This window comes from Clostridium facile (genome assembly GCF_014297275.1).
GTDB lineage: Bacteria > Bacillota > Clostridia > Oscillospirales > Ruminococcaceae > Massilioclostridium > Massilioclostridium facile.
The window spans coordinates 2595214-2652884 of record NZ_JACOQK010000001.1 but is presented as its reverse complement, the minus strand read 5'-3'; the positions used below and the strand labels follow the sequence as shown (position 1 = coordinate 2652884).

General features: G+C 39.7%; 50 protein-coding genes (1 of these 50 running past the window's edge). 12 read left to right on the top strand and 38 right to left on the bottom strand.

The features are described 5' to 3' along the window. Together H8Z77_RS11070 and H8Z77_RS11065 are read left to right on the top strand one after the other, a co-directional pair. A protein-coding gene (locus H8Z77_RS11070) for a 3-phosphoglycerate dehydrogenase family protein (protein WP_186997037.1) crosses the window boundary here: on the top strand, positions 1 to 787 show its 3' portion. The gene continues 377 nt to the left of window position 1, outside the view; only the last 787 of its 1164 coding nucleotides appear in the window; its start codon lies off the left edge, out of view; the stop codon is at positions 785 to 787. 323 nt (positions 788 to 1110) lie between these two features. Further along, positions 1111 to 1809, top strand: a complete 699-nt coding sequence (locus tag H8Z77_RS11065; protein ID WP_286165592.1) for a YoaK family protein — start codon at positions 1111 to 1113, stop codon at positions 1807 to 1809. Positions 1810 to 2019: 210 nt separating this feature from the next. On the opposite strand, the gene malQ is transcribed toward H8Z77_RS11065, so the two are convergent. The 5 genes from malQ to H8Z77_RS11040 are packed head-to-tail and all read right to left on the bottom strand — an operon-like array spanning position 2020 to position 8722. Next, on the bottom strand, positions 2020 to 3504 hold the full coding sequence (gene malQ / locus H8Z77_RS11060) for a 4-alpha-glucanotransferase (RefSeq protein WP_186997036.1): 1485 nt from the start codon (positions 3502 to 3504) through the stop codon (positions 2020 to 2022). 13 nt (positions 3505 to 3517) lie between these two features. After that, on the bottom strand, positions 3518 to 5875 hold the full coding sequence (locus H8Z77_RS11055) for a homocysteine S-methyltransferase family protein (RefSeq protein ID WP_186997035.1): 2358 nt from the start codon (positions 5873 to 5875) through the stop codon (positions 3518 to 3520). Next, positions 5865 to 6545: a vitamin B12 dependent-methionine synthase activation domain-containing protein gene (locus H8Z77_RS11050; protein ID WP_083256326.1), complete on the bottom strand. Its 681-nt coding sequence runs from the start codon at positions 6543 to 6545 to the stop codon at positions 5865 to 5867. The genes H8Z77_RS11055 and H8Z77_RS11050 overlap by 11 nt, the downstream gene beginning before the upstream one ends. 11 nt (positions 6546 to 6556) lie before the next feature. Beyond that, on the bottom strand, positions 6557 to 7426 hold the full coding sequence (gene metF, locus H8Z77_RS11045; protein ID WP_186997034.1) for a methylenetetrahydrofolate reductase [NAD(P)H]: 870 nt from the start codon (positions 7424 to 7426) through the stop codon (positions 6557 to 6559). Between the two features lie 51 nt (positions 7427 to 7477). Then, complete coding sequence (locus tag H8Z77_RS11040; protein WP_186997033.1) at positions 7478 to 8722, bottom strand: CapA family protein; 1245 nt, start codon at positions 8720 to 8722, stop codon at positions 7478 to 7480. A gap of 382 nt (positions 8723 to 9104) precedes the next feature. Between H8Z77_RS11040 and H8Z77_RS11035 the strand changes: the two genes are divergently transcribed. Together H8Z77_RS11035 and H8Z77_RS11030 are read left to right on the top strand one after the other, a co-directional pair. Then, complete coding sequence (locus tag H8Z77_RS11035) at positions 9105 to 10262, top strand: iron-containing alcohol dehydrogenase (RefSeq protein ID WP_186997032.1); 1158 nt, start codon at positions 9105 to 9107, stop codon at positions 10260 to 10262. Between the two features lie 134 nt (positions 10263 to 10396). After that, complete coding sequence (locus H8Z77_RS11030; protein WP_186997031.1) at positions 10397 to 10594, top strand: nucleic acid-binding protein; 198 nt, start codon at positions 10397 to 10399, stop codon at positions 10592 to 10594. 190 nt (positions 10595 to 10784) lie between these two features. Here the strand turns inward: H8Z77_RS11030 and ruvX are convergent, their stop codons facing one another. From ruvX to H8Z77_RS10965, 13 genes are all read right to left on the bottom strand, one after another. Next, the gene (gene ruvX / locus H8Z77_RS11025) at positions 10785 to 11222 is read right to left on the bottom strand and encodes a Holliday junction resolvase RuvX (RefSeq protein ID WP_186997030.1); all 438 of its coding nucleotides are present in this window, start codon (positions 11220 to 11222) and stop codon (positions 10785 to 10787) included. A gap of 250 nt (positions 11223 to 11472) precedes the next feature. Further along, a complete protein-coding gene (locus tag H8Z77_RS11020) occupies positions 11473 to 12384 on the bottom strand; it encodes a dihydroorotate dehydrogenase (RefSeq protein ID WP_186997029.1) in 912 nt (303 codons plus the stop codon). Beyond that, positions 12384 to 13142, bottom strand: coding sequence for a dihydroorotate dehydrogenase electron transfer subunit (locus tag H8Z77_RS11015; protein WP_186997028.1), 759 nt, complete (start codon positions 13140 to 13142; stop codon positions 12384 to 12386). Before H8Z77_RS11015 ends, H8Z77_RS11020 begins: the two co-directional genes overlap by 1 nt. A gap of 82 nt (positions 13143 to 13224) precedes the next feature. Next, a complete protein-coding gene (carB, locus tag H8Z77_RS11010) occupies positions 13225 to 16428 on the bottom strand; it encodes a carbamoyl-phosphate synthase large subunit (protein ID WP_186997027.1) in 3204 nt (1067 codons plus the stop codon). A gap of 62 nt (positions 16429 to 16490) precedes the next feature. Beyond that, entirely contained in the window at positions 16491 to 17642 is a 1152-nt protein-coding gene (carA, locus tag H8Z77_RS11005; protein ID WP_069987060.1) for a glutamine-hydrolyzing carbamoyl-phosphate synthase small subunit, read from the bottom strand. A 44-nt stretch (positions 17643 to 17686) separates the two neighbouring features. Beyond that, positions 17687 to 18601 (bottom strand): orotidine-5'-phosphate decarboxylase, encoded by a 915-nt coding sequence (gene pyrF / locus H8Z77_RS11000; RefSeq protein WP_069987058.1) that lies wholly within the window; start codon positions 18599 to 18601, stop codon positions 17687 to 17689. Positions 18602 to 18621: 20 nt separating this feature from the next. After that, positions 18622 to 19884, bottom strand: coding sequence for a dihydroorotase (locus H8Z77_RS10995; protein ID WP_186997026.1), 1263 nt, complete (start codon positions 19882 to 19884; stop codon positions 18622 to 18624). A gap of 9 nt (positions 19885 to 19893) precedes the next feature. Continuing rightward, positions 19894 to 20421, bottom strand: a complete 528-nt coding sequence (gene pyrR / locus H8Z77_RS10990) for a bifunctional pyr operon transcriptional regulator/uracil phosphoribosyltransferase PyrR (RefSeq protein WP_069987054.1) — start codon at positions 20419 to 20421, stop codon at positions 19894 to 19896. Positions 20422 to 20737: 316 nt separating this feature from the next. Next, the gene (locus tag H8Z77_RS10985) at positions 20738 to 21361 is read right to left on the bottom strand and encodes an HAD family hydrolase (protein ID WP_186997025.1); all 624 of its coding nucleotides are present in this window, start codon (positions 21359 to 21361) and stop codon (positions 20738 to 20740) included. Between the two features lie 141 nt (positions 21362 to 21502). Next, the gene (locus H8Z77_RS10980; protein ID WP_186997024.1) at positions 21503 to 22150 is read right to left on the bottom strand and encodes a YczE/YyaS/YitT family protein; all 648 of its coding nucleotides are present in this window, start codon (positions 22148 to 22150) and stop codon (positions 21503 to 21505) included. Positions 22151 to 22388: 238 nt separating this feature from the next. Further along, entirely contained in the window at positions 22389 to 23471 is a 1083-nt protein-coding gene (ytvI, locus tag H8Z77_RS10975; protein ID WP_186997023.1) for a sporulation integral membrane protein YtvI, read from the bottom strand. A 205-nt stretch (positions 23472 to 23676) separates the two neighbouring features. Continuing rightward, positions 23677 to 23952, bottom strand: coding sequence for a hypothetical protein (locus tag H8Z77_RS10970; RefSeq protein WP_069987047.1), 276 nt, complete (start codon positions 23950 to 23952; stop codon positions 23677 to 23679). Positions 23953 to 24148: 196 nt separating this feature from the next. Then, positions 24149 to 24394, bottom strand: coding sequence for a hypothetical protein (locus H8Z77_RS10965; protein ID WP_069987045.1), 246 nt, complete (start codon positions 24392 to 24394; stop codon positions 24149 to 24151). A gap of 204 nt (positions 24395 to 24598) precedes the next feature. Here H8Z77_RS10965 and H8Z77_RS10960 point away from each other — a divergent pair, with 204 nt between their 5' ends. Further along, positions 24599 to 25474, top strand: coding sequence for a YitT family protein (locus tag H8Z77_RS10960; RefSeq protein ID WP_186997022.1), 876 nt, complete (start codon positions 24599 to 24601; stop codon positions 25472 to 25474). A 543-nt stretch (positions 25475 to 26017) separates the two neighbouring features. Here H8Z77_RS10960 and nifU read toward each other — a convergent pair. From nifU to hflX, 4 genes are all read right to left on the bottom strand, one after another. Next, positions 26018 to 26449 (bottom strand): Fe-S cluster assembly scaffold protein NifU, encoded by a 432-nt coding sequence (nifU, locus tag H8Z77_RS10955; RefSeq protein WP_069987144.1) that lies wholly within the window; start codon positions 26447 to 26449, stop codon positions 26018 to 26020. 24 nt (positions 26450 to 26473) lie between these two features. Continuing rightward, a complete protein-coding gene (nifS, locus tag H8Z77_RS10950) occupies positions 26474 to 27640 on the bottom strand; it encodes a cysteine desulfurase NifS (protein ID WP_186997021.1) in 1167 nt (388 codons plus the stop codon). A gap of 182 nt (positions 27641 to 27822) precedes the next feature. After that, complete coding sequence (gene rnhA, locus H8Z77_RS10945; protein WP_069987040.1) at positions 27823 to 28263, bottom strand: ribonuclease HI; 441 nt, start codon at positions 28261 to 28263, stop codon at positions 27823 to 27825. Continuing rightward, positions 28260 to 29510, bottom strand: coding sequence for a GTPase HflX (hflX, locus tag H8Z77_RS10940; protein ID WP_186997020.1), 1251 nt, complete (start codon positions 29508 to 29510; stop codon positions 28260 to 28262). Before hflX ends, rnhA begins: the two co-directional genes overlap by 4 nt. Before the next feature lie 225 nt (positions 29511 to 29735). On the opposite strand from hflX, the gene H8Z77_RS10935 reads away from it, so the two are divergent. Together H8Z77_RS10935 and nadC are read left to right on the top strand one after the other, a co-directional pair. Further along, positions 29736 to 31184 carry an L-aspartate oxidase gene (locus tag H8Z77_RS10935; protein WP_366472134.1) on the top strand — a complete coding sequence of 483 codons (1449 nt, stop codon included), beginning with the start codon at positions 29736 to 29738 and terminating at the stop codon, positions 31182 to 31184. Between the two features lie 12 nt (positions 31185 to 31196). Continuing rightward, entirely contained in the window at positions 31197 to 32036 is an 840-nt protein-coding gene (nadC, locus tag H8Z77_RS10930) for a carboxylating nicotinate-nucleotide diphosphorylase (protein WP_186997018.1), read from the top strand. A 541-nt stretch (positions 32037 to 32577) separates the two neighbouring features. Here nadC and H8Z77_RS10925 read toward each other — a convergent pair. The 8 genes from H8Z77_RS10925 to H8Z77_RS10890 form a co-directional block, all read right to left on the bottom strand. After that, the gene (locus H8Z77_RS10925; RefSeq protein ID WP_069987032.1) at positions 32578 to 32973 is read right to left on the bottom strand and encodes a hypothetical protein; all 396 of its coding nucleotides are present in this window, start codon (positions 32971 to 32973) and stop codon (positions 32578 to 32580) included. A gap of 20 nt (positions 32974 to 32993) precedes the next feature. Then, on the bottom strand, positions 32994 to 34646 hold the full coding sequence (locus H8Z77_RS10920) for a VanW family protein (RefSeq protein ID WP_186997017.1): 1653 nt from the start codon (positions 34644 to 34646) through the stop codon (positions 32994 to 32996). Positions 34647 to 35224: 578 nt separating this feature from the next. Then, positions 35225 to 36745 carry a 2,3-bisphosphoglycerate-independent phosphoglycerate mutase gene (gene gpmI / locus H8Z77_RS10915; protein WP_186997016.1) on the bottom strand — a complete coding sequence of 507 codons (1521 nt, stop codon included), beginning with the start codon at positions 36743 to 36745 and terminating at the stop codon, positions 35225 to 35227. A 111-nt stretch (positions 36746 to 36856) separates the two neighbouring features. Next, the gene (gene tpiA, locus H8Z77_RS10910; protein WP_186997015.1) at positions 36857 to 37627 is read right to left on the bottom strand and encodes a triose-phosphate isomerase; all 771 of its coding nucleotides are present in this window, start codon (positions 37625 to 37627) and stop codon (positions 36857 to 36859) included. A 117-nt stretch (positions 37628 to 37744) separates the two neighbouring features. After that, positions 37745 to 38956: a phosphoglycerate kinase gene (locus tag H8Z77_RS10905; RefSeq protein ID WP_069987025.1), complete on the bottom strand. Its 1212-nt coding sequence runs from the start codon at positions 38954 to 38956 to the stop codon at positions 37745 to 37747. Between the two features lie 190 nt (positions 38957 to 39146). Further along, positions 39147 to 40025 (bottom strand): DegV family protein, encoded by an 879-nt coding sequence (locus H8Z77_RS10900; RefSeq protein ID WP_186997014.1) that lies wholly within the window; start codon positions 40023 to 40025, stop codon positions 39147 to 39149. 18 nt (positions 40026 to 40043) lie between these two features. Continuing rightward, entirely contained in the window at positions 40044 to 40544 is a 501-nt protein-coding gene (gene trmL / locus H8Z77_RS10895) for a tRNA (uridine(34)/cytosine(34)/5-carboxymethylaminomethyluridine(34)-2'-O)-methyltransferase TrmL (RefSeq protein WP_069987021.1), read from the bottom strand. 667 nt (positions 40545 to 41211) lie between these two features. After that, positions 41212 to 42486, bottom strand: coding sequence for an adenylosuccinate synthase (locus H8Z77_RS10890; protein WP_186997013.1), 1275 nt, complete (start codon positions 42484 to 42486; stop codon positions 41212 to 41214). A 355-nt stretch (positions 42487 to 42841) separates the two neighbouring features. Between H8Z77_RS10890 and spoVAC the strand changes: the two genes are divergently transcribed. Genes spoVAC through spoVAE form a run of 3 tightly spaced genes read left to right on the top strand, consistent with a single transcriptional unit; the run spans position 42842 to position 44683 of the window. Beyond that, positions 42842 to 43285 (top strand): stage V sporulation protein AC, encoded by a 444-nt coding sequence (gene spoVAC, locus H8Z77_RS10885; RefSeq protein ID WP_186997012.1) that lies wholly within the window; start codon positions 42842 to 42844, stop codon positions 43283 to 43285. A 12-nt stretch (positions 43286 to 43297) separates the two neighbouring features. Further along, positions 43298 to 44320: a stage V sporulation protein AD gene (gene spoVAD / locus H8Z77_RS10880; protein WP_186997011.1), complete on the top strand. Its 1023-nt coding sequence runs from the start codon at positions 43298 to 43300 to the stop codon at positions 44318 to 44320. A 6-nt stretch (positions 44321 to 44326) separates the two neighbouring features. Beyond that, positions 44327 to 44683 carry a stage V sporulation protein AE gene (spoVAE, locus tag H8Z77_RS10875; protein WP_083256335.1) on the top strand — a complete coding sequence of 119 codons (357 nt, stop codon included), beginning with the start codon at positions 44327 to 44329 and terminating at the stop codon, positions 44681 to 44683. A gap of 311 nt (positions 44684 to 44994) precedes the next feature. Here spoVAE and H8Z77_RS10870 read toward each other — a convergent pair whose 3' ends face one another. The 5 genes from H8Z77_RS10870 to murA all read right to left on the bottom strand — a co-directional run bounded on the left by H8Z77_RS10870 (position 44995) and on the right by murA (position 51196). Then, the gene (locus H8Z77_RS10870; protein ID WP_186997010.1) at positions 44995 to 45579 is read right to left on the bottom strand and encodes a sugar O-acetyltransferase; all 585 of its coding nucleotides are present in this window, start codon (positions 45577 to 45579) and stop codon (positions 44995 to 44997) included. A 281-nt stretch (positions 45580 to 45860) separates the two neighbouring features. Then, positions 45861 to 48290, bottom strand: coding sequence for a heavy metal translocating P-type ATPase (locus tag H8Z77_RS10865; protein ID WP_186997009.1), 2430 nt, complete (start codon positions 48288 to 48290; stop codon positions 45861 to 45863). Positions 48291 to 48559: 269 nt separating this feature from the next. Continuing rightward, positions 48560 to 49042, bottom strand: coding sequence for a 23S rRNA (pseudouridine(1915)-N(3))-methyltransferase RlmH (rlmH, locus tag H8Z77_RS10860; RefSeq protein ID WP_186997008.1), 483 nt, complete (start codon positions 49040 to 49042; stop codon positions 48560 to 48562). Further along, positions 49039 to 49824: an MBL fold metallo-hydrolase gene (locus H8Z77_RS10855; protein ID WP_186997007.1), complete on the bottom strand. Its 786-nt coding sequence runs from the start codon at positions 49822 to 49824 to the stop codon at positions 49039 to 49041. Before H8Z77_RS10855 ends, rlmH begins: the two co-directional genes overlap by 4 nt. An 82-nt stretch (positions 49825 to 49906) precedes the next feature. After that, positions 49907 to 51196 carry a UDP-N-acetylglucosamine 1-carboxyvinyltransferase gene (murA, locus tag H8Z77_RS10850; protein WP_186997006.1) on the bottom strand — a complete coding sequence of 430 codons (1290 nt, stop codon included), beginning with the start codon at positions 51194 to 51196 and terminating at the stop codon, positions 49907 to 49909. A gap of 531 nt (positions 51197 to 51727) precedes the next feature. Here murA and H8Z77_RS10845 point away from each other — a divergent pair. Then, on the top strand, positions 51728 to 52402 hold the full coding sequence (locus H8Z77_RS10845; RefSeq protein WP_186997005.1) for an ABC transporter ATP-binding protein: 675 nt from the start codon (positions 51728 to 51730) through the stop codon (positions 52400 to 52402). 118 nt (positions 52403 to 52520) lie between these two features. Beyond that, the gene (locus H8Z77_RS10840) at positions 52521 to 52766 is read left to right on the top strand and encodes an IreB family regulatory phosphoprotein (RefSeq protein ID WP_069987001.1); all 246 of its coding nucleotides are present in this window, start codon (positions 52521 to 52523) and stop codon (positions 52764 to 52766) included. A gap of 78 nt (positions 52767 to 52844) precedes the next feature. Here H8Z77_RS10840 and H8Z77_RS10835 read toward each other — a convergent pair whose 3' ends face one another. The 3 genes from H8Z77_RS10835 to H8Z77_RS10825 are packed head-to-tail and all read right to left on the bottom strand — an operon-like array spanning position 52845 to position 57329. Next, entirely contained in the window at positions 52845 to 55190 is a 2346-nt protein-coding gene (locus H8Z77_RS10835) for a transglutaminase domain-containing protein (RefSeq protein ID WP_186997004.1), read from the bottom strand. After that, positions 55187 to 56389, bottom strand: a complete 1203-nt coding sequence (locus H8Z77_RS10830; RefSeq protein ID WP_186997003.1) for a DUF58 domain-containing protein — start codon at positions 56387 to 56389, stop codon at positions 55187 to 55189. The genes H8Z77_RS10835 and H8Z77_RS10830 overlap by 4 nt, the downstream gene beginning before the upstream one ends. A gap of 1 nt (position 56390) precedes the next feature. Next, positions 56391 to 57329, bottom strand: coding sequence for an AAA family ATPase (locus H8Z77_RS10825; protein ID WP_186997002.1), 939 nt, complete (start codon positions 57327 to 57329; stop codon positions 56391 to 56393). Positions 57330 to 57671: the final 342 nt, after the last annotated feature.

The following is a 57671-nucleotide window of genomic DNA, read 5'->3' as shown; positions in this document are numbered from 1 at the left end:
AAAATCCCAGTTTGCTGGCCCAGAAATCAAAGGCAAAAAATTAGGGGTTATTGGTTTAGGTGCTATCGGTGTTCTGGTGTGCAATGCTGCTGTTGAATTAGGTATGAAAGTATATGGATATGACCCATATGTTTCAGTTGATAACGCCTGGAATTTATCCCAAGCAGTAAACCATTCTAATTCCTTAAAAGAAATCTACGAAAACTGCGATTATATTACTATTCATGTTCCTGCAACACCGGACACAAAAGGGATGATTAACTCCGAAAGCATTGCAATGATGAAAAACGGTGTTCGCATTATCAACCTTGCCCGTGGTGAACTGGTAAATACCGCTGATGTGGCACAAGCTTTGGATGCCAATAAAATTGGCTGCTATGTAGCTGACTTTGCCAATAATGATTTATTAGGAAAAGAAAATGTCATCCTATTACCTCATTTAGGTGCATCTACTCCAGAATCCGAAGATAACTGTGCAAGTATGGCTGCGGAAGAACTGATGGATTTCTTAGAAAACGGAAATATCAAAAATTCTGTTAACATGCCAGCAGCTCATATGGATCGCACAGGTGATACAAGAATCTGTGTCATCCATAAAAATATAAAGAGCATTATCTCCCAGATAACCACTATGGTCTCTGATAATGGTTTAAATATTGAAAATATGGTGAACACTTCCCGTGGGGAATATGCTTATACCATGTTGGACGTTGATGGAAATGGTAATGTAGTAGAACAAAAATTAAACGAAATTGAAGGTGTTATCCGTATCCGTATCATTAAATAAAAAATTATTTTAGCCCATACAGAATTTCTGTATGGGCTTTTTTCATACAAAACACATGTCTAGTGAACCTTTCTGTTAAAATTAATCCTTTGTTCTATAAACGATTAAATTGATAAAGTATCTTTCTTCCTATTTAATGCTTCCTTATAATACGATAGCTTATGCTCTATTACGATAACCACAACTTTAAAATTGCAAGTTTTATAGAGCTTTATTTCATTTTATTCCTTTCTTTCTCCTTATTAATCTGGTATAATAAATAATGAATGACATATTTTATTTTTTATAATTCATATTATACCAAAAGAAAAGAGTGATGCTTCATGCCATTCAAAAAGGATAAGCAGATGTCCGAAACATTTTTGATTGGAGCGTTATTGGCTGTTACAGGCGGTTTTTTAGATGCTTATAGTTATTTATTACGTGGGCACGTGTTTGCCAATGCACAGACAGGAAATATTGTGCTATTGGGAGTTAATTTAGCAGGAGGAAAGTTTACTCAAGTATTGTATTATTTCATCCCTATTGTTGCCTTTGCAGCTGGAATACTGGTATCTGAATTAATCCGAAGAACCTTTCGGGAACATACTAATATCCATTGGAGGCAGATTACTGTTGGTGCAGAATTTATCATATTACTTATAGTTGCTTTTATTCCTAGAGGGACATTCGATGTAATCGCAAATGTGTCAATTTCTTTTATCTGTTCTCTACAAGTACAAAGTTTCCGCAAAGTAAATGGGAACGCATACGCCACTACAATGTGTACCGGGAATTTACGCAGCGCCACTGAAAAACTCTTTCAATATCATATTACAAAAGACAAACAGGAACGGAATAAAAGTCTACAGTATTATGGCATCATCTTATTTTTTATTCTAGGAGCAGGAATAGGGGCTTGGTGTTCCCATTTTTTTGCGGAAAAATCTGTTCTAATCTGTTGTGCCCTTTTGTTGTCTGCTTTTTTGGTGATGTTTATCCAACCCTTATCACCGGAAAACCCAGAAAATTCTTCTATTTAGAGAGGTTACCAATTAACTATCGAAACAACTACTAAGTTACTTGTTTTTTTAAGGGTTTATCACTAATTTATCGTATAACCTTTAACTATAACATATAAAAAATTCTATACATTTATCCTTCTTAAAATGATTTGTATTAACTCCATAAAAAATAGGTAGGCAAAAAAGCCTACCTATTTTTCATTGCTTTATGGAAATCCACTGATGCTATTAATATGCTGCACGTTGATAGATTTCCGTTATTCTTCTCAATCGATGGGCTAATTCTGGTGTGATTGCATGGCGATCCATACGCCATTTCCAGTTCCAGCCTAAGGTAGAAGGGGTATTCATCTTTGCATCGTTATTTAGTTCCAGAATATCCTGCATTGGTGCAATGGCCAACTGAGAGGCTGTTCCCCATGCAGCACGGATAAAAGCCCAAGGCAACTGATCTTTTTGGGTTACATCCAAATAGTCCATGGCATATTCTACTTGATTTTGCGGCATACAATCTGCCCAGCCACGGACAGTATCATTATCATGGGTTCCAGTATAAACAACAGAATCTTTCCCACAGTTATGAGGAAGATACATATTATCTTCCCATGGATTAAACGCAAATTCCAGCACTTTCATCCCTGGGAATCCACATTTCTCCAGCAGCTCAAACACACTTGGCGTCAAAAAGCCCAGGTTTTCCGCTATAATATGCTGTTTTCCCAAAGCTTTTTCTATCTCCTGGAACAGCTCATAGCCCGGTCCCTGTTCCCAATGCCCATTTTCCGCCGTTTTATCCCCGTAAGGGATCGCGTAATATTCATCAAATCCACGGAAATGGTCAATCCGGATGACATCAAATAACTTGCTAGCCATTGCTGTCCGTTGAATCCACCATTGGTATCCATTTTGTTTCATTGCATCCCAATGATACAGAGGATTCCCCCATAGTTGTCCAGTGGGGCTAAATCCATCTGGAGGACATCCCGCTACTTGTATAGGACGTTTTGTTTTCTGGTCCAGTTGGAATAATTCTGGATTTGCCCAAACATCCGAACTATCCAACGCAACATAAATAGGCATATCCCCAATTAGCAAAATTCCTTTTTCATTCGCATATTGTTTCAGCGCTTTCCATTGGCGATAGAAATAAAACTGCATAAACTTCTGAAACCGAATTTGCTTACTACAGACCTGTTGATATATTTTCATTGCCATCGGGAACCTAGTCGCAACCCCTTCATCCCAGGAAAGCCAACATTGGTTTCCAAACCGTTCCTTGATTGCCATATAGCAGGCATAATCATCCAACCAAAATCGGTTTTCCTCTAAAAATTGCTGATACTCCAGGTTCTCTTTTAAATGGGAACGGGAAAATGCCAACTTTAACAAATGGTAACGGGAAGTATACATCTTTTCGTAATCCACATAATGTTCACTTCCACCAAAATCACATTGTTGGATTTCTTCTTCCAACAATAACCCTTCTTGCTGCAAGAGTTCCAAATCAATAAAATAGGGGTTTCCCGCAAAAACAGAAAAACTCTGGTAAGGGGAATCCCCATACCCCGTTGGATTAACCGGAAGCACCTGCCAATATTTTTGCTTTGCTTCCCATAAAAAATCGACAAAATCATAAGCAGCCTTCCCCAAAGTACCAATGCCATATGGGGAAGGTAAACTGCTGATGTGCATTAATACACCGCTGCGCCTCACAGCTGCCCCCTCCTTATTCGTTGAACAGTCTTTGTGCTATCTGAACACCTTCCCGTCCATCTTTTACATAATAGTCTGCGCCCACAAAATCAGCGTACTCCTCATTTAATACTGCGCCGCCTACCATTACCTTGCAGTTTAATCCAGCATCCCGGATAGCGGTAATCGTATCTTTCATATTTTTTACCGTAGTTGTCATCAGTGCACTTAATCCAACTAATTGAATCTTTTGCTCTTTTGCTGTCTGCACTACTTTTTCAATTGGCACGTCCTTGCCCAAGTCAATGACATCATAACCGTAGTTTTCCAACAGCATTTTGGCAATATTCTTGCCAATATCATGGATATCCCCTAACACGGTTGCCACAATAATCTTTCCTTTGGATGCGGTTTTTTCTCCTTCTGAGAAATTTGCTTTTAGCACTTCAAAAGAGGCTTTTACTGCCTCAGCGGATTGCATCAACTGTGGCAAAAAAATCTTGCCTTTTTCATACCGGTCCCCTACAACATCTAGGGCAGGGATAAAATACTGGTCAATTAAATCCAATGGAGGGATGGTTTGCAACATCTCCTGTACTTTTACAGCGGCTTCCTCTTTTCTCCCCTGGATAATCATATCTTTTAAATCCAAATCGCCTACCACAGCAGCTGTTGTCTGGTCCGCATTGGCATATTTTTCAATATAATAGATAGCATCCCTATCTTGACAGTTGATAACGCGGAAGGTATCCACTGCTTTCATCATATCCACACTCATTGGATTTAAAATTGGAGCGTCCAAACCGGCACCAAATGCGGCGGATAAAAAAATGCTGTTTAGCAGTGGGCGGTTTGGCAAGCCAAACGAAACATTGCTCACACCCAGCACGGTTTTCACGCCAAGCCGTTGTTTTACCAGTTGAATCGCATGCAATGTATCCAATACAGCATCCTGCTGGGCAGAGGCTGTTAACGTCAAACAGTCAATCAAAATATCTTCTTTTGGAATCCCATAAGTTGCTGCAGTATCTACAATTTTTTTGGCAATGGCAAAACGGTCCTCCGCATGTTGTGGAATCCCAGATTCATCCAATGTCAATCCCACTACAACCGCACCATATTTTTTTACAATTGGGAATACTTGCGCCATATTTTCCGCCTTGCCGTTGACCGAGTTAATAATCGGGCGACCATTGCAAGCACGCACTCCACTTTCAATTGCCGCAATATCAGAACTGTCTACCTGGATCGGCAGATTGCTGACACTCTGCACTTCCCGGATGACCTCTGCAATCATGGCAGCTTCATCAATCTCTGGAAGCCCCACATTGACATCCAGTACATCAGCCCCGCTTTGTGTCTGGTCAATTGCTTCCCCAATAATATAGTCCATATGATGGGAACGGAGCGCTTCTTTCAGTTTCTTTTTTCCGGTTGGGTTAATTCTTTCCCCAATTACTGTCACACCATCATCCAAAATGACGGTGGTTGTACCAGAAGTAACTGCTGTCACTCTTTTTGGATGATTATGTACTACTGGAAGCTGATCTGCTACCTCCCGAAGTCCCCGGATAAAATCAGGAGTTGTTCCACAACATCCGCCAATAATGCGTACGCCTTGCTCCACCATCGGACGAACATAGCTAACAAATTCCTCTGGTGTAACATCATATACTGTCTGCCCTTCACGGATTTGTGGCAGACCTGCATTTGCCTGTACCATCACTGGAATTGTAGCGTAAGTTAATATCTGTTCTACCACTGGCGTGAGTTCTTTTGGCCCCAGAGAACAGTTTACGCCCAAAGCATCTACCCCTAAACTTTGCAATGTAATAGTACCTGTTACTGGGTCAGCTCCCACAAATGTTCTGCCATCCTCCTGGTAGGTTAAGGTACAAAAAACAGGTAGTTTTGTATGTTCCTTCGCAGCCAGAATTGCGGCTTTTACTTCATACAAATCGGACATGGTTTCCAATAAAATACAGTCTGCTCCAGCCTGTTCCCCTGCTACCATCTGTTCCCGGAAAGCTTCATAAGCTTCCTCAAATTTTAACGTTCCCATTGGCTCCATCAATTGTCCCAAAGGACCAATATCCAACGCCACAAATTTAGAGCCGGATTGTTTTGCCAGTTTAACACCAGCAGTAATAAGCTGTTCCACAGAATATTCGCAGTGCTCCAGTTTAAAACGGTTTGCCTGGAAAGTATTGGTGGTAATAATGTCTGAACCAGCTTGAACATATTCTCGGTGGATTTCAGAAACAATTTCAGGATGGGTGATATTAAAGCATTCTGGTAGGTCCCCTGTTTTCAATCCTTTTTTCTGGAGCATGGTTCCCATTGCTCCATCAAAAACCAAAATGTGTTCAGAAATATATTGTTTAACGTCCACAGGTTCGTCCCTCTTTTCGCAATTTACAAGTTTCACGGAATTGGCAAATATCACATGGTTTTGCTTTTTCCTGCTGCTGCCCCTGAGGTAAAAAGCCAATCAAGGCTGTTACTGATTTTCTGGGCAACATAATCAAGGTTGGTGTACAAGTTAATCCAATTTTTCGGGAAGTATCCAATAAACGGATAATTTCTGGCTGCTGCTCCAATGGTAAATCACCATAGCCAGGGCTAAAACGGAAATTCGTTGTGTATCCTTCCCTCGCGGCAACCTGCTTGATCTCCTCCTCTATGGTATCACAAACTTTCTCTATATATTCTGTCCCGCAGGAATCCAGCACCAAAGCTTTTGTCATAGACATTTTTTCTGCTACTTGGATTTGTTTTTCAAACGCAGCCCCCAAAGTGGCAGCCATTACAGCTACCCGCTTGGCATCTTTTAAATGTTCATAAATAGAATTGCCTTTTAAACGCAAGCTGGTATGGTCTAACACAATGCAGTCGTCTTCCGGATGGCAGTCAAAAATCTGATAGCAATATCTAGGAATTGAAAATACCTGGCATTGCTGAATACAAGAATTAATCATTTCATCTAGTCCGACATCGATTTTCTGCCCTTGATATCCCAGATAACGCAGCACTTCCTGTTTATCAATTGGTAAAAACTCCAATGTATTCTCTCCTATTTGGTCAATTGGTCAAATTTTGTTTTCGCGGCTTGCGCGATATGTGGTTTATTCATGGAATACACATGGATTTGATGGATTCCATGACGGTATAGATCCTCAATCTGCTCACAGGCATATTCGATTCCCGCTTGCCTTAGACTCTCAGGGTCATTTTCATATTGATGTAAAATGCGGATGATACGAGAAGGCAAACTTACTCCACAGGTGAAAATCATCCTCTGAACCTGGGATTTCCCTAAAATCGGCATAATCCCCGCAATCAACGGTGCTGTAACGCCATATTTTCTAGCTTCCTCATAGAAACGGTAGAACTGCTGGTTGTCAAAAAACAGCTGGGATACAAAAAAATCCGCACCAGCCTGCTGTTTTTGCAACAGATGGTCATAATTAGCCTGTAAATCAGCACAGTCAATATGACCTTCTGGATAACAGGCAGCCCCAACACAAAAGTCCCCTTGCTCTTTAATATAGGCAATCAGATCTTTCGCATACAAAAAATCTCCATTAGGATCTCCTGTAAAATCAACTGGGATATCCCCACGCAATGCCATAATATTATCAATCTGGTGTGCTTTTAGGTCCTGTAATGTCGCAGCAATAGTTTCTTTTTTCGCTGTGATTGCGGTTAAATGGGCTAATGATTCCACGCCAAATTTATTTTTAATAGCAGAAGCAATTTCAGTTGTCTTACCACTGTTTCCACTTCCTCCTGCCCCATAGGTAACGCTGATAAAAGCTGGTTTTAATGCTGTCATCTGATCCAATGACGCCATAATGGTTTCCGCGTCACTCTCTTTTTTAGGTGGAAATACCTCAAAAGAAATTTGAGGCTGGTTTTCCTGATATAACTCTTTTATTTTCATGCTATTCCAATCCTTTCTATCGAAAAAGGCCCTTTTTCTAATTCATCATTATCAATTTAATGTTGGATACTGAATAAAGTCACCTAATACTTGTTGTGCTAACGAATTTAATTCTTCTAAGGAAAAGCTGCTGTCATGCCGACGCATTCCATGTCTGGAAGCCAATTCCTGCGTGTATTCATTTAATTTATAGACACCAAAATTCCAGTTAGAGCGGCTTTCATAATGGGTTACCAATGGGGTGATGCCTGCATTGGTAATGCTGATTTCCTCCCCTGTTTTTTGTATTGTAATCCTTGCCATGCCACCCAGCATTCGTGGAGTCCTGTCCTGACAGGAAATTAAATTTCCTAAGGAGTAATAAACCAACATCTGTTTTCCATCTGGGCGAGTAACCCATTCCACCGGTTCCACTACATGAGGATGGGTCCCAATGACTATATCTACTCCTTGCTCTGCAAAAAACGTAGTGTACTCCTGTTGCATACTATCCGGCTCGTATACATATTCTGTACCCCAATGAGGAAGCACAATCACAACATCCGCCATGGTCTTTGCCTTGGCAATATCCTGCGCCATTTTTTCTTTATCCAGCATATCAACTAAATAAGGCTTATCTTCCGGTAAAGGGATACCGTTTAATCCATAGGTATAGTTTAAGAATGCCATTTTAATTCCGTTTTTCTCCATAACAGAAATTTCATTTTGTTCTTCCGGTGTTTCGTTCAACCCCAATGTCATAATCTCAGGATGGCTAGTTTTCCAGTAATCAATTGCGTTTTGGATTCCCTGATAGCCTTTATCCATCGAATGGTTGCTTGCCTGCTGTACTACATCAAAACCCGTGCGGACTAAAGTATCTCCCATTTCTTGCGGAGAGTTAAAACAAGGATAACCAGAATACCCTAAAGAGGCACCGCCTAAAATAGTTTCTTGGTTGATGATTGCCACATCAGCTTGCTCAATATCCGGCTTGATGTTCTGGAAATAGGAATCGTAATTATAAGTCCCATCCGGCTGTAACCCTCCGTCAATTACCGTATCGTGCATCAGGTTATCTCCAACCGCCACTAGGCTGACCTGAGTTGTTTTTGGCTCCTCAGGCTCAGAGGATGTTTCTTGGGAAGACTCTATTTCAGAAGAAGCAATAGAAGATGTTTCAAATTGGTTTACATCTCCTTGCTCGTTTACCGCCATCCAAGCTACAAAACCAATAATCGCCGCTACAAATACAAAAAATAAAATCAGTTGTATCGGCCGTGCTATTCCTTTTCCTTTTTTATGATGTACTGCCATAGGCTACCTCCAAACAAATTTCTCTTTCATATTCTATATTTAAGCATAATATGAGTAATTTTTACTTATTTCAAGTATACCAAAAACAACCTAAAACGGCAACTGTTTTCAAGATTTCGCCTGTAAGTTTCTAATTATTTCTAGATATCAATTTTTCTTATATCAATCATAAAAACACTCAAATTACAAATATACATATGGATAAAGTTGAATTTTAAGAAAACAAAAATAATATTGGCAAATACTCTGAATGCCTCCTATTTGACATACTGGAATATTACAGAACAAAAATAAAATTTTTTAGTAAATATCATTATTGTGTTTTAATTTTAATTGTGTTACACTGAAACATAGAATCATTCGCGATAAGGAGGAAACAATTATGGAACCATTTATTTATCATATTCCTACTAAAATTTATTTTGGAAAAGGTCAAATAGAACATTTAGCGGATGCTTTAAAACCATACGGTAATAAAGTTCTGCTTGTCTATGGTGGCGGAAGTATCAAAAAAAATGGGATTTACGACCGTGTTACTGATATTCTAAAAGAAAACGGGTTCACTTATGAAGAGCTTTCTGGTGTGGAACCCAATCCAAGAATTACCACAGTACGGAAAGGGGTACAAATCTGCAAGCAAAAAGGGATTGAAGTTGTATTGCCAATTGGTGGTGGCTCTACGATTGACTGTGCGAAGGTGGTAGCTGCTGGGGCATGCTATGACGGCGATCCATGGGATATTGTACAGGATGCCAGCTGTGTTACAAAAGTACTGCCAATTGTCACCATCTTGACTCTCTCCGCAACGGGTTCAGAAATGGATACCTTCGCTGTTATTTCTGATATGGATGCTAACGATAAATTGGGTACAGGACATCCTTTGATGCGACCAATGGCTTCTATTTTGGATCCAAGCTATACAGAAACGGTAAGCGCATATCAAACAGCGGCTGGTACAGCGGATATTATGTCACATATTTTTGAAGCATATTTTTCCAATGTCCAAGGATATATGCAGGACCGTATGGCAGAAGGCCTACTAAAGACTTGTATCCATTATGGGGCCTATGCGGTTAAACATCCAGATGATTACGAAGCTCGGGCAAATCTGATGTGGGCGAGCAGTTGGGCAATTAACGATTTTCTAAAACTTGGAAAAGTAGTGGAATGGACAGTCCATCCAATGGAACATGAACTTAGCGCTTATTATGATATTACCCATGGCGTAGGGCTTGCGATTTTAACTCCACACTGGATGCGTTATGTATTAAACGACAATACAGTTAAAAAATTCAGGGAATATGGCATTAATGTATGGGGGATTTCCTCCGATTTAGATGATTATGAAATTGCAAATAAAGCAATCGACCAAACTGCTGCTTATTTCAAAGAGATGGGATTGCCATCTACCTTAACTGAAGTTGGAATTGGAACAGAAAAACTGGATATTATGGCGCAAAAAGCAGCTTCTGCTCTGGAACACGCTTATATGCCATTAAATGCAGAACAGGTAAAAGAAATTTATATGGCAGCATTATAATCAGACGTGCCTTTTAACCAAGATTTGCATCTTAAAATACAAATCGCACTTTGTTCTAATAAATCTCTTCTAAATTGATACTATGCCATTTTATTGATTATAATAAAATAGTTGAAAATTTTGGAGGTATGGAAATGAGAGATTGTATTCGATGTGGAAGCGAAATGAAAGAAAACTGTGCAATAAAAGTGGAGGGTGCTGGATATGGAATTGTCCTATCTTCCGATGAAAAGAAATTATTTGGTGGCAGAATGGGAAAACCAAAAGTTGCGATCTGCCCGAAATGTGGGGAAGTTTCTATTTATATAAAAGATATCGAAAAACTCAAATAGATCCTATCATTTACTGAAATGATGACTTACATAGAGGACTGATACTAGCTTATTCTAGGACACTGAATAACGCTTTATCATGTATGGAACCAGACAACATACTATCTGGTTTCTTCCCTATTAAATCAAATAAAAAAGCATCGGAGATTTTTTCTCCGATGCTTTTTTATTTGTTGTTTTCATGCAAGGATTATATGGACTCTTTTTCCTCTGGATGGTTTTTCCGATAATCCAAATAGCTTTCCAGTATAATAGTAGCTGCTACCTCATCAATCATATCTTTCCGCTTTTGTCCACGGATATCGTTTTCATTTAAATATTTTTCTGCCAGCATGGTTGTCTGCCGTTCATCCCACATTTTAATCGGCAGTGGGATAACTTCCCCTAATTTATTTGCAAATTCCTGGCATTTTTCCGCACGGCTTCCACAACTACCATCCATATTTTTTGGCAAACCAATAATCACCATCTGCACGCCATATTCTTTGGCGGCGACAGCAACCTTTTGTACCAACATATGAAAATTCTTTTCATGTATTACGCCAATTGGAGAAGCCAAAAATTCGGTACGGTCGCATACCGCTAACCCTGTCCGTGCTTCCCCCAAATCTACCGCCATAATTTTCATACCATATCTCCTAATTTATGTTTTATATCATTGTGCAGAACAAAGGATTTTCCTCAATCAAATTCTGCAACTTATTTTAAAGAAACTACTGCTTCCTCTTTGCTATCTATCCAGTCAAATACTGAACCGTACAATCTTTTATGAAAAAACAGCCCATTTATCACCAACTGACCGAGCTATAATCATAAAAACCCGACCAATCCACATGGTCAACTGCTAACATTATATTTATAATACTATTTTTCCATCGTTACCAGGGCTGTACACTGCCTACAATCTCCTGTACTGTTTGAATATCATTCTCCTCTAAATACTGGTTTAGACCTTCCAAAATTTCTATTGGTGCCATCGGATTGCTGAACAACGCCGCACCGATCTGGAACGCAGCCGCTCCAGCCATCATCATTTCCACAGCGTCCTGCCAACGGGAAATACCACCCATCCCTACGACTGGAATATTCACTGCATTGGCAACTTGCCAAACCATCCGCACCGCAATTGGAAAAACTGCTGGTCCAGACATACCACCCACATTCTGCTTTAGAATTGGACGCCTGCTGTTGATGTCAATTCTCATCCCTAACAAAGTATTGATTAAAGATACAGCATCCGCTCCTTCGGACTCTACTGCTTTTGCAATCTCGGTAATATCGGTTACATTTGGGGAGAGTTTAACCATCAACGGTTTTTTGGTCGCTTTCCGCACGGCTTTTGTAATCTCAGCCGCACTAGTGCAGGAAGTTCCAAATGCTGCACCGCCGTGTTTTACATTTGGGCAGGAAATATTCAGTTCAATCATATGGACATCTGTTTCGTCCAAACGGGAGCAAACTTCCACACAATCCTCAATCGTGCTTCCCGCAATATTTGCAACAATGGTCACATCTTTTTGCAACAGGTAAGGCAATCCTTCCTGAATAAAGTGGTCTAATCCTGGATTTTCTAACCCAACCGAGTTCAACATCCCAGCCGGTGTTTCCGCAACCCTAGGGGCTGGATTTCCAAAACGGGGTTCCAAAGTAGTCCCTTTAGTAGAAATTCCTCCTAATATACTTAAAGGATATAATTGCTCATATTCCTTCCCATAGCCAAATGCCCCAGAAGCTGTAATTAGAGGATTTTTAAATGGAACACCTGCAATTTTTACGGATAAATCTGCCATTAGAACTGCACCTCCTCTGCCGGGAACACAGGGCCATCTTTACAAACATGAGCACTGAACTCTTCCCCATTTTTCACTAGTTTACACTGGCATACAAGACAGGCTCCTACACCGCATGCCATCCGTTCTTCCAAAGAAACCTCGCATGGAATGTTGTGCTGTTTTGCCATCTCCACAATCCCCTTTAACATGAGTTTGGGTCCACAAGCATAAATCATTGCAGGGGTACTCTGTTTTAAATGTTCTTCCAATGCCTGGGTTACAAAACCATGAACGCCCATTGTCCCGTCATCAGTACACACAGTCACATCAGCGCCATATTGGGTGAAATCTTCCTTTAAAATCACTTTGGAGGCAGTTTGGAATCCAATAATCGCTTTGGCTTGTGTTCCATAGTGTTTTGCCACTTCCAACATTGGTGAAACGCCGATTCCTCCCCCTAATACAACAATTGGTTTCTCTGGTTCCAACAAGGTAAACCCATGGCCCAAAGGAGCCAATAAGTCAATCATATCCCCTTGGTTTATCCTCGTCATTGCTTCTGTACCTTCTCCACGAACATCAAATACAATGCGGATTGCCTTTTCTGTCACTTCACAGATAGAGATTGGGCGGCGTAGACTAAAGCCTTCCACTTTTACATGTACAAACTGGCCTGCCTGTGCTTCCTGTGCTACTTCTGGGCACTCAATCCACAGGCTATAGGTATTTTTCGCCAGGTTTTCTTTTTTTAAAACCAAATATTTTCCTGTTTTCATACGGCCTCCTATTCAGATAGTACGATTGCACCATGCGAAAATTCCACATGGTGCAATCTGGTTTTCGCCTTACGTAACAAGGCTAAATTTTTGTGATATCAACCATTTCCACATCTTGGATGGTGCGGTGAGTAGCCAGACAGTCAGCCAGCGCATTGGCGGTATCCAAGGAAGTCAAACATGGGATGGATAATTCCACTGTTTTACGGCGGATTTTTACACTATCCCGTGCTGGAATCCTACCTTTTGCGGAGGTGGAAATCACATAATCAATTTTACCGCTTTCAATCAATTTCATGGTATTATGTTCTGGATCCTCATGGATCTTTTTCACCACGTTTGTTGGGATCATATTGTTGTTCAATCTGCTAGCAGTTCCAGCGGTAGCGTAAAGGGTGTATCCCATATCCGCGAATTTTTCCGCTACATCCACAATTTCCTGTTTGTCGCTGTCACGTACTGTGATAAACACACCTTTTTTGTCCTGTCTGTCGCCCATTTCATAGCCAGCGGCAATCAGACCTTTTAACAGGGCGTCTTCAAAGGTTTTCGCAATCCCCAAAACTTCACCGGTGGATTTCATTTCAGGCCCCAACTGAATATCCACATTGTGCAGTTTCTCAAAACTGAATACTGGAACTTTTACAGCTACGTAATCCCCTACTGGATATAATCCTGTACCATAACCCAAATCTTTTAATTTAGCGCCAAACATAATTTTGGTTGCTAAATCCACCATTGGAACATTGGTTACTTTACTGATATATGGAACCGTTCTGGAAGAACGTGGGTTTACCTCAATGACATATACCTGACCGTTATATACCACATATTGGATATTTAACAAACCGTATACCTTTAATTCCAGAGCCAGTTTACGGGTGTAATCAATAATGGTTTCCTGAATGGATTTAGACAAGTTCTGTGCGGGATAGACAGAAATCGAGTCCCCAGAGTGAACTCCAGCACGTTCAATATGTTCCATAATACCTGGAATCAGGAAATCCTCTCCATCACAGATAGCGTCAACTTCCACTTCAACGCCCATCATGTATTTATCTACCAAAACAGGGTTTTCAATTTCATGGGAAGTAATAATCGCCATGTATTCGATAATATCCTTGTCAGAATGGGCAATGATCATATTTTGTCCACCCAATACATAGGAAGGACGGAGCAGCACAGGATAGCCCAAACGGTCAGCAGAAGCCAACGCTTCTTCCGTTGTAAATACCGTTTCACCAGCTGGACGTGGGATTCCACATTTCTCCAATACTTCATCAAAACGTTCCCTATCTTCCGCAGCGTCAATGCTGTCGGCAGAAGTCCCCAGAATTGGCACACCCATTTCCTGCAATTTTTTAGTCAGTTTAATGGCTGTTTGTCCGCCAAACTGAACCACAACGCCATAAGGTTTTTCGGTGGCAATAATATTGGCTACATCCTCAATATAAACTGGGTCGAAGTACAGGCGGTCACCTGTGTTATAGTCAGTGGAAACAGTTTCTGGGTTATTGTTGCAGATAATTGCCTCATAACCCAATTCTTTCAGCGTCCACACACAGTGTACCGAACAGTAGTCAAACTCGATACCCTGCCCAATGCGAATTGGACCGGAGCCAAATACAATTACTTTCTTCTTACCAGTATTGGTACGTTCAATAAACTGTTCCGCTTCATTTTCCTCATCATAGGTGGAATAGAAATACGGTGTTTGCGCCTTAAATTCAGCGGCACAGGTATCAACCATTTTATAAACAGCAGTCTTTTTATTTTGGATTTTCTGTCCGGATAGACGTTCAATGGTGCTGTCCAGGAAGCCAAAATCCTTCGCACGGGCATAGAGTTCATCAGTTAATTCCTGATGTTCCAGCATCTCCTCAATTTGCGCGATATTTTTCAATTTTGCCAGGAACCATTCGTCAAACATTGTAATCTCATGAATCCGTTCAAATGGAATTCCCCGTTTTACTGCCTGGTAAACCACAAAAATACGGCGGTCATCTACTTGGGATAATAACTCTTCGATTTCTGCGTCTGTCTTATCCTGATACTCTGGCAGATCCAATGTATCCAGTCCCAATTCAATCCCACGGACGGATTTCATCATTGCCTGCTCAAATGTGGTACCAATACTCATGACTTCCCCAGTAGCTTTCATCTGGGTTCCCAATTTTCTCTTAGCATAAACAAATTTATCAAATGGCCATTTTGGGAATTTTACTACCACATAATCCAATGCTGGTTCAAAGCAAGCATAGGTGGAACCGGTAACCTGGTTCACGATTTCATCTAATGTATATCCAATGGCAATTTTGGTTGCCACTTTTGCGATTGGATAACCGGTTGCTTTAGAAGCCAATGCGGAAGAACGGGATACACGTGGGTTTACCTCAATTACCGCATAGTCAAAGCTTTCTGGGTGCAGAGCAAACTGGCAGTTACAGCCGCCTTCTACTTTCAACTCATTGATGATATCCAATGCCGCAGTACGAAGCATCTGGTATTCACGGTCACTCAAAGTCAACGCAGGGGCAACGACAATACTGTCCCCAGTATGTACCCCAACTGGGTCCACATTTTCCATGGAGCAGACGGTGATTACATTGGATTTGGAGTCACGGATTACTTCAAATTCAATTTCTTTCCAACCGCTGATGCATTTTTCCACCAGGATTTGGGTAATTGGGGAAAGGCGAAGTCCGTTTGTGGCGATTTCTTCAAATTCCTCAAATGTTTCCGCAATACCGCCCCCTGTACCGCCCAAAGTAAATGCTGGACGGATAATTACTGGTAGGCCAATTTCATGGGCAAATGCCTTTGCATCCTCCAGATTTTCCACTACTTTGGAAGGGATACAAGGCTGTCCGATTTTCTCCATAGTATCCTTAAATTCCTGGCGGTCCTCCGCTTTATCAATGGTTTCCGGGTTTGCGCCCAACAGTTTTACATTGTGCTTATCCAAAAATCCATCCTTTGCCAACTGCATGGAAAGGGTCAAGCCAGTCTGTCCGCCTAAAGTGGACAAAAGGCTGTCCGGTTTTTCAATTTCAATGATCCGTTTTACGGATTCCAATGTCAATGGCTCAATATAAATATGGTCTGCCATTGCCTTATCCGTCATAATCGTAGCAGGGTTAGAGTTGATCAATACAACTTCCAAGCCTTCTTCTTTTAAAGCAGTACACGCCTGTGCGCCTGCATAGTCAAATTCAGCGGCCTGCCCAATGATAATTGGACCAGAACCGATTACAAGTACTTTTTTAATATCCTGTCTTAACGGCATGAGTGAACCTCCTAATTCATCTTACTGCGGTAGCCCGCTTGTCCTACTCGTTTTTCGGTTGATTATTGATTCCTTTTGTGGTCTTCGATCAATTTCATAAAACGGTCAAACAAATAATCAGTATCCAGTGGACCCCCTCTTGCCTCTGGGTGGAACTGTACTGTAAAGGCTGGAGCGTTAAAATATTCAACCCCTTCACAGGTTCCATCATTTGCGTTTACATGGCTCACTCTGCCAACACCTTCTGGAATGCTGTCCCCTACAACGGCATAACCATGGTTTTGGCTGGTTACCAATGTCTGGTCAATATTCAAATCTATTACTGGCTGGTTGGAACCACGATGGCCGTACTTTAATTTTTCAGTTCTTGCGCCATTTGCCAGTGCCATTAACTGATGCCCCAGACAAATACCGAATATCGGAATCTGCATTTTTACTAACTCTCGGATAGTCTCAATTACTTCCACATTTTCCGCTGGGTTACCTGGTCCATTAGAGAGCATAATGCCATCCGGGTTCAATTCCTTCACCTGTTCTGCAGTAGTATTGTATGGAACAACGGTAACTTTACAATTCCTTCTTGCCAGGCATCTTGCAATATTATATTTATATCCAAAATCAAACAATACAATATGGAAATTGTTATTGGTATTTGGTTTGGTGGAAGGCAATACCGCTGTCATTTTATCCGAAATATTGTCTACAAAATCAACAATCTGTTTGCCGGAAACAGATTTTACCGCATCAGTGATTTCAAATTCACGGATTTGCTTTAACGCTGCTTCTTTATCTGTAATTGGCTCGGTGGTTACCATGCCGTTCATAACACCAAATTCGCGGATCTTTCTAGTTAAGCTACGGGTATCAATGCCGTAAATTCCAATTACACCCTGTTGCTGTAGAAAAGTATTGATATCCCCTTCACAGCGGAAATTGGATGGCTGGTCACACCACTCCCGTACAATATATCCTTTTAGGTAAATGCGGTCACTTTCGTGGTCCATCTGGTTGACGCCGTAGTTTCCAATCAGAGGAAAGGTCTGCGTTACAATCTGGCCATAATAGCTTGGGTCGGTTAAAGTTTCCCCATAGCCGGTCATACCTGTAGTAAACACAACCTCACCAATAGTTGTGCCTGTTGCCCCAAAGCTGTATCCCTCAAACAAGGTACCATCGCTCAGCAACAAATACGCTTTTTTGGTATGTTCTAACATAGTTACCTCCTAAATCAATCCTGTTCTATCCCCAAAATAATTATTTATAATACACTGTTAATGTCATCCCGCATACGGATTGCTTCCAAACGGGCAGCCTGGGCATAATCCCTGCCGTCCATTCCCATTTTCTGATAAGCACACATAATACCACGGGAGCTGTTTACTACCGCGCCAATACCATCTTTAAATGCGCCGGCAACATCTTTTGCTCCGCCACCCTGGGCTCCATAACCAGGTACTAGGAAAAAGGTGTGCGGCAATTTTTCACGCAATGTGGTCAGTTGTTCCGGATAAGTAGCGCCTACTACTGCGCCTACTGAGCTGTAGCCATATTTTCCGCGCTGTTCTTCTCCCCATTGCTCACACATTTCGCCCATCACTTCATAAACAGGTTTGCCATCCAGTAATCTGTCCTGCAATTCCCCAGAAGATGGATTGGAGGTTTTCACCAAAGCAAAAATTCCTTTATCATAGGTTTTACAAATATCCAATAGTGGTTTGATTCCATCGCTGCCTAGGTATCCATTCACTGTCAACGCATCACCATCAAATGCCGCAGCTTTTTTACCATCAAACAGTTGGGTTTCTCCTAAATGTGCAGTGGCATATGCTTGCATGGTGGTTCCAATGTCATTCCGTTTTCCATCCGTGATGACATACATACCGTTTTCCTTAGCATAGGCAATGGTGTCGTGCAATGCTTCCATACCATAAAACCCGTACATTTCATAGTAAGCACACTGTGGTTTGATCGCAGGAACAACATCGCACAACGCTTTAATCAGCCCTTTATTAAAATGGAACAATGCTTTTGCAGCAGCCTGCATGGTGTTGCCGTATTCCGCTACCACATATTCTTTAATGAAATCTGGAATATAATCCAGTTTTGGGTCCAATCCCGCTACTGTTGGGTTTTTCAACTCAATAATTCGTTCAATCAGGCGATCCATAGACATAGCTTACATTCTCACTTTCTTTATAAAATATCATACACGATTTCTCCACGGCACATGGTCATTTTTACCCTACCACGGAAACTTCTACCTTTAAATACAGTATTCTTTGATTTGGAATGGAGTAATTCTGGATATACCGTCCACTCCTCATCCAAATCCACAATAGCCAGATCCGCTGGTTTTCCAACCGCTATTTTTCCACCTGGAATCCCTAAGATTTTGGCCGGCGTCCTGGACATTTTATTTGCCAACTCCACAAGACTCAACATACCAGTATGATACAAAGCGGTTAAGCTTGCTGCCAATGAGGTTTCCAGTCCTACAACACCGTTTGGAGCCTTGACAAAATCCGCTTTTTCTTCTGCTGTATGAGGGGCATGGTCTGTTACGATACAATCCAAAGTACCATCCAACACCCCTTCTAACACAGCTAGACGGTCCCGTTCTTCCCTCAAAGGTGGATTCATACGGTAGTCCGCATCTTTTTTTAATAATTTGCTCTCCGTCAAAATAAAATAATGAGGACAAGTTTCCGCTGTCACTTTGACACCACGGCGTTTCGCATCCCGAATTAGCGCAACAGAGCCTTCCGTACTAACATGGGCAATGTGGATAGAAGTATCTGTTGCGGCAGCAATAGCGATTTCCCTTGCTGTAATGCTGTCCTCAGAGGTCCGATCCATCCCTGGCAACCCTAATTTCTCCGACACAACGCCTTTATTGATAATGCCTCCATTGATAATATTCAAATCCTCACAATGGGAGATGACTTTCACTCCAAGGCGTTCCGCTTCCATCATAGCCTGCTGTAAAAATGCCGCGTTTTCCACCGGCCTACCATCATCAGAAAAAGCAACCGCACCAGCCTGTATCAACCGTTTCATATCGGTAAGCTGGTCTCCTTTTAATCCTTCGGTAATGCTAGCTACTGGATATACCCGTGCTGGAGCGTCTTTTGCCTTATCTAAAATATACTCCAGTACTTCTACACTATCGGTAACCGGGTTGGTATTTGGCATACACGCAATAGAAGTAACCCCTCCTGCCGCCGCAGCCAAACAGCCTGTGTGAATATCTTCCTTATGGGTAAAACCAGGGTCACGTAAATGTACATGCATATCAATCAATCCCGGCAGTACAGTTAACCCATTCAAATCTATTACTTTATCTGCCTCAGGGGTATCTTTCCCTAAATAGGCGATTACTCCATTTTCTACTAAAATATTTTGTTGGGATACCATTTGGCTTCCCACTACATTTCCATTTTTGAGTAAAATACTCATGAAGCCCTCCTAGCCTACAATTGCTACTTTATCAATTCCATCCCGTTCTACCACAGACACTTTAATCTGCTCATTTTTTGAGGTCGGAACATTTTTACCAATATAATCTGGACGGAAAGGCAATTCCCGATGCCCACGGTCAATCAACACTGCCAGTTGAACACTTTGTGGCCTTCCATGTTCCATCAATGCGTCAATCGCCGCCCGAACACTTCTGCCAGTGTACATTACATCATCTACCAAAACTACGGTTTTGCCAGTATAACCAAACGGGATATCTGTACGGTCTTGGTAACTGCTATCCGGCTGGATATCATCCCTGTGCGGTGTAATATCCAAAAAACCAACTGGTATTTTTTTTTGTTCTACTTCCCAGATCCGCTCCGCAATTCGCTGGGCAATTTCCACACCACGGGAAAAAATTCCTACAATAGTAAGGTTCTCTACCCCTTTATTGCGCTCAATAATCTGGTAGGCCATTCTTGCAATCGCCCTTGCCATGGATTTATCATCCAAAATAATGGTTTTTTCGGTCATATCCTATCCTCCGAATACGGCAAATCTATCAAACTGCCACTTTTCCATAAAAAAAACCAAACCGCCAAGTTGGCAGTTTGGTTGCATTACGGTTATAGCTTGCCCATTGTATCCCTACAAAACTGGGAGTAAAAGCAATGTATAAATACCGCCTTGTCAGCCTCTCTGAACCAACTTAAAGGTGATTGTTACTATTGCTTATTATACCTGATTTGACAGGAAAAGTCCATAGTAGAATACAAAAAAATACAAACCTATTTTTTATTTTTATTGTGAAGCCTGTCTATACTAGAAAAATCCAATCTATCTTTTAAGATCATAATAAATTTAACAAATCCGTGGGACGATGGAAATAGTAATCCGGAAAAATACCTTCTGGATTACAACATCCCCAGCCAGCCAAAGCAAATGTCACCCCAGCTGCACGGGCTGTCTGGTAATCAAAAATACTATCTCCAATGTACAGCGCGTTCTGTTTAAACGCTCCTGTCAATTCAAAAAATTTATTTAACGGGTCGGCAAACGGCTTATGCTTCTCTGTCATCTCAGAATCTACACATGCTTTAAAATAATCGCATAGCCCTAATGGGACAAAACTCTCGTTAAATTCTATCTTATTTTTGGATGTAACGACTCCTAATGTAATTTTATTGGCTTTTAAAATATCCAATATAGGAACAATTTCATCAAATATTTTTGTGTGTTCCTTCGCCATTTCGCAAAACAAGCTACTCCAGCTCTTCACAATAGAGCCATCTGGGTCGGGTACATTCAACGCTACCAAAGTATCCGCAGAAGGAATTCCAAAATATTTTTTTAGCTGTTCATGGGTATAATGTAACCCTGCTTTCTGCTCCAATGTGATACGCAATGCTTCCATTGCTGGATACTCGGTGTCTGTAATTGTTCCATCAATATCAAATATTACACTGTTGATCATAAATTCTCTTCCTCTTGCAAAAAACAATCTATTTATTATCGGAATCATTTCCGAAAACGTAAATTATTATAACATTCTTTTCCACAGTTACTCAATGCACGTTTCACAAGAAAAAAAGAAGGATATCATCTTAAATTTTAGCTACAACGTCTTTTTCTGCGAACGTTGTAGAAATGGCTCGGATAGATGAACATTGAACCAATGAACCAATGGCCCCATAAAGAACGCTGTAATAACAGTCCCAACCCCTACTACGCTACCTAATAGGAATCCTCCGATGACACAAAGCACATCTGTAATCACCCGCCACCAACGGAAGGCCAGTGGTGTACGGTTTCCTAAAATTGGCGCAACAGCATCGTAGGGAGCGACCCCTAAATCAGCGGTAAAATATAAAGATGCCCCAAAGGAAAGTACGATAATCCCAATTATCATAAAAATAATACGAATCCACAGTAAACTTGGGGTTGGAAATACCATCTCATATAAAATACGGATCACATCCGCTAAGTTTCCCACTAAAAACATGTTTGCTAATGTACCAATACCAATTTTGCTTCGGTCAGTAAATAGCACAAAAATCAAAAACACAAACTCCATTGACATAAAAATAATACCAAATGGAATCCCTGTCGTTCCACTTACCCCAAACCCTAAACAACTGTAAGGGTCGTTCCCAAAGTTGGATTGCTGCAATAAGGTGATTCCTAAACTCATAAAAAACACGCTCATAGCTACCATTAACAGCCGTTTTGGAATACAATCTTTTTTCAATTTTATTTTGTTCACGAAAACGTCACCTACCTAATACAGGCACAAAAAAGGCGAAGACAATTTTGCCTTCGTCTTTTTTGCCATCATCAATCATTTAAAAAATAGCATCGCTGCATTTTCTGTAATTAATTGTATAATGAATCAGTAATAAAGTCAATATGGCTAAATCACCAGAAAAACAATTATTTTTTTGGATATAACATCAATAAGCATGAAATATTTGCTTGTATTTTATATTGTTTTAACAAAGTTTTTAATCGTTCCAAAAATGTAAGCTTCCAGATTGATGTAAATTGATGATTACTCGCAATAACATAGGAAATACAATCATCCCAATAACGCCCATTGTTTTGCATCCAATATAAATTGCCACTAAAGTCAGTAATGGGTTTATTCCTAACTGTTTTCCCAACACTTTAGGCTCCATTAAATTTCTTACTAATGTTACAATCGCATATACAATCGTTAATCCAATGACAAGAAAGTAATCTCCCTTTATAAACTCTATTAAAATCCAAGGAATCAAAATCCCTCCTGTTCCTATCAATGGCAGGGCATCCAATAAAGCGACCAATCCTGCTGTAATAATAGGGTTGTGTACACCAATCACCCAAAATCCAATGGATAATTCTATAAAAGTAACCAGCATTAAAATCAAGTAAGCCCGAAAATAACAACCTAATGTTTCAGAACAGTGCCTTTTCATTTCAAATAAGACGGGACGCCAGCGTTGCGGAACTTGTTTGACAAAAAAAGATGTTACTTTATGATAATCCATTAAAATAAAAAAGGAGGACATCAAACAAAAACCAAAGCTAAATCCAAATTCAGGTATTTTACCTCCAATATCTGCCAAACTAGAGATTGCTTTTCCAGATAATTCGTTGATTCCGGCTTGGATACTAGAAATAACCCCTTGTACTAAGCTCTCTGTTCCCGATGCAAGATCGGTCGAAATAGTGGCTACAGTATCTACTGTAACAATTCCAAATCTCTTTAACAAAGGAAGAAGGTATTCTTCAAAATATTCTGTGCTGTGTGCAAAAAATTCCTGCAACGAGTGAAATAGCTTTGCTCCAAGCAACCACAATAAAACACTGATTATTCCATAAACGACAATTAGAACCACTACTCCAGCAACTCTACGGCTTAACATGGAATGGTCCGCTATCCAATGGGAAACTGGTTTGAGTAAAAAAGCAATGGAAAATCCAATGATAAATGGCATCAAATAGGGCAACAAATACCGGAATAGAATAAAAACAATTCCGCCAACCACTAAATAATAAAAAGCATTAATTAAAAAATCCTGCCGCTTTTCTGTTTGTTTTTGCATGGTTTTTCACCCCGTTTCAATATAGTATAAGAAACTACCTGTAAAAAATATGCCTAAACATCCCATATAAAATTTTCATACAAAAAAGGAATGGTTCTCTAAAACCATTCCTTTTGCTTTTAACAATGATATGAAAATCCTTCTCCGAATAGACGTGCTCTCATTCTATATTCCCAACAATTGGATTGCTATAGAACCAACCATTTTATATTGTCCCCTGAAAAGGATCGTATGTCACTTTAGTTGGAAATAGCCCATCCTCCAAATAAAAAGTATAACCTGCACTGTCCTTTTTAAAGGTAACCTCATACTGCCCTTTCTCTTTTGAATAATCCAAAGAATCATATGTTAATCCTTTGTATAAATTAGAGACATATTGCTGTGCTGCGATTTGTGCAATCCCCCTTGGAATGACACCAGAACCCCATAAAATGATTACTGCTATGAAAGCTATAATCCCTACTTTCCAAATTTTTGCCATTGTTTTCCCTTCCTCTCAATCTTATTCCATTTGAATTAATATTATGTTGTAGTATATACCAGTTTTTCTTAATAGAAATACCAATCTAGATTAACACGCAAAATATATCATATGAAATAAACCATATCCACAAATTATTTTATTTCAATTTTTAACCAAGCATTATTTTTTATCTGTTAAATGGCGTATTGGCTCTTTATAAAATATCATTGATTTGTTGGATTACTTGTTGGTTTCTAAAATTATTTTTGCCTGAATCCCCAAAATCTCGTAACAAAACCAATTCCCCTTGATATATATTAGCTTGAGAGACGATCTCTCCTACTAAAAGGTTTTTATTTGTATCAGAATAAATCGAAACAGAAGTTAGCACTATAAAAGCAAGCGTACAAAAAATAGAGGCTGCAATTAAAATGATTTTTGGATGATTTGTTTTTTCCATATTATTTCCTCCTTTTTTAATTAATTTTAGTATACTGGATTTTTTGCTTCAATGTGTTAATATGGACCGTCAATTTCCTTTCATAAATCTTTCAAAACTATGACAATCAAAAAATCTATTTAGGAAGAGCTAGTTTTCTATCGTCTTCTGTAAGGGTTTATGGTATACTATAGATAAATGGAAAGGCAGAAAAGGAGGATGTTTATGCATACAAAAAAATATAAAATAGATTTTTTGGATGAAATAAAGCGGATTATTTTAATTGTACTTGCTTCTGTAATTATGGCAATCAATATCAAAAGCTTTGTAGATGCTGGTGGTTTATTTCCAGGAGGTTTTAATGGGCTAACATTATTGATTCAACGGATTGGAAAGTCATTTTTTCATATTTCCTTACCATTCTCTGTTATTAACTTTTTATTGAACGCAATTCCAGCAATCATCAGTTTTAAAGCAATTGGCAAAAAATTTACTGTTTATTCTTGTGTTATGATTGTGTTAACCAGTATTTTGACCGACTGCATCCCGACTATTTATATTACAAACGATATCCTTTTAATCTGTATCTTTGGTGGGTTAATTAATGGATTCGCCATTGGTTTATGTTTGATGGGACGTGCTACCAGTGGAGGAAGTGATTTTATCGCTGTAGCTTTATCCGAACGATTAAATATTGATGCCTGGAATTATATCTTTCTGGGGAATGCGGCAATGTTAATTATTGCAGGCCTTTTATTTGGTTGGAACGCTGCACTATATTCGATTATCTTCCAATTTGCTTCTACCCAAGTGGTGCGTATTTTAAACTTTCGCTATAAAAGAACAACGCTATTTATTATTTCCCATAAAACAGAGGAAATTTATCAAGAAATTAAGGAAATTACTCACCATGGTGCTACCTTATTCCATGGTGTTGGATTGTATAACGGAGAAGAACGAACTATGTTATATTCCGTTATCTCCAGTGACCAGGTAAAAGAAATCACGAAACAAATCCATAAAATTGACCCTCAAGCCTTTATCAATGTCATCCGCACCGACCAAATTTCTGGAAAATTTTATCAAAAACCAAACGACTAAGGCGATAGATGTTTTTATACTAAATTTATTTTAGAATCATTCCATCTGATGAATATAAAAAAACAGCACTGGAACTATGAATAGTTCCAGTGCTGTTTTTGGCCTTAGCCAATCAAACAAAATACTTAATGTACGCAAGTTCTAGCTAGTATATAACATTTCACTTAAACCATAGCTCAACTATGTTTCCATGAAAAATTTGCTATGAATAGGGTCACCTGATACTTATAAGAAAAAGTTTTATGTAAAATACTATGAATTGGTTATAGAGCCTTTAAAAAAGAAAAACACTAGCTTAGCTCTTCAAGAAATATGGTATCAATCACACTACAACATATAATCCAGCTTATAGATTGATGAAATCAATTTCCTAGATGGACTATACCGTCGCTTTTTCGATTGGTTATGCCTTTCTAAAGTTCATTTTTCTCATGGAACCCTTATAGCAAAGATATCCATTATAACCGGATAGTTTGCCTTGAGAAAGTAATATCGTAAAAAAGGATGTTGCAAAATAAGCAACATCCTTTTGTTTTTATTTTATTAGTGAGCATGGCAAGCTTCACAATCTTCTGGGATATCCCCAACAATAGGTTTTGGATCAATTCCCTGACGTTTGTAATAATCTGCAATAGCTGCTTTAATTGCCTGTTCCGCTAAAACAGAGCAGTGGATTTTTACTGCTGGCAGCCCATCCAATGCTTCCACAACAGCCTGATTGGTCAATTTCAGCGCTTCTGAGATCGGTTTTCCTTTAATCATCTCTGTGGCAATTGAGGAAGTGGCAATTGCGGAGCCACAGCCAAATGTTTTAAATTTAACGTCCTCAATGATATTATCTTTTACTTTCAAATACATTTTCATAATATCGCCACATTTAGCGTTTCCCACTTCTCCAATACCGTTCGCGTCCTCAATTTCGCCAACGTTACGTGGGTTTGTAAAGTGATCCATTACTTTTGCTGAATATTCCATAGCCATAGCTAAATTCCTCCTTTATCAACCATTCCATACTGGGGACATATCCCGTAACCGCTGGATAATCTGCGGCAATTTTTCCAAAATATAATCTACATCTTCCTGGGTATTGGTTTCCGCTAAGGACAACCGTAAAGAACCATGTGCGATCTCATGAGGCAACCCAATTGCCAAAAGCACATGGGATGGGTCCAAAGAACCGGAAGTACATGCGGAACCAGAAGAAGCGCAAATCCCGTTAAAATCCAACATTAATAAAATGGATTCCCCTTCAATGCCTTCAAAGGAAACATTTAAATTACCACATAGCCGGTGTTCCATTGAACCATTAATGCGTACTTTTGGGATTGCTTCTACAATCCCTTTTGCCAACTGGTCTCGTAAGTTAGAAACATATTTTTGTTTCGCTGGAATATCCTTTACGGCATCGGTAATCGCCTGTCCCAACGCTACAATAAAAGCGACGTTTTCTGTACCAGCACGCTTTCCACGTTCCTGACCGCCACCATCTAAATAGTTTGGTAAGACAATCCCCTTCCTTACATATAGGGCGCCTACCCCTTTCGGGGCATGGATCTTATGACCAGACAATGAAAGCATATCTATCTTTTGTTCTTTTACATCAATCGCTACGTTTCCTACTGCCTGCACGGCATCTGTGTGGAACCAAACACCTTTTTCGTGGCACACCTTTCCGATTTCCTCAATTGGCTGGATGGTGCCAATTTCATTGTTCGCATACATGATGGTAACTAAAATGGTATCTTCCCGAATCGCATCCGCCACCTGTTGCGCTGAAACCAATCCTTCCTCATTTACCGGCAAGTAGGTTACTTCAAATCCCTGCTTTTCTAATGTCTGACAAGTATGCAGCACCGCGTGATGTTCAAAATTAGTGGTAATAATATGCTTTTTCCCTTTTGCAGCACCCAATCTGGCTGCGGACTTAATCGCCCAGTTGTCAGATTCTGAACCACAGGAAGTAAAATAAATTTCCATTGGATCAGCACCCAAAGCGTTGGCTACCTGTTCCCTTGCTTTATCAATCGCAAATTTTGCTTCGTGGGCAATGGAATAGATACTGCTTGGATTTCCATAGTTATCCTTCAGCCAAGGCAACATGGCTTGAAAAACCGAATCAGAAACCTGGGTAGTAGCAGAATTATCTACATAAACAAAACGGTTCATTTTTCACATTCCTTTCTATCTCAGGAAATTTTTATCGAAAAATACATAAAATCAATCTGTATATTATTGGTGTATTTTTATTGTATACCATTTTAGTATGAATTTCAAGAGTGTTTGAAAATTCTTCTATTTATAACAGTTAGCCTAAATTCAGAGCTTTCTTTTCAGTAGTTTTACACAATTTATTGCCGATATCTCTGAGATTCTGCTACAGCCATCCGGTCGCAACGTTCATTTTCTGGATGTCCAGCGTGCCCTTTTATCCAATGAAATTCCACCTGGTGAATCTCCAATAACTGTAATAATTGTTGCCATAAATCCGGATTTAATGCTTTTTCTTTTTTATTTCTCATCCATCCGTTTGCCTTCCATTTTATCGCCCAGCCCTGCTGGATCGCATCAATAATATATTTGGAATCACTGTGTACTACCACCTGGCAAGGTTCCTTTAACAAAGACAATGCTTGAATAACAGCGGTCAGTTCCATCCGGTTATTCGTAGTTTGTGCCTCTCCACCAGACAGTTCCTTTTCATGAGCACCATACCGTAAAATGGCTCCCCATCCGCCAGCACCAGGATTTCCACTACATGCTCCATCCGTATAGATGTCAACTTTTTTCATTCTGTCTCCTCCAGTAAATAACTTTTTGCGGCTTCATAAAGGCTTCGGTCTACCAAAGCGTCAACCAACGTTCCCTGTTCATTATATTCCTCTGAAAACACTTTGCCAGTAGCTCGGATTTTGGCGATAAAACTAGTGTCAGAATAAGGAATTAATAATTTCATCCGGTGAGATGTCTCTTCCAAACTCTGGGCAATCCGGTTTAGCAGATGGTCAAACCCAAAGCCGGTTTTCGCGCTGATCATCACGCAATCTTTTTCCGCAAAATAAGGCTGATGGGCAATTTTATCACATTTGTTCAACACAGTTAAAACCGGAATATTACTGCATCCCAGTTCATCTAAAAGCTGTTGGGTAACCTGAATCTGTTCCGCAGCTTCATCACTGGAAACATCACATACATGTAGGATTAAATCCGCATTTGCCGCTTCTTCCAAAGTGGATTGAAAGGCTTCGATTAGATGGTGGGGCAAACGCCGTATCAACCCAACAGTATCCACCAGTAACACAGTTTTTCCATCGGGTAATTCCAGTGCCCTCGCTGTAGGGTCAAGGGTAGCAAAGAGTTTATTTTCTGCTAAAACACCAGCATTGGTCAGCGCGTTCAACAAAGTGGATTTTCCAACATTGGTATACCCTACAATGGCAACTGTAGTAACATTGTCTTTTTTCCGGCGGCTGCGCATCATGGCACGGCGTTTTTCCAACTGTTCCAGCTCTTTTTCTAAAAAAGCGATCCTTCGTCTGATATGGCGTTTATCACTTTCCAATTTGGTTTCCCCAGGGCCACGGGTTCCAATCCCAGCTCCCAAACGGGACAACGCAACCCCCATACCCGCTAAACGGGGCAAACGGTACCGCTGTTGCGCCAATTCCACCTGTAGCTGTCCTTCTTTTGACCTAGCGCGTTGGGCGAAGATATCCAAAATTAATGTTGTGCGGTCGATTACCCGGACGTTTGTTGCGTTTTCAATATTCCTGATTTGCGTAGCGGTTAACTCATCGTCAAATATAATCAGGTCTACTTGGTTTTCTTTACAAAATTCCGCTATTTCTTCCAACCTTCCCGCTCCAATACAGGTTGCGCTATCATAGCTTTCCCTGCGCTGGGTAAAAATACCCACTACTTCTGCCTCAGCAGTCTTAGTCAGTTCCTCTAACTCCAACAAGGATTGCTCTATATCAAATATTCCAGTGTCAACACCAATTAATAACGCTTTCGTAATTTCGGTTGTATTATCGTACATAACATCCCTCCGATTTCAATTTCAGGCTGTAGAATCTATTATAGCATTTTCTATTGCAATATGATATAATTGATTTGTAAACAGGAACAATTTATTTTATGGAATCACCATTAGTCTATTTGTTCCCGGCTGATTTGCTTGGTAAACACGCCTTGTAATGAAAATTGTAATCTCTATTTTCGCTTGAAGATAGAGAAATTAGAACAAAAAGTTCAGGTGACTTTTGTGAAACTATATGACGTAATTATTGTAGGTAGTGGCGTAGCTGGGTTAAGTACCGCACTCCACCTAAACAAAGACCTTAATGTATTGTTGTTATGCAAACGGGAAATGACCCTGTGTAACTCCTCTTTAGCACAAGGCGGGATGGTAGCGGTATATGATACCGAACACGATAGCTGTGAAGAACATATTAAGGATACGATGATCGCCGGCCGATATGAAAACAACTTAGAGGCTGTTACTATCCTTTCCAAAGAGAGTAAAATGGTAGCGGATGAACTCCTCGATTTGGGAGTCGATTTTGACCGCACATCGGATGGAAAAATTGATTTAACCCTAGAGGGTGGGCACAGCAAACACCGTATCCTGCATTATAAAGATTCCACAGGCAAAGAAATTGTGGATAAATTAATTATTGCCGTAAAACGCCGCAAAAATGTGACCGTTATGGAATATGCTCAGATGTGCAACCTAAAAAAAGTTCCTGGCGGCTTTAGTTTGGATATTTTACAGCATGAGCAACACCACTATGTTTCCACGCCATTTTGTGTATTGGCAACAGGGGGCATTGGTCGTATCTATCAGTATACCACAAATTCCGCGATTGCTACTGGGGATGGTATTGCTATGGCATACCAGTTGGGAGCAAAAATCCAACATTTAAGTTATATTCAATTCCACCCGACTGCTTTTTATAACGCCCAGCAAAGAGAATGCTTTTTAATCAGTGAAGCGGTCCGAGGAAACGGTGCTTACCTGCGAAACTGCCATATGGAACGTTTTATGCACAAATATGATGAACGTTTGGAATTAGCACCCCGTGATGTAGTATCCCAGGCCATTATGAAAGAGCAGGAAGCAACGGGAAGCAAACATTTTTACTTGGATATTTCCCATAAGGAGCCAGAATTCATTAAAACTCGTTTTCCAATGATCTACCACAATTTACTACAATCGGAATATGATTTAACCAGGGAACCTGTCCCAATCTATCCTTGCCAGCATTATCTGATGGGAGGGATTCAGGTAAATTTAAATTCGGAATCCACCATTCCTGGATTATTCGCTGTTGGGGAGTGTTCCCATACAGGAGTGCATGGCAGGAACCGTTTGGCAAGCAACTCCCTGTTAGAAGGGATTGTATTTGGCCGGCGTTCCGCACTCCATATCAATCAGCTCTCCAAACAAACACAGGAAAAAATACAACCTTATCCATTCCAGCCAGATGTTTATACTGCGGATATTCCAAAAGGGACCCGTACTGAAATCCGTTCTATCATGCAAAAGGCGCATTTTGTCCTGCCAAATCGAAAGTTAGCAGAGGAAGGCTTCATCCGTATCAATGATATTAAATTTATGTTGGAACACGGGCAGTTTAAGGTAACTCCGGATTATATTGAGGCAAAATCCCTGGCTACCTGTGCTTATATTATTTTAAAAGAAATTATGTAGGAGGAATAATCCATGTCTTTACCACAATTTTATATTGACGATATTATCAAGCGGGCAATTATGGAGGACATCAACTATGTAGATGTTACGACCGATTACCTGATCAGCGATGATGCTGTAACAACCGCCAAATATGTTGCGAAGGATACCGGCGTTGTGGCTGGTGTAGATATTGCTGTCCGGGTTTATCAATTACTGGATGATTCCATTCAATACGAAATCTTTAAAAAAGATGGGGATGCTGTAGAAAAAGGCGATATCATCCTCACCTTAACCGGAAAAACAAAAACCCTTTTAAAAGGGGAACGTACTTCTTTAAATCTAATCCAACACATGTCCGGTATTGCCACAATGACTAATAAATGTGTTCAGCTTACCAAAGGTACCAACTGTACCATCGCAGACACCCGTAAAACTCTGCCCGGACTGCGTGCTCTACAAAAATACGCTGTAACCGTAGGAGGAGGGTTAAACCATCGTTTTAATCTCTCCGATGGAGCTATGTTGAAAGATAACCATATTGACGCCTATGGCTCTATGACAAACGCAGTAAAAGCATTACGTGAAAAAATTGGCCATATGGTAAAAATCGAGGCGGAAACCCGTAATTTTGAAGAATTGGAAGAAGCCTTGAACTGTGGAGCAGATGTCATTATGTTGGATAACATGTCCCCTGCTGATATGGCGAAAGCGGTTGAAATCACCGCTGGCAGGGCAAAATTAGAGGCATCCGGTAATATTACTCTGGAAAACATTGCTGAAGTTGCCAAAACAGGGGTGGATATCATCTCTTTAGGTGCTTTAACCCATTCTGTGAAAGCATTTGATATCAGTATGAAAATCGCTTTATAACCTCTTATCAAAAGTTTAGTCTACCCCACATGGTATTTTCCTATGTGGGGATTTTATGATCTACCTTTTTCATATAAATAGAATTTTCCATTCTACTGGATAATTTCTCAAAGAGTCATCAGTTTCTGCATTGTCAGTAAAACTTATTGTAAATTTTATTTTTACCTGTTTATACCTGTCATGTTTCAGCTAATAGCTCTCTCCACTTCTTTGCTTTATCTTGCTGAAAGTCATGACCTCCGGCTAAGCCGGAGGCTTGATTAAGCCCTAGAAGGGCATTTTACTGGCGGGCATCTAAAGACGCACTGAACATTCTTTCTCTTGCATCTACTGCTCCGCCGCCCGTAAACGGGCACTTATGCTTCTTTCCGAGCTTGTATGAACTTGCTAGATTGCTTGTTAGTAGCTCGCTTCGCTCGATACTTGAAGCGAAAGCTTTTTTACGGAGCACCTCCACCGGTATGGCCGCTGGTTTCCCTAATCAATGATAAAATACCCGATTGAGCTGTTAAGCCCAATCGGGTATTTTCGTATACGTCTATTATAGAGAACCATCCGGCCAAGACACCGAACCTGTATCCTGGAATAACGACATAACATTTACAATAATTGAGCAAAAAGCCAACACTATAAATACAATACAAATGACCAAACTAATTTGCGCCATCAACTTACGGTTGGATTTCATCCCGTATACAGAAGAATAAATCCCAATCGCACCAAACACAAACGCTAAAATGGGAAAGAACAGCCCTAAAGAGGATAAAATCCCCATAGTAAAGCTTTGCAACGCTTTTTTCTCTAAAAATTCTGGAGAAGGGGCTGGTTTTACTGGTGGAATTTGTGGAGGCATGCCATTTGGTTGAAACCCATATGGATAATTATTATTTTGCCCCTGTGGAGGATATGGCGGCTGATTCCATGAATTTGGTTGCATAACTGATTCTCCTTTCATTTTTACTGCACATCTTGTGGGGTCGATGAGGTTTCTGGTGGTGGAGTAGATTCTGCTGGTGGTGCTGATGGGGTTGGAGTAGGAGTTGTTTGTGCGGGTTCCGTTGCCCCTGTTCCACGTTCTATTACTTTATCCATTGGTTTATAAGTACTTTTAATGACAGAGGTAGAAACAACAGCCCCATTATAGGTAACCGTTTTGGTTACTTCTACCGTACAGCCATTTTTTCCGTTACTAATGGTTTTTTGATAGGTAGATGGCATATCCGCCCTGTCTTTGTACTTTGTACCAAATGGGGTAGTGCTTGTAATCTTTCCGTTTTTGGTCATCTCTACTTTATAATTATCTTTATCCGATTTTGTCCCATAAATAGAAACGGTAATTGATGTATTGGTAGTAGTCGCTACAATTTTGATGGATTGGTCACGGGTATTTTTAAAACAGAAATCCTGTCCACCATCGCTGACAGCAGCATCCCATCCTAAAGGAACATATCCTACTGTATAGCTGTGATTACTTCGGCGGGTAATATCCATATTAGCCAGTACTGCCGCTACATAAGTTGTTGTAGATACTTGGCAAACGCCACCACCATAGCCATCCTCTAAACCATTTGGTGTATATACTCCAGCTGGTTTATAGCCATGGGCTTTATCCGTATATCCAACCCTGCCGTTAAAAGAAAATACTTCTCCAGGAGCTACTACTGCCCCATTTAAAGTGGCTGCCGCTTTGGCAATATTAAAGTTTCGATTTTTATCTGTTGCCGTAAAATTAGTAGTATAGCTTTGTAATAAATCTGGACATGCTGCATTATCATGCTGCTGTTTTAACTGTTCTACCGTTACCTTTGGCGCAGTAATAGTTAAATCAATTGTGTACTCCCCAGAAGAAGGGTCCGTTACAATCTGTTTTGCAGTATCTAGATTGAAAGATACTCCTTCTTCCTCCTGGTTATAAATCATTTTACCAGAGCTGTTTACATTGCTAGTAGCATCTTTTGCTTCTTTACAGACTTCTTGATGGATTTGGTCTAAATTAATCGCAATAGTATCATCTGTAACAGCTATGCCTTCTGCAACAACCGGATCAAATACAAACTGTTTCACTTGGGTTATAATTTTTTCTTTTTCTTTCTCCACCTCAATAGAAGAACCTGCTGCACCTGCACGAACCACTAATTGGTTTCCTTTCCGTTCATAGGAATAAGGAGTTACTGCTACAGCGGAACTATCTTTAAATTCTGTAATAAGCTGGGTTAAGGTTTCATCATTATAATGGATATCTGGAGTAAAACCATCTGGGTTTTCTTTAAAATCGTATTCTTTTGCCTCAGCAAATACCTGGTCTGCTTGATAGGAAAATCCACAATCTTTTAATGAAATCTCAGCTGTCTTATCTTGAAAAGTAAGCTGTATTTTCTGTTCCTCTAATTTTGGATTAATCTCGTTTTGTAATACATCTTCCAGTTCCTCATGGTTTAATTTACTTAAAGAAATTCCATGTAGACTGGCATTTGTAGGTAAAATTTTATCCAAATGTTGTTTGTATAATACAACACCTGTGATAATCCCCACAATCAATAAAACAATCACAATTCCTGTTATTATAACAGGAACCTTATGCTTTTTGATTGATTCAATGCTAAAGTTCATAAACAGGCACCTCTTAATTTAGAATTATATTGTATAAATAATACAAAATTTAGAAGTTAAAATAAAAAATTTATTTCGACACATTATATATCATATCTTTTTTTTAGGTAAATTTCAACCATATTTTTTGTTTGTAACCCTTTTGTAAAATAAATCCATATTAAAAACGAAAGTTTTTAATCACTAAATTCCAATATTTATTCTTTATTTTACTGATTATTTCGAATAATTAGTACTATTTTAATATTGATCCTGTCTATCGTAAAAATCAAGTCAACCGCCCAATTCAACTGGTGGCTTGTACCGCCTCTAAAATGGTCTATTACTAGGTTAACCCCTATATAAGGTACTAAAAAATTATATTAGCATCAAACGCACTGCTTACCCATAAACGCTTCTAATTCATTAGCTATTTTTGGCATTACCTTCTACTTTTCGTCTCGCATAAAGCCCGCCATTGTTGCGCTACTCTTTCTTTCCAATAAAACTAGAAGTTTTTTCCACATCGAAAGACTCCATAAAAAATGCCCCCTCTTAGATCTAAGAGGGGGATGATTGTCACAACGACTTGTTCGCAATTAATGTTTAATTAAGCTTTGCCCATCCATTTCAGCTGGTTGAGGCAAACCAAGGATTTCCAGCATAGTTGGGGCAATATCTGCCAGTTTACCGCCTTCACGCAGTTCACAATCCATGCCTACTACCGCAAATGGAACTGGGAATGTGGTGTGAGCAGTAAATGGAGAGCCATCTTCTTCATACATTTTGTCAGCATTTCCATGGTCAGCAGTGATCAAAGCAACGCCGCCTTTTTCCAAGATAGCAGAAACGGTTCTGCCAACACAGGTGTCCACTGCTTCTACAGCTGCTTTTGCAGCGTCAAATACACCAGTGTGCCCTACCATATCACAGTTCGCATAGTTTAAAATGATAACATCATATTTGTCAGATTCAATGCGTTTTACTACTTCATCTGTTACCTCATAGGCACTCATTTCTGGTTTCATATCATAAGTTGCAACTGCTGGGGACTTAATCAATGCCCTGTCTTCGTTTTCAAATTCTTTCTCAACGCCACCGTTAAAGAAGAAAGTTACATGGGCGTATTTTTCGGTTTCCGCAATTCTCAGCTGAGTCAAGCCCTTTTTACTGATATATTCCCCAAAGGTATTTACCAAAGACTGTGGCTTAAATGCAACATCTACATTTGGCATAGTTGCATCATATTGAGTAAAGCAAACAAAGTGTACTGGAACCATTCCCTTTTTGCGTTCAAAACCGCTGAAATCTGGATCTACAAAAGTTCTAGTGATTTCACGGGCACGGTCAGGGCGGAAGTTAAAGAATACAATACTGTCGTGTTCCTTTACTGTTGCATTTTCAGCACATACCGTTGGCAGAACAAATTCATCCGTAGTATCAGCCGCATAGGAGTTTTCCATTGCCTGTGTTCCGGATTCTGCTTTTTCTCCTTCTCCGTAAACCATTGCAGCATAGGCTTTTTCCACACGGTCCCAACGGTTATCACGGTCCATGGCATAATATCTACCCATTACTGTAGCAATTTTGCCAACTCCGATTTCGTCCAGTTTGTTTTGTAGTTCAGCTACATAATCAATCCCAGAAGAAGGTGGAACGTCACGTCCATCCATAAAGCAATGAACATATACTTGTTCCAAGCCAGCTTTTTTTGCCAGTTCCAGTAAACCATACAGATGGGTGTTGTGGCTGTGGACGCCACCATCGGACAACAAGCCCATCAAATGCAGGGAGGAATTATTTTCTTTACAATTTTCAATTGCTTTGTTTAAAGCCTCGTTCTGGAAGAACTCTCCATCCTGAATGGATTTTGTAATTCTGGTTAATTCCTGGTATACAATCCGTCCAGCGCCAATGTTGGTGTGGCCAACTTCAGAGTTCCCCATCTGACCATCTGGCAGGCCAACGAGCATACCGGATGCACCAATATCAACACGAGGGCACTCGTTTAAATAATGGTCTAAATTTGGTTTTTTTGCAGATTTAATCGCATTGCCGTAATCGGATGGGTTATCACCAAAACCGTCCATAATAATCAAGGCTAAAGGTTTTTTTGCCATAACTCATTACTTCCTTTCATCTGTGTTATTCCAATTGTGTTTGAGAGTGAAAACCGCTTATCATGTAAAGATGATAAGCGGTCTCTTTCATTGTCAATCTATACGATAGAATTAACCTTTTGTAGCAGCTTCTACGATAGCAGCAAAATCTGGAGCTTTCAGGGAAGCGCCACCAATCAAACCGCCATCAATGTCTTCTTTGCCCAACAGTTCAGCAGCATTTTTTGGATTCATAGAACCACCGTATTGGATAGTCATAGCATCAGCAGCTTCTTTATCATAGATGCTAGCAACTGTTTCACGGATTAAGCCACAAACTTCAGCAGCCTGGTCAGCAGTAGCAGTTTTTCCTGTACCGATTGCCCATACTGGTTCGTAAGCGATTACAATGTTTTTCAGTTGTTCTTTTGTGATGTCTTTCAGAGCCAGTTTTACCTGCATAGCAACCAGTTCAGCTGTAATGCCGTTTTCTCTGTCTTCCAGCATTTCACCAACGCAAACGATTGGTTTCAGGCCAGCTTCAACAGCAGCTTTTGTTCTCAGGTTTACAGTATGGTCTGTTTCACCAAAATATTGTCTTCTTTCGCTGTGACCGATTACAACGTATTCAACGCCCATTTCGGTCAGCATATCAGCGGAAATTTCACCAGTAAAAGCGCCGGATTTTTCAAAGTGAACGTTTTCAGCGCCAACTTTGATGTTGGTACCTTCGGTCAGTTCCATTGCGGTTTCCAGGTTGGTGAAAGGAACACAGATTACAACGCCACAGTTAGCGTCTGCAACCAATGGTTTCATTGCTTCAATTAATTCTTTTGCTTCTGCACGATTTTTGTTCATTTTCCAGTTGCCAGCAATAATTGCTTGACGTAATGTTTTGTTCATGATAGAACCTCCATAAATTCAGTCAAAAAATTTTATTCCTATAAATTAAAAACGGCGTAAGGCGAAAGGGTCTCGCCTCCGCCGTTGTATTTACTGTATCGTAAAAGCAGCAATTAATTATTTATCTTGGATTGCTGCGATACCTGGCAGTTCTTTTCCTTCCAGGAATTCCAGGGAAGCACCGCCACCAGTGGAGATATGGGTCATTTTATCACCAAAGCCCAGGGTGTTTACTGCTGCTGCGGAGTCACCACCACCGATTACTGTTACCGCATCGGTTTCAGCCATTGCTTTTGCAACCGCGATCGTACCTTTTGCCAGGATTGGGTTTTCAAATACGCCCATTGGTCCGTTCCAAACAACTGTTTTTGCAGATTTTACAGCTTCTGCAAACAGTTCCGCTGTTTTTGGACCGATATCCAGGCTCATTTTATCAGCAGGAATTGCATCCGCTGCAACAACTTCTACTGGAATTTCAGCATCAATTGGATTTGGGAATTCATCAGCAATGGTGCAGTCGATTGGCAGTAAAATTTGAACACCTTTTTCTTCTGCTTTTGCCAGCATATTTTTACAGTAGTCGATTTTTTCTTCATCCAACAGGGAAGTACCTGTACCATAGCCTTTTGCAGCCAGGAAAGTATATGCCATACCGCCGCCGATAATCAAAGTATCTGCTTTGTTCAACAGATTTTCAATAACATTCAATTTATCTGCAACTTTTGCGCCACCCAAAATGGTAACGAATGGTCTTGCTGGATCATTGACAGCATTGCCCAGGTACTGCAGTTCTTTCCCAATCAGATAACCAACAGCGGTTTCTTTTACATAATCAGTTACGCCAACAGTGGAACAATGTGCTCTGTGTGCGGTACCAAAAGCGTCGTTTACAAATACATCTGCCAAGCTAGCCAGTTCTTTGCTGAACTCTTCACCATTTTTGGTTTCTTCTTTGCGATATCTAGTGTTTTGCAGCAATACTACGTCGCCGTCTTTCATAGCAGCAACAGCAGCTTTTGCGTTTTCACCTACAACATTATCATCAGCAGCAAATACTACTTCTTTGCCCAAGTGTTCTGACAATCTTTTTGCTACAGGAGCCAGGGATAATTCTGGTTTTGGTTCGCCTTTTGGTTTGCCCATATGGGAGCAAAGGATTACTTTACCGCCATCCGCAATTAATTTTTTAATAGTTGGCAGAGCAGCAACGATTCTATTTTCGTCAGTGATCACACCATCTTTCAGTGGTACGTTAAAGTCGCAGCGAACAAGAACTCTTTTACCTGCGACATTGATGTCATCAACAGTCTTTTTGTTTAAAGAAGTCATATTAGCCATCCTTTCAATCTTAGAAAATCAAAAATATTTGTTCTTCCGTTTAGGAAGAATGTTAACAGAATAACAAACTAATTTATATTATATCCAATTAAGGCAGTTTTTTCAAGTGGTTTCCGGGAAATTTCCGCCTTTTTCCCATTCGGTTATCCAGTTTCACTATAATTCCGAAAAAAACAGTATTTTAGTTGGAATTTTGGCTGCCCTTTACAACAACCGCTACTACCTGAGGCCCAGCGTTAATCGAGATAACAACCCCAATTGGGTAAACGCCTTGCGGCTCCCCACCCAGTGCTTTTTTACATTCTTTCACCAGTTCTTCTGTCTTTTCCGGCTTATCCCCGGACAAAATATAATATGGAGTGTTTGGGGTCATCTCCGCTTTAGCGCGTTTGATTAAATCTGGAATTACCGCTTTTTCCCCACGTACTTTACCCAATACTTTGGATTTGCCATGGTCAAACGTTAAAATTGGTTTTAGCCCCATTAACTCCCCAACAAAGGCTGCTACAGCACTAACACGTCCAGATTTTTTCGCAAATTTCAAATCATAGGTGGCAAAATAAACATGGGCAGAATGAACCCAGTCTTCTACAAACGCAATAATCTCGTTTACTGGAGCACCTTTTTTCGCTTTTTCTGCTGCTTCTATAACCGCATATCCATACACCATGGAATAGGTAGTAGAATCCACAATATGAATTTGAAAAGAATCTTTTGCCTCTGGATGTTCCTCAAAAAAAGTATTTTTTGCCATAATCGAATTCTGATACGTAGCAGAACCACTACTATTGATGGAAATATAAATTAGATCTGTATAACCTTCGTCATAGTATTTTTGGTAAGCTTCTTCAAATTCAATTGGTGTAATCTGCGCATGAGTAGGGATTTTCGTACAACTTTCTAGAACTTCATAAAACTCTTGGGTTTCAAAATCTTCCCGTTCCCGGTATCCTTTTTCCTCAATAGTAATGGGAAAATTCAATATACGGATATTTAGTTCGTGCTCTTTCTCTTTTGGAATATCACAAGCGGAATCCGTCATAATTTTAATTTTAGCCATAGTTTACCTCCATAAAAATTAATTCCAGGTGTATTTTGTCAGCTCGCCAGTGGTCTTTAATTTTGGAAATCCCCATTGGCGCAATACTTCATAGGTAGCGATTGCAACGGTATTGGATAAATTTAAACTGCGGATCATTCCTAGCATCGGCATCCGAACACAATCTTCTGGATGATGGTAGAGTAAATCCTCTGGAAGTCCCGCATCCTCCCGACCAAAAATCAAATAGGAGTTATCCGGATATTCCGCATCCGAATAAATATGCTGGCCCTTTGTTGTAAAGAAAAAGAAATTTCCATCCGCATTTTTCTCTAAAAATTCCGCCAGGTTTTCATAATAGGTAATGTCAAGGTATTGCCAATAGTCCAATCCAGCTCGTTTGAGCTTTTTGTCATCAATTGCAAAGCCCAATGGTTTTACCAGATGGAGCCGTGCGCCAGTAGCTGCGCAGGTACGGGCAATATTCCCTGTATTTTGTGGAATCTGTGGTTCCACCAACACAATATTTAACGTACTCATTTTATTTCCCCCAAATGTCGTCTTCTCTATCCATTAAACTATATTTTTCACTGGAATGCAAGAGGATATCAAAAAATAATCCAATTCAAATATTCTTTGCTCTTTGAAACGACGACAGATACATCAAACTTCTTATTGAATCCTAGTATCCAAAAACAGAACAAATCTGCTTTTCGTAATAAGATCAACGATACTATAATTTTTGATGTATTTTTCTACTTATAGTAATAAAATCAACTAAAAAACAAAAAGTTATAAATAGATTGAAACAGAACCGCTCCTATACATAATTTTTAAAAATACCATATTATCCAACAGTATTGCCAATAATAAAAACGATAATTTTGAAAACGCTTTGTAAAAATTACCGCAAAAGTATTTTGCCTACTCCTAATAAGTTTTATCTTGTTCAAGTTAAGCTATCCATTTATTTCACAATAGATTAATAAATGACTTTCAGACTTTATACACTTATTATTCCAAAAAAAACAATAAACTAGCTTTGAAATAGACCATATACTTACATTGGTTTTGTTCCGTAAAAACCGCTTTCTCTTAAAAACTTTATCAAGATTTTTTCGAATCTCCGATAAAATTTGAGGTTTTCAAAAACAAACAAAAAAGCCGTTTCCCAATTAGATTGGGAAACGGCCGTTCCTTCAAATGGTTATCTCTCTAAGTTCTGGTCTCTGGAAGGGCCTACACCAACCATTTTAATTGGGCATCCACACACTTTTTCCAGATAAGCAATATAATCCTTACATTCCTGTGGCAGTTCATCATATGTTTTACACTTGGAAAGGTCTCCGGAAAAACCAGGTACTTCCTCATAAACCGGTGTGCAATCTTCTAATTCTTGAATATCACATGGGTATTCTGTAAAAATAGTGCCATCCGGTTTTTTATAAGCAACACATACTTTTAAGGTTTCAATCCCACTTAAAGTATCAAATTTATTGATTGCCAAAGCGGTTAACCCATTGGCACGTACCGCATGACGGAGGATCACTGCATCAAACCATCCAGTTCTTCTTGGACGTCCAGTGGTTGTGCCGAACTCGTTGCCACGGTTACGGATCATATCGCCCATTTCATCGAATAACTCGGTTGGGAATGGGCCAGCCCCTACACGAGTGGTATATGCTTTCGCAACCCCAATTACTTCATCAATTACCGTTGGGCCAACACCGGAGCCAATACAGCATCCAGCAGACAATGGATGGGAAGAAGTAACATATGGATAGGTTCCAACATCCAAGTCCAACAAGGTTCCTTGAGCCCCTTCAAACAGAATTTCTTTGTCCTGTTTTACAGCTTCATAAGTCAACACAGATACATCCGCTAAATATGGAGCCAGACGTTTCGCATATCCTACATATTCTTCAATAATAGTATCAACGTCCAATGCCTCTCCACCATAAATCTGGGTGATAATTTTATTTTTTAACGCACCAACAGCAGCAGCTTTTTCACGGAAAATAGATTCATGTACCAGGTCGTACATACGAATCCCACTACGTTCCGCTTTATCCATATAGCATGGACCAATCCCACGGCCTGTAGTACCAATCTGCTTGCCGCCCAAGGCAGCTTCACTTAATCCGTCCAATTTACGGTGCCATGGCATAATCACGTGGGCACGTGGGTCGATTTTTAAGTTGTTGCAATCAATCCCCCGTTGAATTAAACCGTCAATCTCCCTTAAAATATCTTGTGGGTCGATTACTACGCCACAACCAATCAGACAGGTGGTGTTGGGGTATAAGATGCCGGATGGTACCAGATGCAACTTATAGGTCTCTCCGTTGCTTTCCACTGTATGACCAGCGTTGTTACCGCCCTGTGAGCGCACAACAACATCTGCGCGGGAAGCCAAAATGTCAATGATTTTACCTTTACCTTCGTCGCCCCATTGAACGCCGACTACAATTTTTGCAGGCATAAGTCCATACCTCACTTTAACTTCAAAATTAATATTAACTCTTATTTACGAACCATGGATATAAATCCACAACAGTTTTTATTATAACAAACCGCTCACTACAATGCAAGTAAATCACTGCAATTTCTCAAGGTTCCCATCTGTTTTTTTCAACCCAAAAAAGAAAATTCTGTATATTACACAAAGATATAACATTATTTTATAAACCATTTTTCATTACTTGCAAGAAATCAATTTTCAACTGTCAAAAAATATTCGAAAAGTCTCGTCCTGTATAAAACGGAAGGATTTGCTAATAATAAAAATAATTTGGAACTAAAATTTGAAACAATCGTATGGAAAGGGATGGTCTTACATGAAATTAACTCCTACTGAGTACAGCCAAATGGTAGAACAAGCCTCCCCCAAATCACCTTCCGCCAAAAATATTCCAATGGCGTTTTTCATTGGCGGCTTAATTTGTGGGATTGGGGAAGCACTCCGCCAGCTGTATATCGCTGCAGGATTGGGAAAACCCGAAGCCGCTGCTTGTGTTTCGGTTACCTTTATTGGCATTACCGCAATCCTAACAGGGCTAAAGGTGTTTGACAATATCGCCAAAGTTGCAGGCGCTGGCACCATTGTTCCAATCACCGGATTTGCCAACGCAATTGTTTCCCCAGCATTGGAATTCAAAGCAGAAGGTTATGTATTAGGATTAGGCGCAAAAATGTTTGTCATTGCTGGGCCTGTAATTGTATATGGAACAGTTGCCTCCGCAATTTATGGCGTAATTCTATATATCATTCAATTATTTTAAGGGGGAACATTTATGAGGATTGGAAGAAGTACCTTTCAACTGGACCATCTCCCAAGCATAGCTGGATTTGCCGCAGTTGCAGGTAAAAAAGAAGGCGAAGGCCCTTTTGGAAATAAATTTGACATGATATTTCAAGACGGCTTGTTCGGGGAAAAAACATTTGAAAAAGCCGAAAGTAAAATGCAAAAAGAAGCTGCTACTCTCGCAATCCAAAAAAGTGGATTGATCCCAGACCAAATACAGCTTGTTTTCGCTGGGGATTTGTTGAACCAATGTGTGGGCTCCAACTACGGAATACGGGATTTAAAAATTCCCTTTGTAGGATTGTATGGAGCTTGTTCTACCATGGCGGAAAGTTTGGCATTGGCAAGCCTTTCGGTGGATACTAACCTTGTCGATCACGCTTTGGCTGTTACCTCTTCTCATTTTTGTTCAGCGGAACGCCAGTTCCGTTATCCACTGGAATATGGTGGGCAACGTCCTCCAACAGCACAATGGACTGCCACAGCTTCCGGTGCTGTAATAGTGGGGAAATCAGACAAACCACCTTACGTCAAACATGTCTGCATAGGAACCATTGTTGACTTGGAGGTCACTGATATTAACAATATGGGGGCTGCGATGGCACCAGCAGCAGCGGATACCATTAAACGCTATTTGGAGGATACGAAAACAACCCCAGAACAATACGACCTGATCGTAACAGGTGATTTAGGTCAGGTGGGTTCTACCCTGTTAGTACAACTCTTACAGTTGGGCAAGATTGATATCTCACAACGGCACAAGGATTGTGGCCTTTTGCTATACGACCAAAAGACCCAGGATGTTCATGCAGGGGGCTCCGGCTGTGGATGCAGTGCCGCTGTATTGTGTTCCCATTTTTTAAAAGAATTACAACTGGGCAGATTGCAAGATATTCTATTTGTTGCAACGGGAGCTCTGATGTCCACCGTTACCAACCAACAAGGGGAAAGCATCCCAGGAATTGCCCACCTTGTCCATCTTTCCAGCCATAAAGGAAAGGAGAGAGAATAGATGTTATTGGATTGTATAAAAGCGTTTTTGGTAGGCGGTGGAATTTGTGTTATTGGGCAAATTTTAATTGATTACACGAAACTTACCCCTGCTCGAATTTTAGTTACCTTTGTAGTTACCGGCGTTATATTAGGAGCTCTGGGGATTTATGAACCAATTGTCCAATTCGCTGGTGCGGGGGCATTGGTCCCTTTAACAGGGTTTGGATACCTTTTATCCACCGGCGTCCAGGAAGCTGTTGCGAAAAGTGGGCTGATGGGTGCACTGTGTGGCGGATTCACTGCTTGTGCAACAGGGGTAACCGCCGCCATCCTGTTTGCCTTTTTAATTGCATTGATCTTTAAACCGGGTGATAAATCCTAATTTTTGTCTAATATTAAAATCATGAAACGGACTTTATCAAATACTTTATTCCACCAAATTGAACTAGCAAACTAATTTGTAATGAATATTGTTATTGTAAAGCAAAATAGCAGGCATTTTTGTGCCTGCTATTTTTTCATAACATAAGATTCTATCAATAATAAGAGTGATTCTCTTAAATTTAATACAGAAAAGATAAATGGAATAACGCTTGTTCTTATGATTTACTACTTACCGCCCTAAGATTTCAATTAGAAAATAAAATTAATATGAAGTTCTATAAACAGTTCATCTTTTGTCCAAATCAAGAATTATCTGTTTTTTCTTATGATTCTACAAGGGTTTCCATAGGCTATTGTATTACTTGGAATATCTTTAGTCACAACGCTTCCTGCTCCAATTACTACATTGTCTCCTATTGTAACACCTGGCAAAATAATTGCCCCTCCACCAATCCATACATTATCGCCGATGGTTACTGGAGCAGTTTGAGTTTTGCAAAATTGGAACGAATTATCCTCGTTGAGTTCGCCAAATCTATCAGCTGCATTTGTTGGATGAAAAGCAGTATATATTTGGACATTGGGTGCGATTAAGGCATTATCTCCAATCGTAATCTTATTATCATCTAAAAAGGTACAGTTCATATTTATTTCACAGTTGTTTCCAAGATAAATATTGTTTCCATAATCAACATAAAAAGGTGGGGTAATCCATAAATTTTTTCCCCTTTCTCCCAACAATTCATTTAGAATACATTCTTTTTCTTGTAAGTTCTCAGAATCTGTTTGATTGTAATCCCTTATTAAATTCTTGGCTTTGTGCCATTGAGTTAATAATTCAGAATCACTGCAATCATATACTTGCCCTGTCAACATTTTTTCTTTTTCCGTCATAAGATCCTCCAAAAATGTTTCATTTATTCTTATGGTAATTATAACATAGCACTGAAAAAAGATCTATATCCTTATTGGAGCAGTAAATCATCATTTACTTTCACAGCTACTATTGAGGCTCGCTATAGATAATGAAACTTCTATTATGATTTTACAAATAAAAGTAAACCTCCACCATCTAAATAATAACCACAGCAATAAGGCTTAAAGGCATAGCCATATTGTTGTGGTTTTCTATCATCAGTGTACATAAATTACCTGTTGGCACATTATCAGTAATTCTATGAATGTTTTTCTGGGTGATAACGCTTTAAACTGAGGGAATTTAAAACAACCGATACGGAACTGAATGCCATAGCAGCCCCTGCGATAATTGGGCTTAAAAAGCCGAATGCTGCAAATGGGACCCCAATGGAATTATAGATAAACGCCCAGAATAGATTTTGGCGGATTTTGCGCATTGTTTTTCTAGACAAACGGATTGCTTGTGGGATAGAATTCAAATCCCCACGGATTAAGGTGATATCCGACGCCTCAATCGCTATGTCTGTTCCCGTACCGATGGCAATCCCCAAATCGGCTGTTACCAAAGCTGGAGCATCATTAATTCCATCCCCAACCATAGCCACAATCTTACCAGATTTTTGAATCTGTTCTACTTGGGAAGCCTTATGTTCCGGTAAAACCTCAGCTAACACATTGATAATCCCCACTTGTTGCGCAATGGCGTTAGCGGTTTTTTGATTGTCCCCCGTAATCATATAGATTTCCAATCCCATGTCCTTAAGCTGTTGGATCGCCTGTGCGGAACTTGATTTTACCGTATCCGCAACCGCAACAACACCAATCAACTTACCATCCATTGCAGTAAACATCGCTGTCTTACCCTGTTGTTCATATTGGTCCACCGGTTGTTCTGCCATAGAGAAATCAATCTGATGCTGTTCCATTAACCTACGGTTTCCAACCAGTACAGTATGGCCCTCAATTTCCGCAGAAATTCCTTGGCCTGTAATGGATTGGAATTGTTCCGGTTTTGGAATGTTTGGAAGGTTTTGCATACCGTATTGATAAATCGCCTGCCCCAGTGGATGCTCGGAATTTCGTTCTGCCGCAGCGGTAATGCGCAATAATTCCTGCTGTTCCATATCAAATGGATGGATATCAGTTACATCAGGCTTTCCTTCTGTGATAGTGCCTGTTTTATCCAGTACAATCGCATTGATGGTTCCAGCAGTTTGTAGGTGTTCCCCACCTTTGATTAAGATACCATTTTCCGCTCCTTTTCCTGTCCCCACCATAATAGCAGTAGGTGTTGCCAGCCCTAGTGCACACGGGCAAGCTATTACAAGGACGGATACAGCGTTGATAATCGCTTTTTGGATATCCCCTGTGATAATACTCCAAAGAATAAACGTGAGGATGGCAATTCCAATAATGGTGGGGACAAAGACGCCAGCCACTTTGTCCGCAATCTTTTGGATTGGCGCTTTATGTCCCTGGGCATCTTCTACCAAACGGATAATTTGGGATAATGCGGTGTCTTTTCCAATTTTCTCTGCTTCCATTACAAAACTGCCCGCATGGTTCACGGTAGCACCGATCACAGAATCTCCAGTATGTTTTTCTACTGGTAAACTTTCCCCTGTCAACATGGACTCATCAATGGAAGAACTACCTTCTAATATCTTACCATCCACAGGAATCTTTTCTCCTGGACGGATGACAATATGGTCCCCTACTTTTACCCGTTCAATAGAGATTTCCACTTCCTGACCATCTTTTAAAATACGGGCTGTTTTTGCCTGTAGCCCCATTAATTTTTTGATAGCTTCGGAAGTTTTTCCCTTTGCGTTGGCCTCCAAGAATTTCCCCAATAAAATCAATGTAATAATAGTGGCAGAGGATTCAAAATAAATTGGTTTCATATGGCCGTGTGCCACATGCTGGCCAGCATTTAAGAAAAATCCATTGACAATACTCAAGATGTAGGCGGAAGATGTCCCTAACGCAACTAATACGTCCATGTTAGCGGTTCCACTGCGCAACGCTTTGAACGCGCTTTTATAAAAACGGGCACCTATATAGAATTGCACTGGTGTTGCCAAAATTAACTGGGTCCACTCGTTATGCAAAAAAGCGGTGAACGAATTGGCAATTCCAACAGCATTCAACACCATCCCCAAAATCAATGGCGCTGTTAAAATGATCGAAAGGATCAATTGATTTCTGGCATGTTTTAACTCTTTTTGTTTGTTATCCTGCTGTTGGTCTATTTTGGTTTCTTCCCATACAGATGCACCATATCCCGCTTTTTCCACTGCCGCAATCAAATCATCTGTAGTAATGCTATCCTCAAAAGTGACGGCGGCTTTTTCTGTAGCTAGATTCACATTCGCCTGTATGACTTCCGGCATTTTATTTAATGTTCGTTCCACAAAAGCAGAACAATTTGCGCAAGTCATTCCAGTAATCATCAAAGTGACTTTATGAGACTGGGGCTGTATAGTACCATAACCGATTTTACTGATGAATTCATGAATCTGCTGTAACGAGATCCTATCAGTATCAAACTCTATTGTTGCCTTTTCCGTGGCTAAATTCACAGTAGCAGACAGAATTCCTTCTGTTTTATTTAAACGTTTTTCGATAAACGAAGAACAATTGGCACAGGTCATTCCTGTAATTTGTATTGTAGCTTGTTGTTTCATTTGCACCCTCCTCTACCCCCCTAGGGGGTGTCTAAAATCAGTATATACCTTTTACTACAAAAAAACAAGAGGATTGCGAATAAAATTTTTCGCTGTATAGCACATTCATTTTTTGTATTTATGATAATAAAATGAGTAAAACGAAATATTCCATCTCTTTAAAAATATGCTATTATCCTTCCAGAAAAATAAATCTATTATAAATTATTATTTGCGTATTGTTCATAGAAAAACCCAGTTGTAAAAAGTTTTACAACTGGGTACTGTTATTATTTATGATATTTTGTATTTGCAGAAATCGAAAACGCACGATATATTTGTTCCAGCAACATCACACGTGCCAGCTGATGCGGAAAAGTCATAGAAGACATAGAAAGGCGATAATCAGCCCGTTGTTTTATCTGATTAGAAAGCCCATAGGATCCGCCAATAATAAATGTAACCGAACTAATCCCATTTAACGCAACCTGCTCAAATTTTTGAGACAGCTGCTCCGAACTCATCTGTTTCCCTTCAATGCACATAGGGATTACATAACTCTGGGCTGGGATTTTATTTAAAATAGAAACACCTTCTGTTTCAATAACTCGCTCAATCTCTGCCTGATTGGGATTATTACTTATTTTGCATTCATTGATTTCCACAACCGATAATTTACAAAACGCCCCCAACCGTTTGCTGTATTCCGCGCAAGCATCCCTCAAATACTGCTCTTTTAATTTCCCAACACATAAAATCTGTACGTTCATCATACTTCAATCACCTTGCCAGGATTTCGTTCTGGCGCCACTTCCAACCGATAATCCTGTTCAATCATCATCTGGTTTTGCTGTAAATAGGAAACGGAATGCTCTAATGCAATTTGAGGAAGATTATTTTCCTTGCTCAAATGCCCTAATAAAAACCGGCTTGTCCCTTGTTGAATCAGCCATTTTAATTGTTCTGCACAATCCTCATTGGAAAGGTGCCCCTTTTTTGAAAAAATTCGTTCTTTTAAAAAGGGTGGGTAACCGCCGGTAAACAGCATATGTACATCATAATTGGATTCCAGCAACACAAAATCACTGCCCTGTAATTGTTGTTGTACCTCTTCTGATACATATCCTAGGTCAGTACATAAAGCAACCTTTTTTTGCTGGCTAGATACTGTATACCCTAAGCTCTCCGCGCTATCGTGGGAAGTATGGTACGCCCGAATCTCCCAATCACCAATCTGGACTGCTCTGTGGTTGATTTCATATAGCTTTGTTGTGGGGGAAACTGCTTCTTTTTTTAATAATTCGATCAGTGTGCCTTTAGAGCCATAAACAGGTACCTGATATTTTTCTGTCAGTTTCCGCAAACCGCTGATATGGTCACTATGTTCATGGGTAATAAAAATGGCTTGTATGCCATCTGGATTTAATCCGGCCAACCGCATGGAGTTAGTATAATTACGAATACCAAAACCAGCGTCAATTAAAATACCGTGGTTTCCATCCCCTAAATAGGTACAATTTCCTTTGCTGGAACTACAAAGAGAATAAAATTTCATCGCTGCCCCCTGCTGTACTTCCGAAAAAACAACAGGTCGGGAATCAACCGGCCTGTTATTGTTACTTGTTGTATCATATTAATTACAGTGCTTGCTTCAATTCCGCACCATCTGGAATAATGACCTTTTTGATATCAGCACCTAAATGCTGCAATTTTTCGACGATATCACCATATCCCCGTTCAATGTGGTGAATATTTTCAATCTCAGTTGTTCCTTTTGCAGAAAGCGCCGCAATTACCATAGCAGCACCGGCGCGTAGGTCGGTTGCTTTTACAGGAGCTGCGTGCAATGCCCCGCAGCCTTCAATCACAGCTACTTTTCCATCTACTGAAATATTCGCACCCATACGGCGTAATTCATCCACATATTGGAAACGATTATCCCATACACCTTCGGTTACAATACTAGTACCCTCTGCCATTGCCAGCAAAGTAGTAATTTGCGGCTGCATATCGGTTGGAAAACCTGGATGTGGCTGGGTTTTTACACTGGTACGCTGTAAATTCCCATGAGAAATCACACGGATACTGTCATCATATTCCTCAACAGTAACTCCCATTTTAACTAGTTTGGAAGTAATGGATTCCAAATGTTTTGGAATTACGTTTTTAATTAAAACATTCCCTTTGGTTGCGGCAGCCATCACCATATAGGTTCCAGCCTCAATCTGGTCAGGAATAATGCCATAGGTAGTGCTATTTAACTTTTCCACTCCACGCACTTTGATAACATCAGTACCTGCGCCCATAATATCGGCACCCATAGAGTTTAAAAAATTTGCTAAATCCACAATATGTGGTTCTTTGGCGGCGTTCTCAATAATGGTCAACCCTTTTGCTTTTACAGCAGCCAATAAGACATTAATCGTAGCTCCAACAGAAACCACGTCAAAATAAATTTGGGTTCCCAAAAGCCCTTGCTCCGCTTTTACGTCAATCATACCATGATCAATGGTATAATCCGCTCCTAGCGCATTAAATCCTTTTAAGTGCTGATCAATCGGGCGCACACCAAAATTACAGCCTCCAGGCATGGCAACACTAGCACGGTTAAATCGTGCAAGCAATGCTCCCAAAAAATAATAGGAAGCACGCATATATTTTGCCATTTCATATGGAACCACCGGCTCTGTCACATAGGTAGTATCAATTTCAAATGTATTGTTGTTGATGGTACGAATTTTGGCTCCCATTGCGCGTAAAATATTAAAGCCAATGGTAACATCACTAATATTAGGAAGGTTTTCCAGAATACATGGGCCTTCCGCCAACAGTGTTGCAGGGATAATTGCAACAGCCGCATTTTTTGCTCCGCTAATTTCTACTTCTCCAGTTAAGGGTTTTCCACCGTTTATCACAAATTTTTCCAAGCTTATACGCCTCCGCCTTGATCTGTTCCTGAGTGTATCGTTCCAATTACACCAATCCAAATCTTTATTCTATAATTTTAGTTTGCTCAGAAACACTATTTTTATTTCCAGTTCGTTTATTCCAAAATTTTTTTGTCTATTTTAACGAAATTTATGTTTGATTCTCGCCATTATGTCCACTCTATAATCTAATGATATTAAGCGCTGTTTTCTATATCAAAATGAAAATTCAATGGTATTATTATCCTTTTATTTTTGTCGTAATTATAAATATTTTATAACCTTATCAAGTATATCAAAATGGCCAGGAAAAGTCCAGTATTTTTTTCAAAAAGTCCAGTAAAATCGCCTATTGTAACAGTTTGTAAGTAAGCTGTAATCATTGCGTAAATAGATCATGAATTTTTAAAAACAACTATGTTATTAATATGAATTTTTTCTAAATTATGAGCTATAAAAATTGGCTTAGATGGATACATATTTTTGCTTTGATTTTTGCATACTATAAAATATGAATGCAAGGAGGACGCTATGCTAATTGAATTACAGGAAGCTACCAAAATATATCCAATGGGTGAAGAAACGATCTGTGCTATGGACCATATCTCTTTTGGCATCCAGAAAGGTGAATTTGTATCCATTATTGGATGTTCTGGTTCGGGAAAATCCACATTAATGAATATACTAGGTTGTTTGGACACCTTAAATTCTGGTAAATACTTCCTAGATGGGGAAGATGTCGCCTGCTTTACTCAAAATAGGTTAAGTAAAATCCGCAATGAAAAAATAGGTTTTGTGTTCCAAAGCTTTTACCTGATTCCTAACCTCACCGCCTTAGAAAATGTAGAGCTCCCCTTAAAATATCAAAATATACCAAAACACCGTCGCAAATTGTTAGCTGCTTCTGCACTACATCAGGTGGGTCTGAACACCCGTATGCACCACCGACCAAATCAATTATCTGGAGGACAGCAGCAACGGGTTGCTATCGCAAGGGCAATCGCTTCTTCCCCACCTATTATATTGGCGGATGAGCCCACTGGTAACCTGGATAGTAAATCTGGTAATGATATTATGGAAATTTTACAAATCCTTCACAACGAAGGAAAAACTATTTTATTGATTACACATGACCCAGCAATTGCCAACCAAGCGCAACGCACTTTAAAAATTGCAGACGGGAAATTAGTCGATTTATCAGTTTAAACAAAGGAAACCCTCTTTTTAAAAATTTTTGGAAACTTTTTTACAAAAAAACTTGTGTATTCCATTCAAATGAAGTATAATAAGAAGCATGAAAAGATTTGATAGGAGGGTGTACAATATGCTTGATAAAACAGTAACTTTTTCTGTACATGATGATAAAGAGTTGGAAATGAAACAGATTTTAACCACCGTATACGATGCGTTAAAAGAAAAAGGATATAACCCTGCCAATCAAATTGTAGGCTATATTTTATCTGAAGACCCAACTTACATCACCACATATAATAACGCCCGCAGCCTTATTCGAAAAATCGACAGGGATGAACTGCTGCAATCTATGGTAAAGGCGTATTTGGCTGATTAATCATCTTGTATCAATAAATGAAGGCACAGGAAGCATAGCTGTTTCCTGTGCCTTTTTATATGTTATCGTTTGAATCTGTTAAATACGATGAGCGATATATTTATTCCAAAAGAATCCAAACCGTTTTTGTTCCAAACGAATCCTGGTTTCGAAAAGATGATAGCTGTTATACAACTTTCTAGCATCTTCTTCAGTTGTCTTTGTTTTACTGTAAATACATTGGGAATACAACTGCCCTGCCTGGCATAGCTCCTTTGCTAATGTAGGGTATTTGGCAGCCAAACGCCTAGTAAAGGAAACCGGTGTTTCGTCTTGCTGTATTTCCACACCAATATATTTTCCTAAACGAACCAAACAGGTAAAACTAAATTGCGCCAGTTGTTCTGGTGTACCTTGAACAGCCTTTTGCTCTTTGGAAATCCGTATTCGGTAACGAACCAGCAATAACAGTACAATCAATATTATCATACCAATAAAAATCCAAATTGGCAATGGTACCAATGCACTTGTATTATTTTGATTCTGCGTAGTAGATTGCTGTTGTTGCTGATCCTGATTTCCAGCCGGTGCGTCAGACGGAGCAACACCATCTTGCCAGATTGGAATTGTTGGGTTTTCCGATTGCGCCGCCTGCGTTTGATCAATACTTAAACCTAACTCAGCCAGATGGGATTCCATCTCTTCCCCACCATCCGATGTTATTGTAATATTTGGTTTTTCGGATGCAATCGCTTCCTGATAAGCGTAAGGAGGCGTTGCCTCAAATTTACACCAACCATATCCAGGCAGGTAGACTTCTGCCCAAGAATGATAGTTGCGCAACCGAATAATATGTTCTTCTTCCGAAGATGCCACTGGCATATGGTACCCAGTTACATATCGAGCGGGTAAACCAACACTACGGGATAAGATCACCATTGCAGAAGCAAAAGAGTTGCTGTAACCCTGCTTTTCCTCAAATAAAAAATGGTCCACAAAATCCTGCCCTTCTTCGGGGTCGCTGGGGTGCAATGTATAAGTATAATGTTCAATCAAATAATCACAAATTGCCTCTGCTTTTTCCGAATCTTGTTTAATACCACTAGTAATCTGTTTTGCTAAATCCATAGTACGCTTTGTTACACTGGAGGATAGTTGGGTATATTGTTGCTGGATAGACGCTTCATAACCATTTAGGTTTTCTTGGTTCCAACTGTCATAATGAGTTAAGTCCTGATGATTAAACACCTGATTTACCGTAATTTGCTCGATCTGATAGCGGTCCAATGCGGAAGAAAGATTCCTCCTTCCATACATCTCCTGTAAATGCTCCTGGTAATAGGTTACCGCCATCGTATCATTGCGCTTTAATGGAGAACTGAGTAAAAACTCGCCCATCTGATTTTCGTAAATATCCCGACGTCCAACCTGATCAAAAGTTCCAGACAGTCTGGGAACAAAAAGCCGGTCACTTTCCAATAAATATTGAATTTTGATCGTGTCAGCATGGATGCTATCCGTATTAAAATCCGAAGCCTGGATACTTTTTAACGAAGCGATATCCACTGTTTGATCATCTTTTTCAAACTCACCTTGCTGTATGTTCGATTTTTGCCAGCTATGTCCAGTATACACATCTGAAATACCGCCATATAAATCCATATATTCTTGTTCTGTTGCTACTTTTAATAGCGGCTGCTCCTCACTAGGAAAGCTGCCCAACAAATTTTCCTCTTGTTCCTCAAATGGGATTTGTTCGGAAAATTCCCCCAAAATTTCTTGGTCAATCCAATCACGGATACTTTCATACTCGAACAATCCTCGGGCATTTCCCAGTAAATTCGAAAATGGGGTAACAATCAATACAGTGCATATCACCGCTATAACCGCAACAGGAGCACCATGCAAAACGTAAGACCCAAATCCATCCTTAGAACCATGTTTTTTTACAAAATTGTTGCTGATTAATAAAACGGTTATCACAAATAAAAAGCCAAATAAAGCAACAGTATTGATATTTCCCTGGGTAACCGCTATCAGGTATAACACAATGCCCAAAATCGTAAGAAGATAAAAGTTTAGTTTATGTTTTAAACTAAGGATTGTAAATAGCGACAAAACAATCATAATAACAAATGTTAACATCCACATTTGATCATTTTGTAATGCCTGTCCAAATATTAGTCCAGAAAAACAACTTATTACCAGCTTTCCAATTGGAAAGAAAAGCAGCAAAATAATTACAATACCGCCACCAATCAGCTTGGTATAAAGGTTCCACAATGAAGCAAGTCCTATGAAACTAACCACAAAACTAATTTCGAATAGCTGAAGAGAAGATGCCGGCAATAACGCAAAGCTGGATACTGCGCATCCAACTGACCAACAATAAATTGTGCTGAGGATAAGATAAAAAAGTTGATCCTGCAATTTTATTTTTGTCATTGTATGGATTCCCTCCCGTATTCTGTTACCTGTTCTAATTGGGAGCGAATTCCCCGCCCATGTTTGATTTCAAAACAAGGGATGGCACGTTGAACCAATAATTCCTTCCATTTTTCTTTGGATTCATAATTTGGGTCGCTATAAACAGAACAATAAAAAACACCAAATGTTTTTTCCTCTACCTGCTGTTCAAAAATATAATCCACTAAGGGTTCGTCTAAAGCATTGGTGACAATTAAAACAGTTCCATTATTTTCCCGATGCTGCATGGTTTTTAAGAGTGGTACAATTTCGATTTGAGATTTGAAAGGAAGAAACGCCGCTAATTCCAATAAATCTACTACAGAACGTTCTTCTCCACAGGAACGGATCTGATCATCAGCATATACTAATTGCACTGGTACACTCGTATCTTTACTTAAATAATGTAATAGCGAGAGCCCCACCGAAACCATCCGATCTTCCAATTCCAAACGGGTATCCTCTATATATTCCATAGGGGTAAGATCAAACAATACCGTTGTTTTTTCCTGGTTAAAATGCTCATAATGTTTTACCAGCAATTCGTTCCGTTTTGCGGATGCTTTCCAGTGGATATCCTTCATATGATCCTGTGGCTGGTACTGTTTTAATTCCGCAATGGAAGTATAGTCAACTTGGGTAAATAAATCCAACTTATGGCTGGTAGAAGTTCCAACAGGAATTTGTAACTCTTGTAGAGAAGTCAATTTTGGAAACACCTTACAGGTCAACAGCTCCCCGATCTGTTTTTTCCAAAAAAAGATGCCGAGGAAGTCATAAAATGTAATGGATTCTAATCCAACCTGATATCTACCGCGGTATTTTCCAGTTAAAATGTAGTTCAATTGCTGTTTATGTTTTGCGCTGCAATAGCTTTCTTGTAAATCCCCCAATACTTTTGTGTCAGAGGAAAAATCTAATTTTAACAAGGGGCAAAAACTATTTTTACAAAATATTGTAATTTGATAAGTAATACGCTGCCTTTTTTGCAAGGAATCCTGTGATAAGGATTGCTGTATTTCTAGCCGACGAAATGTAAAATAACCTTGCAAAAAAGAAAACAGCAATAATGCCAACAGCAAAACAACAAAAGAAACCGTTGCCTTACCAGGAATACAAACAGCTAACCCAATGGTAAAACATAATAAAATACCATATGCAATCCGATTTTTTAACATATTAACTCCTTGGTACTGCTGTCTTTTTGATTAATTCCTGCAAAATCATTTCTACACTGATTTTTCTACTTTTGGCTTCCTGTTTTAACCGGATACGATGGCATAACACATAAGGGGCCATTTTTTGTACATCATCCGGTATCACATAATCCCTGTTATTATAGTACGCCCATGCTTGGGAGGCTCTCATTAACGCAATAGAACTTCTTGGGCTTGCACCCAACAAAACATCTTCCTGCCTTCTGGTCTGACTCACTAAATGAACAATATATCCAATCATATTATCATTGATATGAACCAGTTTTACCTCTTCCTGAATTTTTATCAGTTGTTCTGCTGTTACAACAGGGGTTAGGTCATCTAATGGATTTTTTTCATAAAAATTTGCCAACATCTCACATTCTTGTACCAAAGAAGGATACCCCAATTTAATTCTAATAAAAAACCGATCCAATTGCGCTTCTGGCAAAGGGAATGTCCCCAAATATTCGATGGGGTTCTGTGTAGCAATTACCATAAAAGGCTGAGGTAATTCCCTCGTTGTCCCATCTACAGTAACCTGGCGTTCCGCCATTACTTCCAATAAACTGGACTGGGTTTTTGGCGATGTACGGTTAATTTCATCCGCTAACACAATATTGCTCATTACCGCTCCATCCCGGTATTCGAATTGACCAGACTGCTGGTTATAAATAGAAAAACCTGTAATATCAGATGGTAAAATATCGGGTGTAAACTGGATACGATGGAAACTACAATCGATTGACTTTGCTAAAGCCCGAGCAAGGCTGGTTTTACCTACACCAGGAATATCCTCAATTAAAACATGGCTATCGCATAATAATGCCATTAAAACCATCTCTACGGATTCCCGTTTCCCTACAATCACTTGTTCGATGTTATCTAGGATGCGATGTAAAATAGTTGTTTGATTCTCCATAGTTTTCCTCCAACTTGATTGTTTTTCCTTTTCTTTAAACCGTTTAAACGAATGATTTTGCTCAGTAAGCATTGGCTTGTTTTGTTTTATCCACCAAATTAAAGCATACTTAATCGTTCTTAATAAAGAATATCAAAAAATCCACAAAAAACAGATTTTTAACCCTATTTTCTGTAGAACGATTAAGTATATTAAATCTGATGAAAAGATGTTTTTATATGCTGGTTTCAATAGCTGGAATCAAAATTAATATGCTGTGTCATTTTCAGAGAATTTATGTTTTATTTTCCCGAAGATCATAACTTTATTGATTCCAGTATGTTCTATCAACGTACACATAAA

Bases quoted from the DNA above. Each gene is read 5' to 3' on its own strand.
- H8Z77_RS11065 (WP_286165592.1), top strand. From the start codon at position 1,111: ATGCCATTCAAAAAGGATAAGCAGATGTCCGAAACATTTTTGATTGGA.
- metF (WP_186997034.1), bottom strand. From the start codon at position 7,426: ATGAAAATAAAAGAGTTATATCAGGAAAACCAGCCTCAAATTTCTTTT.
- H8Z77_RS11040 (WP_186997033.1), bottom strand. From the start codon at position 8,722: ATGGCAGTACATCATAAAAAAGGAAAAGGAATAGCACGGCCGATACAA.
- H8Z77_RS11035 (WP_186997032.1), top strand. From the start codon at position 9,105: ATGGAACCATTTATTTATCATATTCCTACTAAAATTTATTTTGGAAAA.
- H8Z77_RS11030 (WP_186997031.1), top strand. From the start codon at position 10,397: ATGAGAGATTGTATTCGATGTGGAAGCGAAATGAAAGAAAACTGTGCA.
- ruvX (WP_186997030.1), bottom strand. From the start codon at position 11,222: ATGAAAATTATGGCGGTAGATTTGGGGGAAGCACGGACAGGGTTAGCG.
- H8Z77_RS11020 (WP_186997029.1), bottom strand. From the start codon at position 12,384: ATGGCAGATTTATCCGTAAAAATTGCAGGTGTTCCATTTAAAAATCCT.
- H8Z77_RS11015 (WP_186997028.1), bottom strand. From the start codon at position 13,142: ATGAAAACAGGAAAATATTTGGTTTTAAAAAAAGAAAACCTGGCGAAA.
- carB (WP_186997027.1), bottom strand. From the start codon at position 16,428: ATGCCGTTAAGACAGGATATTAAAAAAGTACTTGTAATCGGTTCTGGT.
- carA (WP_069987060.1), bottom strand. From the start codon at position 17,642: ATGTTAGAACATACCAAAAAAGCGTATTTGTTGCTGAGCGATGGTACC.
- pyrF (WP_069987058.1), bottom strand. From the start codon at position 18,601: ATGTCTATGGATCGCCTGATTGAACGAATTATTGAGTTGAAAAACCCA.
- H8Z77_RS10995 (WP_186997026.1), bottom strand. From the start codon at position 19,884: ATGAGTATTTTACTCAAAAATGGAAATGTAGTGGGAAGCCAAATGGTA.
- pyrR (WP_069987054.1), bottom strand. From the start codon at position 20,421: ATGACCGAAAAAACCATTATTTTGGATGATAAATCCATGGCAAGGGCG.
- H8Z77_RS10985 (WP_186997025.1), bottom strand. From the start codon at position 21,361: ATGATCAACAGTGTAATATTTGATATTGATGGAACAATTACAGACACC.
- ytvI (WP_186997023.1), bottom strand. From the start codon at position 23,471: ATGCAAAAACAAACAGAAAAGCGGCAGGATTTTTTAATTAATGCTTTT.
- H8Z77_RS10970 (WP_069987047.1), bottom strand. From the start codon at position 23,952: ATGGCAAAAATTTGGAAAGTAGGGATTATAGCTTTCATAGCAGTAATC.
- H8Z77_RS10965 (WP_069987045.1), bottom strand. From the start codon at position 24,394: ATGGAAAAAACAAATCATCCAAAAATCATTTTAATTGCAGCCTCTATT.
- H8Z77_RS10960 (WP_186997022.1), top strand. From the start codon at position 24,599: ATGCATACAAAAAAATATAAAATAGATTTTTTGGATGAAATAAAGCGG.
- nifU (WP_069987144.1), bottom strand. From the start codon at position 26,449: ATGGAATATTCAGCAAAAGTAATGGATCACTTTACAAACCCACGTAAC.
- nifS (WP_186997021.1), bottom strand. From the start codon at position 27,640: ATGAACCGTTTTGTTTATGTAGATAATTCTGCTACTACCCAGGTTTCT.
- rnhA (WP_069987040.1), bottom strand. From the start codon at position 28,263: ATGAAAAAAGTTGACATCTATACGGATGGAGCATGTAGTGGAAATCCT.
- hflX (WP_186997020.1), bottom strand. From the start codon at position 29,510: ATGTACGATAATACAACCGAAATTACGAAAGCGTTATTAATTGGTGTT.
- nadC (WP_186997018.1), top strand. From the start codon at position 31,197: ATGTCTTTACCACAATTTTATATTGACGATATTATCAAGCGGGCAATT.
- H8Z77_RS10925 (WP_069987032.1), bottom strand. From the start codon at position 32,973: ATGCAACCAAATTCATGGAATCAGCCGCCATATCCTCCACAGGGGCAA.
- H8Z77_RS10920 (WP_186997017.1), bottom strand. From the start codon at position 34,646: ATGAACTTTAGCATTGAATCAATCAAAAAGCATAAGGTTCCTGTTATA.
- gpmI (WP_186997016.1), bottom strand. From the start codon at position 36,745: ATGGCAAAAAAACCTTTAGCCTTGATTATTATGGACGGTTTTGGTGAT.
- tpiA (WP_186997015.1), bottom strand. From the start codon at position 37,627: ATGAACAAAACATTACGTCAAGCAATTATTGCTGGCAACTGGAAAATG.
- H8Z77_RS10905 (WP_069987025.1), bottom strand. From the start codon at position 38,956: ATGACTTCTTTAAACAAAAAGACTGTTGATGACATCAATGTCGCAGGT.
- H8Z77_RS10900 (WP_186997014.1), bottom strand. From the start codon at position 40,025: ATGGCTAAAATTAAAATTATGACGGATTCCGCTTGTGATATTCCAAAA.
- trmL (WP_069987021.1), bottom strand. From the start codon at position 40,544: ATGAGTACGTTAAATATTGTGTTGGTGGAACCACAGATTCCACAAAAT.
- H8Z77_RS10890 (WP_186997013.1), bottom strand. From the start codon at position 42,486: ATGCCTGCAAAAATTGTAGTCGGCGTTCAATGGGGCGACGAAGGTAAA.
- spoVAC (WP_186997012.1), top strand. From the start codon at position 42,842: ATGAAATTAACTCCTACTGAGTACAGCCAAATGGTAGAACAAGCCTCC.
- spoVAD (WP_186997011.1), top strand. From the start codon at position 43,298: ATGAGGATTGGAAGAAGTACCTTTCAACTGGACCATCTCCCAAGCATA.
- H8Z77_RS10870 (WP_186997010.1), bottom strand. From the start codon at position 45,579: ATGACGGAAAAAGAAAAAATGTTGACAGGGCAAGTATATGATTGCAGT.
- H8Z77_RS10865 (WP_186997009.1), bottom strand. From the start codon at position 48,290: ATGAAACAACAAGCTACAATACAAATTACAGGAATGACCTGTGCCAAT.
- rlmH (WP_186997008.1), bottom strand. From the start codon at position 49,042: ATGATGAACGTACAGATTTTATGTGTTGGGAAATTAAAAGAGCAGTAT.
- H8Z77_RS10855 (WP_186997007.1), bottom strand. From the start codon at position 49,824: ATGAAATTTTATTCTCTTTGTAGTTCCAGCAAAGGAAATTGTACCTAT.
- H8Z77_RS10845 (WP_186997005.1), top strand. From the start codon at position 51,728: ATGCTAATTGAATTACAGGAAGCTACCAAAATATATCCAATGGGTGAA.
- H8Z77_RS10840 (WP_069987001.1), top strand. From the start codon at position 52,521: ATGCTTGATAAAACAGTAACTTTTTCTGTACATGATGATAAAGAGTTG.
- H8Z77_RS10835 (WP_186997004.1), bottom strand. From the start codon at position 55,190: ATGACAAAAATAAAATTGCAGGATCAACTTTTTTATCTTATCCTCAGC.
- H8Z77_RS10830 (WP_186997003.1), bottom strand. From the start codon at position 56,389: ATGTTAAAAAATCGGATTGCATATGGTATTTTATTATGTTTTACCATT.
- H8Z77_RS10825 (WP_186997002.1), bottom strand. From the start codon at position 57,329: ATGGAGAATCAAACAACTATTTTACATCGCATCCTAGATAACATCGAA.